Annotated in this window: 42 protein-coding genes and 1 pseudogene; 27 read left to right on the forward strand and 16 right to left on the reverse strand. The window is 71.2% G+C overall.

Going from position 1 to position 51,256, the window contains the following annotated elements:
• The coding region (locus U9R90_RS28625) for a serine/threonine-protein kinase (protein ID WP_411059567.1) at positions 1 to 901 on the reverse strand (901 nt) is incomplete at its 3' end.
• A gap of 142 nt (positions 902 to 1,043) precedes the next feature.
• Positions 1,044 to 1,628, reverse strand: a complete 585-nt coding sequence (locus U9R90_RS28630) for a biotin transporter BioY (RefSeq protein ID WP_411059568.1) — start codon at positions 1,626 to 1,628, stop codon at positions 1,044 to 1,046.
• Positions 1,629 to 2,095: 467 nt separating this feature from the next.
• Here U9R90_RS28630 and U9R90_RS28635 point away from each other — a divergent pair, with 467 nt between their 5' ends.
• The 3 genes from U9R90_RS28635 to U9R90_RS28645 all read left to right on the forward strand — a co-directional run bounded on the left by U9R90_RS28635 (position 2,096) and on the right by U9R90_RS28645 (position 4,787).
• On the forward strand, positions 2,096 to 3,529 hold the full coding sequence (locus tag U9R90_RS28635) for an amino acid permease (protein ID WP_411059569.1): 1,434 nt from the start codon (positions 2,096 to 2,098) through the stop codon (positions 3,527 to 3,529).
• A gap of 171 nt (positions 3,530 to 3,700) precedes the next feature.
• Positions 3,701 to 4,342, forward strand: a complete 642-nt coding sequence (locus tag U9R90_RS28640; RefSeq protein WP_411059570.1) for a superoxide dismutase — start codon at positions 3,701 to 3,703, stop codon at positions 4,340 to 4,342.
• Between the two features lie 235 nt (positions 4,343 to 4,577).
• Positions 4,578 to 4,787 carry a hypothetical protein gene (locus U9R90_RS28645; RefSeq protein ID WP_411059571.1) on the forward strand — a complete coding sequence of 70 codons (210 nt, stop codon included), beginning with the start codon at positions 4,578 to 4,580 and terminating at the stop codon, positions 4,785 to 4,787.
• An 89-nt stretch (positions 4,788 to 4,876) separates the two neighbouring features.
• Here the strand turns inward: U9R90_RS28645 and U9R90_RS28650 are convergent, their stop codons facing one another.
• Positions 4,877 to 5,533 carry a DsbA family protein gene (locus U9R90_RS28650; protein WP_411059830.1) on the reverse strand — a complete coding sequence of 219 codons (657 nt, stop codon included), beginning with the start codon at positions 5,531 to 5,533 and terminating at the stop codon, positions 4,877 to 4,879.
• Positions 5,534 to 5,685: 152 nt separating this feature from the next.
• Here U9R90_RS28650 and pepN (U9R90_RS28655) point away from each other — a divergent pair, with 152 nt between their 5' ends.
• Together pepN (U9R90_RS28655) and U9R90_RS28660 are read left to right on the forward strand one after the other, a co-directional pair.
• The gene (pepN, locus tag U9R90_RS28655) at positions 5,686 to 8,313 is read left to right on the forward strand and encodes an aminopeptidase N (protein WP_411059572.1); all 2,628 of its coding nucleotides are present in this window, start codon (positions 5,686 to 5,688) and stop codon (positions 8,311 to 8,313) included.
• Between the two features lie 184 nt (positions 8,314 to 8,497).
• Positions 8,498 to 8,704 (forward strand): annotated as a pseudogene (locus tag U9R90_RS28660) (hypothetical protein); the annotation flags it as partial.
• A 491-nt stretch (positions 8,705 to 9,195) separates the two neighbouring features.
• On the opposite strand, the gene U9R90_RS28665 reads toward U9R90_RS28660, so the two are convergent.
• On the reverse strand, positions 9,196 to 9,654 hold the full coding sequence (locus U9R90_RS28665) for an NUDIX hydrolase (RefSeq protein WP_411059573.1): 459 nt from the start codon (positions 9,652 to 9,654) through the stop codon (positions 9,196 to 9,198).
• A gap of 9 nt (positions 9,655 to 9,663) precedes the next feature.
• Positions 9,664 to 10,542, reverse strand: coding sequence for a pyridoxamine 5'-phosphate oxidase family protein (locus tag U9R90_RS28670; protein WP_411059574.1), 879 nt, complete (start codon positions 10,540 to 10,542; stop codon positions 9,664 to 9,666).
• Between the two features lie 123 nt (positions 10,543 to 10,665).
• Here U9R90_RS28670 and U9R90_RS28675 point away from each other — a divergent pair, with 123 nt between their 5' ends.
• The 13 genes from U9R90_RS28675 (at position 10,666) to U9R90_RS28735 (ending at position 28,606) form a co-directional block, all read left to right on the forward strand.
• Positions 10,666 to 11,211 (forward strand): CGNR zinc finger domain-containing protein, encoded by a 546-nt coding sequence (locus tag U9R90_RS28675; RefSeq protein WP_411059575.1) that lies wholly within the window; start codon positions 10,666 to 10,668, stop codon positions 11,209 to 11,211.
• A gap of 182 nt (positions 11,212 to 11,393) precedes the next feature.
• Positions 11,394 to 14,714: a S8 family serine peptidase gene (locus tag U9R90_RS28680; RefSeq protein WP_411059576.1), complete on the forward strand. Its 3,321-nt coding sequence runs from the start codon at positions 11,394 to 11,396 to the stop codon at positions 14,712 to 14,714.
• Between the two features lie 164 nt (positions 14,715 to 14,878).
• On the forward strand, positions 14,879 to 15,907 hold the full coding sequence (locus U9R90_RS28685) for an aspartate-semialdehyde dehydrogenase (protein WP_411059577.1): 1,029 nt from the start codon (positions 14,879 to 14,881) through the stop codon (positions 15,905 to 15,907).
• Positions 15,908 to 15,990: 83 nt separating this feature from the next.
• Positions 15,991 to 18,114, forward strand: a complete 2,124-nt coding sequence (locus U9R90_RS28690; protein WP_411059578.1) for a TerD family protein — start codon at positions 15,991 to 15,993, stop codon at positions 18,112 to 18,114.
• 91 nt (positions 18,115 to 18,205) lie between these two features.
• Positions 18,206 to 18,709: a DUF1203 domain-containing protein gene (locus tag U9R90_RS28695; protein ID WP_411059579.1), complete on the forward strand. Its 504-nt coding sequence runs from the start codon at positions 18,206 to 18,208 to the stop codon at positions 18,707 to 18,709.
• A gap of 217 nt (positions 18,710 to 18,926) precedes the next feature.
• Positions 18,927 to 21,497: an aminopeptidase N gene (pepN, locus tag U9R90_RS28700; RefSeq protein WP_411059580.1), complete on the forward strand. Its 2,571-nt coding sequence runs from the start codon at positions 18,927 to 18,929 to the stop codon at positions 21,495 to 21,497.
• Between the two features lie 190 nt (positions 21,498 to 21,687).
• Entirely contained in the window at positions 21,688 to 23,226 is a 1,539-nt protein-coding gene (locus U9R90_RS28705) for a sensor histidine kinase (RefSeq protein WP_411059581.1), read from the forward strand.
• Positions 23,227 to 23,252: 26 nt separating this feature from the next.
• The gene (locus tag U9R90_RS28710; protein ID WP_411059831.1) at positions 23,253 to 23,642 is read left to right on the forward strand and encodes a roadblock/LC7 domain-containing protein; all 390 of its coding nucleotides are present in this window, start codon (positions 23,253 to 23,255) and stop codon (positions 23,640 to 23,642) included.
• Entirely contained in the window at positions 23,639 to 24,004 is a 366-nt protein-coding gene (locus U9R90_RS28715) for a DUF742 domain-containing protein (RefSeq protein WP_411059582.1), read from the forward strand. Before U9R90_RS28710 ends, U9R90_RS28715 begins: the two co-directional genes overlap by 4 nt.
• Positions 23,985 to 24,605 carry a GTP-binding protein gene (locus U9R90_RS28720; RefSeq protein WP_411059583.1) on the forward strand — a complete coding sequence of 207 codons (621 nt, stop codon included), beginning with the start codon at positions 23,985 to 23,987 and terminating at the stop codon, positions 24,603 to 24,605. Before U9R90_RS28715 ends, U9R90_RS28720 begins: the two co-directional genes overlap by 20 nt.
• Entirely contained in the window at positions 24,602 to 26,017 is a 1,416-nt protein-coding gene (locus tag U9R90_RS28725) for a cytochrome P450 (RefSeq protein WP_411059584.1), read from the forward strand. The genes U9R90_RS28720 and U9R90_RS28725 overlap by 4 nt, the downstream gene beginning before the upstream one ends.
• Before the next feature lie 66 nt (positions 26,018 to 26,083).
• Positions 26,084 to 27,199 carry a selina-4(15),7(11)-diene synthase gene (locus U9R90_RS28730; RefSeq protein WP_411059585.1) on the forward strand — a complete coding sequence of 372 codons (1,116 nt, stop codon included), beginning with the start codon at positions 26,084 to 26,086 and terminating at the stop codon, positions 27,197 to 27,199.
• Positions 27,200 to 27,214: 15 nt separating this feature from the next.
• Positions 27,215 to 28,606 carry a cytochrome P450 gene (locus U9R90_RS28735; protein WP_411059586.1) on the forward strand — a complete coding sequence of 464 codons (1,392 nt, stop codon included), beginning with the start codon at positions 27,215 to 27,217 and terminating at the stop codon, positions 28,604 to 28,606.
• A gap of 21 nt (positions 28,607 to 28,627) precedes the next feature.
• On the opposite strand, the gene U9R90_RS28740 is transcribed toward U9R90_RS28735, so the two are convergent.
• From U9R90_RS28740 to U9R90_RS28750, 3 genes are all read right to left on the reverse strand, one after another.
• Positions 28,628 to 29,233 (reverse strand): LysE family translocator, encoded by a 606-nt coding sequence (locus tag U9R90_RS28740; protein WP_411059587.1) that lies wholly within the window; start codon positions 29,231 to 29,233, stop codon positions 28,628 to 28,630.
• Positions 29,234 to 29,316: 83 nt separating this feature from the next.
• Entirely contained in the window at positions 29,317 to 30,252 is a 936-nt protein-coding gene (locus tag U9R90_RS28745; protein WP_411059588.1) for a LysR family transcriptional regulator, read from the reverse strand.
• 30 nt (positions 30,253 to 30,282) lie between these two features.
• Positions 30,283 to 31,518, reverse strand: coding sequence for a cytochrome P450 family protein (locus U9R90_RS28750; RefSeq protein WP_411059589.1), 1,236 nt, complete (start codon positions 31,516 to 31,518; stop codon positions 30,283 to 30,285).
• Between the two features lie 312 nt (positions 31,519 to 31,830).
• Here U9R90_RS28750 and U9R90_RS28755 point away from each other — a divergent pair, with 312 nt between their 5' ends.
• The gene (locus tag U9R90_RS28755) at positions 31,831 to 32,265 is read left to right on the forward strand and encodes an RICIN domain-containing protein (protein ID WP_411059590.1); all 435 of its coding nucleotides are present in this window, start codon (positions 31,831 to 31,833) and stop codon (positions 32,263 to 32,265) included.
• A 54-nt stretch (positions 32,266 to 32,319) separates the two neighbouring features.
• On the opposite strand, the gene U9R90_RS28760 is transcribed toward U9R90_RS28755, so the two are convergent.
• From U9R90_RS28760 to U9R90_RS28770, 3 genes are all read right to left on the reverse strand, one after another.
• The gene (locus U9R90_RS28760; RefSeq protein WP_411059591.1) at positions 32,320 to 33,354 is read right to left on the reverse strand and encodes a hypothetical protein; all 1,035 of its coding nucleotides are present in this window, start codon (positions 33,352 to 33,354) and stop codon (positions 32,320 to 32,322) included.
• Between the two features lie 94 nt (positions 33,355 to 33,448).
• A complete protein-coding gene (locus U9R90_RS28765; RefSeq protein ID WP_411059592.1) occupies positions 33,449 to 34,393 on the reverse strand; it encodes a DMT family transporter in 945 nt (314 codons plus the stop codon).
• 53 nt (positions 34,394 to 34,446) lie between these two features.
• On the reverse strand, positions 34,447 to 35,385 hold the full coding sequence (locus tag U9R90_RS28770) for an EamA family transporter (RefSeq protein WP_411059593.1): 939 nt from the start codon (positions 35,383 to 35,385) through the stop codon (positions 34,447 to 34,449).
• Positions 35,386 to 35,479: 94 nt separating this feature from the next.
• Between U9R90_RS28770 and U9R90_RS28775 the strand changes: the two genes are divergently transcribed.
• Positions 35,480 to 35,998, forward strand: a complete 519-nt coding sequence (locus U9R90_RS28775; protein ID WP_411059594.1) for a MarR family winged helix-turn-helix transcriptional regulator — start codon at positions 35,480 to 35,482, stop codon at positions 35,996 to 35,998.
• A 90-nt stretch (positions 35,999 to 36,088) separates the two neighbouring features.
• Here the strand turns inward: U9R90_RS28775 and U9R90_RS28780 are convergent, their stop codons facing one another.
• From U9R90_RS28780 to U9R90_RS28790, 3 genes are all read right to left on the reverse strand, one after another.
• On the reverse strand, positions 36,089 to 36,340 hold the full coding sequence (locus tag U9R90_RS28780; protein ID WP_411059595.1) for a hypothetical protein: 252 nt from the start codon (positions 36,338 to 36,340) through the stop codon (positions 36,089 to 36,091).
• A 48-nt stretch (positions 36,341 to 36,388) separates the two neighbouring features.
• Positions 36,389 to 38,584, reverse strand: coding sequence for a 4-alpha-glucanotransferase (malQ, locus tag U9R90_RS28785; protein ID WP_411059596.1), 2,196 nt, complete (start codon positions 38,582 to 38,584; stop codon positions 36,389 to 36,391).
• Positions 38,585 to 38,655: 71 nt separating this feature from the next.
• Positions 38,656 to 38,925, reverse strand: a complete 270-nt coding sequence (locus U9R90_RS28790; protein ID WP_411059597.1) for a hypothetical protein — start codon at positions 38,923 to 38,925, stop codon at positions 38,656 to 38,658.
• 261 nt (positions 38,926 to 39,186) lie between these two features.
• On the opposite strand from U9R90_RS28790, the gene U9R90_RS28795 reads away from it, so the two are divergent.
• From U9R90_RS28795 to U9R90_RS28810, 4 genes are all read left to right on the forward strand, one after another.
• On the forward strand, positions 39,187 to 42,267 hold the full coding sequence (locus U9R90_RS28795; RefSeq protein WP_411059598.1) for a beta-N-acetylglucosaminidase domain-containing protein: 3,081 nt from the start codon (positions 39,187 to 39,189) through the stop codon (positions 42,265 to 42,267).
• Positions 42,268 to 42,348: 81 nt separating this feature from the next.
• Positions 42,349 to 42,882 carry a PadR family transcriptional regulator gene (locus tag U9R90_RS28800; protein WP_411059599.1) on the forward strand — a complete coding sequence of 178 codons (534 nt, stop codon included), beginning with the start codon at positions 42,349 to 42,351 and terminating at the stop codon, positions 42,880 to 42,882.
• Complete coding sequence (locus tag U9R90_RS28805; protein ID WP_411059600.1) at positions 42,879 to 43,604, forward strand: ABC transporter ATP-binding protein; 726 nt, start codon at positions 42,879 to 42,881, stop codon at positions 43,602 to 43,604. The genes U9R90_RS28800 and U9R90_RS28805 overlap by 4 nt, the downstream gene beginning before the upstream one ends.
• Positions 43,594 to 44,931 carry an FtsX-like permease family protein gene (locus tag U9R90_RS28810; protein WP_411059601.1) on the forward strand — a complete coding sequence of 446 codons (1,338 nt, stop codon included), beginning with the start codon at positions 43,594 to 43,596 and terminating at the stop codon, positions 44,929 to 44,931. The genes U9R90_RS28805 and U9R90_RS28810 overlap by 11 nt, the downstream gene beginning before the upstream one ends.
• A gap of 19 nt (positions 44,932 to 44,950) precedes the next feature.
• Here the strand turns inward: U9R90_RS28810 and U9R90_RS28815 are convergent, their stop codons facing one another.
• Both U9R90_RS28815 and U9R90_RS28820 read right to left on the reverse strand, forming a co-directional pair.
• Positions 44,951 to 46,405, reverse strand: a complete 1,455-nt coding sequence (locus U9R90_RS28815; RefSeq protein ID WP_411059602.1) for a hypothetical protein — start codon at positions 46,403 to 46,405, stop codon at positions 44,951 to 44,953.
• Positions 46,406 to 46,556: 151 nt separating this feature from the next.
• A complete protein-coding gene (locus tag U9R90_RS28820; RefSeq protein ID WP_411059603.1) occupies positions 46,557 to 47,093 on the reverse strand; it encodes an HNH endonuclease in 537 nt (178 codons plus the stop codon).
• A gap of 249 nt (positions 47,094 to 47,342) precedes the next feature.
• Between U9R90_RS28820 and U9R90_RS28825 the strand changes: the two genes are divergently transcribed.
• The 3 genes from U9R90_RS28825 to U9R90_RS28835 all read left to right on the forward strand — a co-directional run bounded on the left by U9R90_RS28825 (position 47,343) and on the right by U9R90_RS28835 (position 51,204).
• The gene (locus U9R90_RS28825; protein ID WP_411059604.1) at positions 47,343 to 48,443 is read left to right on the forward strand and encodes a mechanosensitive ion channel family protein; all 1,101 of its coding nucleotides are present in this window, start codon (positions 47,343 to 47,345) and stop codon (positions 48,441 to 48,443) included.
• A 181-nt stretch (positions 48,444 to 48,624) separates the two neighbouring features.
• On the forward strand, positions 48,625 to 49,827 hold the full coding sequence (locus U9R90_RS28830) for an ROK family protein (RefSeq protein ID WP_411059605.1): 1,203 nt from the start codon (positions 48,625 to 48,627) through the stop codon (positions 49,825 to 49,827).
• A 48-nt stretch (positions 49,828 to 49,875) separates the two neighbouring features.
• Positions 49,876 to 51,204, forward strand: coding sequence for an ABC transporter substrate-binding protein (locus U9R90_RS28835; protein WP_411059606.1), 1,329 nt, complete (start codon positions 49,876 to 49,878; stop codon positions 51,202 to 51,204).
• Positions 51,205 to 51,256 lie beyond the last annotated feature (52 nt).

Consider the following 51,256-nt stretch of genomic DNA (forward strand, 5'->3'; position numbering starts at 1 on the left):
GCGGGCTGGGGCCGGGGCGCGGGCTGGGCGCGGCTATGAGGGTGGTGAGGCGCGTGGCCGTCTCATCGGCCGTGGGGCGGTCGGTCGGGTCCTTCGCCAGCAGTGCGGTCAGAAGCGGGGTCACGTCCGGGGTGTCCAGGGGAAGTTCCGGGGACTCGTAGGCGATCGCGTGCAGGGTCGCCGGGGTGGTGGCGCGGGCGAACGGGGAGCGGCCGGAGACCGCGGTGCACAGGGTGGCGCCGAGTGACCAGAGGTCGGAGGGTGGGCCCTGGGTCCGGCCCAGGAGGCGTTCCGGCGGGATGTACTCCGGGGAGCCGACGAGGAGGCCGGTGCGGGTGAGGGCCGCCGCGTCCTGGAGCGCGGCGATCCCGAAGTCGGTGAGGACGACCCGGTCGAGCGGCGCCGGGTGTTCCTGCTCGGGCCGCCCCCGCTCAGGCCGCCCCCGCTCAGCCCGCTCCAGGAGTACGTTCGCGGGCTTGATGTCACGGTGCAGTACGCCCGCCGCGTGGACGACCCGTAACGCACTGGCGAGGGCGAGGCCGATGCGGGCCGCCTCGGGGACGGACAGCGGGCCGTCGTCGGTGAGGGCCTGGGCCAGGGAGCGGGCGGGGACGAGCTCCATGACGATCCAGAGGCGTGCGTCGGCCTCGGCGACGTCGTAGACCCGTACGACATGAGGGTGGTCGATCCGCGCGGTGGCCCGTGCCTCGCGCAGCGCGCGCTCACGGCGGACCAGGCTGTCCTCCGCGCCCGCACCGTCGAGCCGCATCTCCTTGACCGCGACGGGCCGCCCGAGCAGTTCGTCCACCGCCCGCCACACCCGGCCCATGCCGCCCTGGCCGATGGTTTCGACGAGACGGTACCGGCCGCCGATCAGCGCGCCGTGTGCCTGCTCGGGCATCGCCGTTCACCCCCCGATGAACGTGCCTTCGACGAACGTGCCGTGGTTCTCAGCATAGTTGGGGGAAGGTGAAACGAGCCTGACGGCATCAGGCCCGCAGAGCGCTGATGCGTCAGCCTCGGTGGCCGACGAAGCTGATGCGTCAGCCGCGGCGGCCGACCAGCTTCCAGGCCGTGGGCAGCGCGCCCATCGCCAGCGCGGCCTTCAGCGCGTCGCCGATCAGGAAGGGGACCAGGCCCACGGCCACCGCCTTGCTCAGCGACATCCCGGTCGCGAGCATCAGATAGGGGACGCCGACCGCGTAGATCACCAGGGAGCCGACCGCCATCGCGCCCGCCATCCGCAGCGGGGAGCGGTCGGCTCCGCGCTGGGCCATGGCGCCGACCGCGGTCGCGGCGAGCAGCATGCCGATGACATAGCCGAGCGACGGCATCGCGGCGCCGGACTGCGCCTCGGCGAACCACGGGACGCCCGCCATGCCGACCATCAGGTAGATGCCGAGCGAGAGGAAGCCGCGGCGGGCGCCGAGCGAGGTGCCCACCAGCAGGGCCGCGAAGGTCTGCCCGGTGACCGGCACCGGCGAGCCCGGTACGGGCACCGCGAGCTGGGCCGCGATGCCGGTGAACGCGGCGCCGCCGAACACGAGCGCGATGTCCCGGGCGCGGGTGGCGGGCAGCAGGTCGGCGAGCACCTGGCCGGGGCGCGTGGTGAGGGCGGCGGTGGTCATACGGACTCCAGACTCGGCCGGACTCCGGGCGTACGGACGCGGGCGGACTCCGAGGGGCAGGCGGGAACACGGTGACGTTAGCCCAGGGGTTAACGCTCGATCACCATCAGCCGCCCACAAAGCGGGGCTTGGGGACTTGGTGAGGTGTGCACAAAGAGTGGGGAGTATGCAGAGGGCAGAGAGGAAGCCGAGTGATGCTTGTCACTAGGGGCTAGACGTCTGCTGTCCTTTTTGCGTAGATGGTGTCCTCTGGGCGAGACTGTAGGGTCTCGCCAAATCCCTGAGAGCGCCTCACCATGCACGACGCCCTGGCCGTCAAGGCCGAGCCCGTGGGCGCACGCGTGCGTGTGTGCGCACCGTGCGTGACCGCGGCGTCCGGATATCGGTCACCCCGCACGCCCCGGCGAACACGCGTCGCACACTGACCGCCTTTGCACGTCATCTCACGTACTGGACAACGCCTTACCATGACTCGGACAACCCTCACTTCCGAGGCAGTTGACGGCAAAAAGGACGCCCCGGCGTCCTCCAGCCCCAGCGGTTCGCCGCTGTCCAACGGCCTCAAGCAGCGGCACCTCTCGATGATCGCCCTCGGTGGCGTGATCGGTGCCGGGCTCTTCGTCGGCTCCGGCGCGGGTATCGCCGCGGCCGGCCCCTCCATCGTCGTCGCGTACGCGATCTCCGGGCTGCTGGTCATGCTCGTGATGCGGATGCTCGGCGAGATGTCGGCCGCGAACCCCTCGTCGGGCTCGTTCTCCGCGCACGCCGAGCGCGCGATGGGCCCGTGGGCGGGCTTCACGGCGGGCTGGGCGTTCTGGGTGCTGCTCTGTGTGGCCGTCGGCCTGGAGGGCATCGGCGCCGCGAAGATCGTCTCGGGCTGGCTGCCGGGCACGCCCGAGTGGGCCTGGGTCGCCCTCTTCATGCTGGTCTTCTGCGCCACCAACCTGGCCGCCGTGAAGAACTTCGGCGAGTTCGAGTTCTGGTTCGCCGCGCTCAAGATCGGCGCGATCGTGCTCTTCCTGGGCCTGGGCGCGCTGGCGATCGCCGGTGTGCTGCCCGGCTCCGACTCCCCCGGCCTGACCAACCTCACGGGTGACGGCGGCTGGCTGCCCAACGGCAGCGAAGGGTTGGTACTCGGCCTGCTCGCCTCGGTCTTCGCGTACGGCGGCCTGGAGACGGTCACCATCGCGGCGGCCGAGTCGGAGAACCCGGTCCAGGGCGTGGCCAGGGCCGTGCGTACGGCGATGTGGCGGATCGCGGTCTTCTACATCGGCTCGATGGCGGTCATCGTCACGCTGGTGCCGTGGGACGACCCGGCCGTCGCCGAGAAGGGCCCGTACGTCGCCACCCTCGACCACCTGGGCATCCCGGGCGCGGGCCAGATCATGAACGTGGTCATCCTGATCGCCCTGCTCTCCGCGATGAACGCCAACATCTACGGCGCGTCCCGGATCACCTACTCGCTGGTCGAGCGCGGGCAGGGCCCGCGGGCGCTGAGCCGGGTCAGCGGCGGGGTGCCGCGCGTGGCCGTCCTGGCCTCGTCGTTCTTCGGCTTCGTGTGCGTGCTGCTCAGCTACTGGTACCCGGAGACGATCTTCACCTGGCTGCTCAACATGATCGGCGCGGTGATCCTGGTCGTCTGGATCTTCATCGGGGTGTCCCAGCTGATCCTGCGCCGCCGCAACCAGGGGCAGCTCGTCGTACGGATGTGGCTGTACCCGTACCTGACGGTGGTCGCCCTGCTCGGCATGGTGGTGATCTTCGTACTGATGGCGCGGGAGCCGGACACGCGGGTGCAGCTGTACTCCACGGGCGGTCTTGTGCTGGCGCTCGCGCTGCTGGGGTACGCGCACCAGAAGGGGTTGCTGGGGCGGCTGGCGGCGAAGCTGCTGCGCCGCTGAAGCAGTAAGAGGCAGCAAGTGAGGCAGTAAGTACTGCCGCGAGAAGGCCCTCGCACGGAGGACGGTCCGTGCGAGGGCCTTTCGCATGCCCTGATCCCGCCCACGGGCTTGCTGCTGATAGCGTGCACTTGCATATTAGTTGCAATAAGCGCTCGGAGGGGATCGATCGTCATGGCCGTCTACACACTTCCGGAACTTCCCTACGACTACTCCGCACTCGCGCCCGTGATCAGCCCGGAGATCATCGAGCTGCACCACGACAAGCACCACGCGGCGTATGTGAAGGGCGCGAACGACACCCTCGAGCAGCTGGCCCAGGCGCGCGACAAGGAGTCCTGGGGTGCGATCAACGGCCTGGAGAAGAACCTGGCCTTCCACCTCTCGGGCCACATCCTGCATTCCATCTACTGGCAGAACATGACGGGCGACGGCGGCGGCGAGCCGCTCGCCGCGGACGGCGTGGGCGACCTCGCGGACGCCATCGCCGAGTCCTTCGGCTCCTTCGCCGGTTTCAAGGCCCAGCTGACCAAGGCGTCGGCGACCACCCAGGGGTCGGGCTGGGGCGTCCTGGCGTACGAGCCGGTCAGCGGCCGTCTGATCGTCGAGCAGATCTACGACCACCAGGGCAACGTCGGCCAGGGCTCGGTGCCGATCCTGGTGTTCGACGCCTGGGAGCACGCCTTCTATCTCCAGTACAAGAACCAGAAGGTCGACTTCATCGAGGCCATGTGGCAGGTCGTCAACTGGCAGGACGTGGCCAGGCGCTACGCCGCCGCCAAGGAGCGCGCGCACACGCTGCTGCTCGCACCCTGATCCAGGGCCTGCCGTCAGGCACCCGGCGTCCTGCTCGTGATCGTCTTCTCAACCTTCACCGGGCAGGCGGAAAGAACAGAAGCCCCCGCGAGGACCTGACTCGCGGGGGCTTCTGGATGCGCGCTCGGCCGACTGCTCGGCCGACCGCTCCGCCGACTGCTCGGCTGTCCGCTTTCGCCCTGACTTCCTCGCCGTCCGCGGCCTACGCTCATGGCTCCGACCCGGAGGGGGCGTCATGTGGTGCCACACGTGCAAGTCCGAGCAACCGCACCGTCGGCTCAACGCCGAAGAGGAGGAGCGGCTCAAGGACCGGTTGGCCAAGGGGCACGTGCGCGAGTACGTCATCTGCGACGCGCCGGGGTGCTGGCATGTGCGGACGGGATTCAGCCAGTGCGCCGGGACCGGGGGGCGGCACATCCGGCTCAGGCCGGATGACCTGGATTGATGGAGGGCTTGCCCGCGACGGAATTGATCGGGGGCCTGCCCGCGACGGACAGGCCCCCGGGAGTACGTCAGGGGTTACTCGGCGCCTCCTCAGTCGAAGATCGGGTCCTGGGTGCGGGTGCGCTTGAGCTCGTAGAAGCCCGGCGTGCCCGCGACCAGCAGGGTGCCGTCCCAAAGGCGGGCCGCCGCCTCGCCCTTGGGGGCGGGGGTCACCACTGGGCCGAAGAAGGCGATCTGCTCGCCGTCGGGTCCGGGGACCGCGATGACCGGGGTGCCGACGTCCTGGCCGACCTTCTCGATGCCCTCCTGGTGGGAGGCGCGCAACTCCTTGTCGTACGCGTCGGAGTCCATGTAGTCCAGGAGCGACGCGGACAGGCCGACCTCTTCGAGCGCGGCGGCGACCACCTCGCGAGTGGGGCCCTGCCCCTCGTTGTGGATGCGGGTGCCGAGCGCGGTGTAGAGCCTGCCGAGCACCTCGTCACCGTGCTTCTGCTGGGCGGCGATCGCCACCCGCACCGGGCCCCAGGCCTGCTTCATGCCCTCGCGGTACTGCTCGGGCAGCTCGTCCAACCGGTCCTCGTTCAGTACGGCGAGGCTCATCACATGCCAGCGCACCTGAACCGGGCGTACCTTCTCGACCTCGAGCATCCAGCGTGACGTCATCCAGGCCCACGGACATATCGGGTCGAACCAGAAGTCTGCGGTCACCTTGTCAGTCGACTTGTCACTCGACGGCTGGGCGGTCATCTCTCTCCTTATGTCGTTCGCGGCTGCCAGCGGCGGCAACGCCGCCTCGGGTGCGGACATTCCCCGACACCCGCCGTCAGGGCCACATGGCAGGATCGTAGGCAGTACGTCACGTCCCTTACGTCAGTCATGTCAGTCACGAAGGAGTGCCTGTGCCCGGTGAGAACCTGTCCCGCGACGAGGCCCGCGAGCGGGCCGCGCTACTGTCCGTCGACGGGTACGAGGTCGCGCTCGACCTGCGCTCGGCGGTCGGCGGGGCCGAGGCGGAGCCGCGTACGTTCCGGTCGGTGACGACCATCAGGTTCCGCTGCGCGGAGCCGGGCGCCGCGAGCTTCGCCGACCTGATCGCACCGAGGGTGACGGCGGTGTCCCTGAACGGACAGGATCTCGACCCGGGCGCGGTCTTCGACGGTTCGCGGATCACCCTGGAGGACCTGCGCGCGGAGAACGTCCTGGTGGTCGACGCGCAGTGCGCCTACAGCCGCACCGGCGAGGGCATGCACCGCTTCGTCGACCCGGAGGACGGCGAGGTCTACCTCTACACGCAGTACGAACCGGCCGACTGCCGCCGGGTGTTCGCGAACTTCGAGCAGCCCGACCTGAAGGCTCCCTTCCGCTTCGAGGCGCGGGCGCCCGAGGGGTGGACGGTGTGGAGCAACGGCTCCGGTGAACTGAAAAGAGAAGGGCGCGCAGCGCTTCCGAATAAGGGTGGTGGTGGGCGACGGGAGGGCGGCGTGTGGCGGTTCGCCGAGACCAAGCCGATCTCGACGTACATCACGGCCATAGTGGCGGGCCCGTACCACTATGTGACGGACCGTTACACCCGGACCTTCGACGACGGTACGACGCTGGAGATCCCGCTCGGCGCGATGTGCCGCAAGGGGCTGGCCAGGCACTTCGACGCGGACGACGTCTTCCTCGTCACCAAGCAGGGTCTTGACTTCTTCCACGACCACTTCGACTACCCGTACCCGTTCGGGAAGTACGACCAGGCCTTCGTGCCGGAGTACAACCTCGGGGCGATGGAGAACCCGGGCTGTGTGACCTTCCGCGAGGAGTTCATCTTCCGCGGCAAGGTGACGCAGGCGGCGTACGAGCGCCGGGCGAACGTCATCCTGCACGAGATGGCGCACATGTGGTTCGGCGACCTGGTCACCATGCGGTGGTGGGACGACCTGTGGCTCAAGGAGTCCTTCGCCGACTTCATGGGCTCCTTCTCCATGGTGAACGCCACGCGCTTCACCAACGGCTGGATCACCTTCGCCAACAACCGCAAGGCCTGGGCGTACCGCGCCGACCAGCTGCCCTCGACGCACCCGATCACGGCCGACATCCGTGACCTGCAGGACGCCAAGCTCAACTTCGACGGCATCACCTACGCCAAGGGCGCCAGTGTGCTCAAGCAGTTGGTGGCGTACGCGGGCCAGGACGCGTTCCTGGAAGGCGCCCGGCGGTACTTCAAGCGGCACGCGTACGGCAACACCCGGCTTGAGGACCTGCTGTCGGTCCTGGAAGAGACCTCGGGGCGCGACATGGCCACCTGGTCGCGGTCCTGGCTGCAGACGGCGGGGGTCAACTCCCTGACGCCGGTGGCCACCTATGACGCGCACGGGCGGCTCACGGAACTGGCCGTCCTCCAGGAAGCCGCCGAATCCCACCCGGTGCTGCGCCCGCACCGGGTGGCGGTCGGGCTTTACCACCGCTCCCCCGACGGCGAGCTGGTCCGGTACGCGCGCGCCGAGCTCGACGTGGACGGGCCGCGTACGGTCGTGGCGGAGCTGGCCGGAGCCGAGCGGCCTGACCTGATCCTGGTCAACGACGACGACCTGACGTACTGCAAGATCCGCTTCGACGAGCGCTCGCTGGCGACCCTGCGCGATCACCTGGGCGAGATGACCGACCCCCTGGCCCGCGCGCTGTGCTGGTCCGCGCTGTGGAGCCTCACCCGGGACGGGCTGATGCCCGCGCGGGACTTCATCGACCTGGTACTGCGGTTCGCGGGCCGCGAGAGCGACATCGGGGTGCTGCAGATGCTGCACACCTGGGCGCGGTCGGCGCTGACGCACTACGCGGCGCCCGAGTGGCGCGAGCCGGGCGGGCGGCTGGTCGCCGAGGGCGCGCTGCACGAGCTGCGGATCGCGGAGCCGGGCAGCCAGCACCAGCTGACCTGGGCCAGGTTCTTCGCCGCGGTCGCCTCCTCGGCGGCGGATCTGCAGCTGCTGCGGGGGCTGCTCGAAGGTACGGCGAAGATCGACGGCCTCGATGTGGACCAGGAGCTGCGCTGGACCTTCCTGGAGCCGCTCGCCGTGCACGGCGCCGCCGACGAGAGCGTACTGGCGGCCGAGTTGGCCCGTGACGACACGGCGTCCGGTAAGCGGCACCAGGTGCGGTGCCTGGCGGCCCGGCCGTCGGCTGCGGTCAAGGCGCAGGCCTGGGCACAGGTCGTGGAGTCGGACGCGCTGTCCAACGCGCTGGTGGAGGCGACGATCGCCGGGTTCGGGCAGCCGTCCCAGCGGGAGCTGGTCGCGCCGTATGCCGCGCGGTACTTCGACGCGATCGAGCGGGTGTGGTCGGAGCGCTCCATCCAGATCGGCATGCACGTCGTACGGGGCATGTTCCCTGCCCTGCAGGACGACGCGGCCACGCTGGACGCGACGGACGCGTGGCTCACGGCTCACCAGGACGCGGCCCCCGCGCTGCGCCGCCTGGTCCTTGAGTCCCGCGACGACCTGGCCCGCGCGCTGCGCGCCCAGGCCTGCGACGCGGCCGCGGCGTCGTAAGCGCCTGCCTTCGCGCATCTCTCGCACCTCTGCGCATGTCTTCGAACGCCGGACGGGCTGATGGTGGCCCGTCCGGCGTTCGCGGGCACGGGACAGGGCTGTGACGGACGGGTGGGGCGGCGGCCGTGTCCCCCTGGGGGACCTGGTCTTTTCGGCAGTCGAACGCTCGTCCTTTAGTGCAGGATTGTCCCGTTCTGTCGACGGGACGGTAACAGCGGTTAGGAGGCGGCTCAGGGGCGGGCATCTCCGGGTCATGAACCACAACACCCCGCTCTCCCCCCGCCCCCTGCACCACCTCGCGCACGCCCAGCGCCGGGTCCTGACCGGGTCCCAGCTCCGGGTCCACGGTGTGTCCGGGGCCGAGATCGACACCGCCTGCCGGCCCGGTGGGNGCGAGGGCGGGTGGTGGGGGCGGGGGCTCCGGCGAGCGGCCCCGCGTCTGCCGTGACGGCTTGGGCTTCCGTTCCGGCCGCGCCGCTGCCGCCGAGGGCGAGCGCGAGGCCCGTGGACGCGGCGAGCGCGGTGGTGGTGGCGAGGAAGGTGCGGCGGTCGAGGGTGGCGACAGAGCGTGTGCGCGACATGGCGCGGTCTCCCCGGGGTGCGGACGCGTCGGCAGTGGGGGCGGGGGGTTCCCCGCTCCTCCTGGAGCGTTGGCAGTGGGGGTGGCCTGCGCGTGAACTGGGCCGCAACGCTGCTGGCCGATCGCCGTACGTGGATCACGGCCGGGGCGGCCGGTCATCCACGGCTTCGCGGGTGGAGGGGAGGTGGTCACTCCGCGTTCACCTGTGCGGGTAGTGGGTGGCGATTTTTTTCCCCGATCCCGCCCCTTCCCGAAACTGGGGGCAAGCCCCCAGACCCCCGGATCGCCCTCCGGGCTCGTCCTCAATCGCCGGACGGGCTCAATTTGCCCACCGCAGGCCGCGTACGCCATAACGTGAGGCCGATGTCCACCAGGCTCACCCGCGGCAGAGCCGGGACCGCGTCCAGAAGGTGCCAGGACGCCAGGTCTGTGGAGCCGTGTTGCTCGGGGCGCAGGGCGCCCCCGGTGACGCGGGCCTCGTACACGAGACGCAGCCCGTGGAAGTCCGCGAACATGCCGAGCTTGCGCGGATAGCGGCGGCGGAGGGAGTCGACGCCGAGCAGGGCGACCGGTCGGACGGTGTACCCCGTCTCCTCGGCCGCCTCCCGGATCACCGCGTCGTACGGGTCCTCGCCGTGCTCCAGACCGCCACCGGGCAGGGTCCACCGCTTGCTGCCGTCGCCCGCGACCCAGCGCGCGAGCAGCAGCCGTCCGTCCCGTACGCACACGGCGTAGGCCGCCACCCTGAGTTCTTCGTGCACACGGTGACGTTAGGCCAACGGCGGGTTCGCGGGTGAGTACTCGGGGGTGGACCAGCGCAGCGGGCTGGCGGACTCGGTGTGGACCGCTTCGGTGAGGGTGAAGCGCGTGGTGCGCTGCTCGTCGGTGTACTCGGTGCGGGCCGTGCCGGTGAGCTGGAGCGTGGTGCCGGTGGTCCAGTCGAGCAGCAGCAGCCCGGCGCGCGGGTCGGCCTCCAGGTTGCCGAGGGTGCGGAACATCGAGTTCCCCTGGTAGTCCTGCCACATGAGTTCGTACGGTGATGTCACCTGGACGAACCCGGGGTTGCCGCCCCGGTGGCTCGCGTCGGTGTGTCCTTCGGCGGCCGTGGCGAGGAAGAAGGTGTCGGACGCGCGGATGAAGTCCTGTTGGGCGGGGCTCAGTCCGGCGCTTCGGCGGGGCGCCGTGACGTCCGGGCGGGGGACGAACTCGTAGGATTCGCGCTTTTGCAGGTACTTGGGGCAGTTGGAGAAGACCTGCTCGGCCTCGATGGCCAGGCCGCGCTCGGTCGGCCGGGCGCGGCCGCCCAGCCGCATCCGGCGCCGGGTGCGCGGGTCCAGGGCGATGGTGCCGACGGGGGTGTCGGGGGTGCCGAGCGCGGCCGCCAGGGGGTCGTCGGGGCGCGGGCCGCCGGCCACCGAGACCTGGTTCGGCCCGGTGGCCCGGACGAATCCGGGGGCGCCGGTGAGCAGCGACGCCCAGACCTGGCCCGTCGCGTCGGCCGCACCCACCACCAGCATCGGCTGGAGTTCCAGGAACGCGGCGGCGACGGGGCGGATGCCGGGGCCGATGGACTTCCCGACGTGGTCGGCCAGCGCGCGCACTCCGACGCGGTCCTGCACGGCACGCGAGCCCTTGTGATACGGCTCCATGGGAGCCCCCTTCCCTGTCACCAACATCCATTTCCTAACCAGTCATGTGTAGATTAACGGTTAGCACCAAGCTCCGTCAACCGGTGACGTAACCTTGACTGGTTAGTACCGAAAGGAGCCGCGATGCCCACCCCCACCGACCCGCGCCCACTCACCGGCGAACCGCTCTCGCTGGACCTGCTCAACACCCGCTGGATGCAGGACGGAGCGCGGCAGGACCTCTTCGACCTGCCCGAAGGACTGCACATCTGGCTCGCCGCCAACGCCCTCGACGGGCGGTTCGCGGCCGACGGCACCACCCTGCGCCATCTGCTGACCGCCCGCGACGCGCTGCGCGCGGTCGTGGACACTCCGGGCGACGCGGCCGGAATCGCCCGGGTCGACGCCGTCCTCGCGCACGGCCGCATCCGGGCGACCCTCAGCGCGGAAGGTCCGGGCGAGAGCGCGGAGTTCGACGACCCGTCCTGGGGTCCGGCCTGGACCGCGGCCCGCGACTACCTGGACCTGCTGAGCACCGCGCCCGACCGCATCCGCAAGTGCGCCCACGACGCGTGCATCCTGCACTTCTTCGACACCTCACGGAACGGCACCCGGCGCTGGTGCTCCATGGCGGCGTGCGGAAACCGCGCCAAGGCCTCCCGGCATTACGCGCGCACACACGGAAGCTGACATTCCGCATCCCGCGCGGATGTCCCGTTTTACCCCGCCATACACCTCATGGCGTATGGCGGATGTACGCCATTTCCCTCCCCCACCCCGGACAACTCTCCCCAAACATCGATCACTTACGTAAGGGTGAGCGGTCATCTGGGTCCGAAAACCGGACCTTCTCTCTCAGTTACGGGATACAGATGACCCTCGAAACCCCCCACGCACCGATATCCGGTGCGAGACGCGCGGCCCGCCTCACGGTGGCCGCGGGTCTGGTGGCCGCGCTCGCCGCGGCCGGTCCGCTACCCGCCTTCGCCGCCGACGGTGCATCGGACGGCGACCCCGCACCGGTGAAGTCCACCGACGGCACGAAAGACAAGCTCGGCACCGCCGACGCCGAGCGCCTCGCCGAGGCCAGGGCCGAGGGCGAGAAGACCGTCACCCTGCTGGTGGCGACCAAGCCCGGCTCCACCGAGCAGGTCGCCAAGCAGCTCGACGGCGTCAAGGGCGGCTCCGTAGGGATGGCCTACGACAAGCTCGGCTATGTGCGCGCCACACTGCCGACGCCCAAGGCCGACGCCGCGATCAAGAAGGCGTCCAAGCTCTCCAGCGTCCACGCGATCGACCTGAGCGCCGAGATCGAGCTGGACGACCCGACGCCGGCCGCCGACGCCGCCAAGGGTGCCAAGAAGGCCGCGAAGGGCAGCTACCCCGCGCCCGGCAAGGACACCCCGGCGAAGAACCCGTACAACCCGTCCTTCGAGACCGGCGCGGTGGACTTCGTCAAGAAGAACCCGAAGGCCGACGGCCGCGGGATCACCATCGGCATCCTCGACTCCGGTGTCGACGTCAGCCACCCGGCGCTGCAGAAGACCACCACCGGCGAGCGCAAGATCGTCGACTGGGTCACCGCGACCGACCCGATCGTGGACCGCGACGGCACCTGGCGCCGGATGACCAACCCGGTCTCCGGACCCGAGTTCACCTTCGCCGACCGCACCTGGAAGGCCCCCGAGGGCGACTTCCAGGTCAACCTGTTCGCCGAGGCCGCCACCAAGGGTGGCGACATGAAGGGCGACCTCAACCGCGACGGTGACACCACCGACGTCTGGGGCGTCCTCTACGACCCGGCGAAGGGCACCGTCACCGTCGACCTCGACAACGACGGCGACTTCACCAACGACAAGCCGATGAAGCCCTACAAGGACGGCTTCCAGATCGGCTACTTCGGTGAGGACGACCCGGAGACCGACATCGCCGAGCGGATCCCGTTCGTCGTCGAGATCCGCAAGGACGTGCCGACCGACCCGTACGGCGGCGACTGGGTCGGCAAGAAGGCCGACTTCGTCAACATCGGCGTCATCGAGGGCTCGCACGGCACGCACGTCGCGGGCATCACCGCCGCCAACTCGCTGTTCGGCGGCAAGATGGACGGCGCCGCGCCCGGCGCCAAGCTGGTCTCCTCGCGCGCCTGCACCTGGTCCGGCGGCTGCACCAGCGCCGCGCTCACCGAGGGCATGATCGACCTCGTGGTGAACCGCGGTGTCGACATCGTCAACATGTCGATCGGCGGCCTGCCCGCGCTGAACGACGGCAACAACGCGCGCGCCGCGCTCTACACCCGGCTCATCGACGAGTACGGCGTCCAGCTGGTCATCTCCGCGGGCAACAGCGGCCCCGGCGCCAACACCATCGGCGACCCCTCGCTCGCCGACAAGGTGATCTCGGTGGGCGCCTCGGTCTCCAAGCAGACCTGGGCCGCCAACTACGGCTCGGCCGTCAAGCGCAAGTACGCGATGATGCCCTTCTCCTCGCGCGGTCCGCGTGAGGACGGCGGCTTCACGCCGACCATCACCGCGCCCGGCGCCTCGATCAACACCATCCAGACCTGGGCCGAGGGCCAGCCGGTCGCCGAGGCGGGCTACGACCTGCCGGCCGGCTACGGCATGCTGCAGGGCACCTCGATGTCCTCGCCGCAGGCCGCGGGCGCCAGCGCGCTGCTGCTCTCCGCCGCGAAGCAGAAGAACGTCGAGCTGGCCCCCGCCGAGCTGCGCACCGCGCTGACCAGCACCGCGACCCGGATCAGGGGCGCCCAGGCCTACGAGCAGGGCTCGGGCCTGATCAACATCGTCAAGGCCTGGAAGTCGATCAAGCGGGGCGCCACCGCCCACGAGTACGCGGTCAAGGCCCCGGTCGACACCGCGCTGTCCGACAACCTGAAGGAGCCGGGCTTCGGCACCGGCCTCTACGACCGCGAAGGCGGCCTCAAGGTCGGCAAGAGCAAGACGTACGACGTCACGATCACCCGTACCACCGGCCCGAAGAGCGCCGTGTGGCACAAGCTGTCGTTCAAGAACAACCACGACCGCGCCTTCAAGATCAAGGGCAAGCGCTTCATCCTGCTGCCGCGGGACAAGCCGGTCACCGTCAAGGTCACCGCCAAGGTCCGCAAGGCGGGTCTGAGCAGCGCGATCCTCGAGGTCAACGACCTGCGCACCAAGGGCGTCGACAAGCAGATCCTGACCACCGTGGTCGCCTCCGAGAAGCTGGCGAAGCCCTCGTACAGCTTCTCCACCTCGGGTACGGCGGTGCGCAACCTCACCACCTCGTACTTCGTGACGGTGCCGGAGGGCGCGAAGACCCTTGAGGTCGCCATGAGCGGTCTCAAGAAGGACAGCCAGACGCGGTTCATCTCGCTGCACCCGTACGGCGTGCCGATGGACTCCACGTCGACGATCCACTGCTACCCGAACTACGAGCACCCGACCAACACCTGCCGCCCCGACCTGCGCTCGTACGCGAACCCGCAGCCGGGTGTCTGGGAGATCGAGGTCGAGTCGCGCCGTACGTCGCCTCTGCTGAAGAACCCCTTCAAGCTGGACGTCTCGGTTCTCGGTGTGGAGTTCGACCCGGCCGAGCTGACCCTCGACGAGGCCAAGATCGGCACCCCGGCCGCGGTCGAGTGGAAGGGCACCAACGCCTTCGCCCCGATCGACGGCACGCTCAAGGGCGGCTCGCTCGGCTCCTCCGTCACGGAGCGTCCGAGCATCAAGGACGGCGCGTCGCAGGAGCGCAAGGTGACCATCGGTGAGGGTGTCGAGCTGTTCGACATCGCGATCGGCAAGGTCTCCGACGCGTCCGCCGACCTGGACCTGGCCGTGTACCTGGGCGACGAGCTGGTCGGCCAGTCCGCGGGCGGCGACTCCGAGGAGCGGGTCACCCTGACCGAGCCCGCCGCGGGCGAGTACACGATCGTCGTCGACGGTTACGCGGTTCCGGCCGGCGAGACCGACTACGACTACCTGGACGTGTACTACGCGGCCTCGCTCGGCGAGCTCAAGGTCGACGAGTCCGCGGCCGTGAAGCTGGCCAACGGCGAGTCCGCCCAGCTCCCGGCCGAGGTCGTGGTCGCGGGTGCCGCGCCCGAGGGCCGCCAGTTCGTCGGCGAGCTCCAGGTGCTGAACGCCCGCGGCACGGTCGCCGGGGTCGGCAGCGTCAAGATCGAGAAGGTCACCGAGTAAGGCGATCTGTCTCGGTTGATCCGGATATAAGGCGGGGCGGGTGTGCTATCTCACGGCACCCGCCCCGTTCCGCATCCCGGACAATGGATTGGACAACCGCATACCGGTCATACGCATGATGGAACGGGACTGCCCAGGTCCACAGGTACGAGTAAGGAGCCCACGTGAGGGTCGGAATCGTCGGAGCCACCGGTCAGGTCGGCACAGTCATGCGCGGCATCCTCGCCGAGCGGAAGTTCCCGGTCGACGAGCTGCGACTGTTCGCCTCGGCCCGGTCCGCGGGCAAGACCCTCGACTGGCAGGGCACGGACGTCACGATCGAGGACGCGGCCACCGCCGACTACTCGGGCCTGGACATCGTGCTCTTCTCGGCGGGCGGCGCCACCTCCAAGGCGCTGGCCGAGAAGGTCGCCTCGCAGGGCGCCGTCGTGATCGACAACTCCTCCGCGTGGCGTCGCCACCCCGAGGTGCCGCTGGTCGTCTCGGAGGTCAACCCGCACGCGGTGGCGAACCGCCCCAAGGGCATCATCGCCAATCCGAACTGCACCACGATGGCCGCCATGCCGGTGCTGAAGCCGCTGCACCTGGAGGCCGGTCTGACCTCCCTGGTCGTCGCGACCTACCAGGCCGTCTCCGGCTCCGGCCTGTCCGGCGTCCAGGAGCTCAGCGACCAGATCCAGAAGGTCGGCGAGGACGCGCCGAAGCTGACCCACGGCGGCGACGCCGTGGAGTTCCCGGCGCCCGACAACTACGTCGCGCCGATCGCGTACAACGTGCTGCCGCTGGCGGGCTCCATCGTCGACGACGGTCTGAACGAGACCGACGAGGAGCAGAAGCTCCGCCACGAGTCCCGCAAGATCCTGGAGATCGAGGACCTCAAGGTCTCCGGCACCTGCGTCCGGGTCCCGGTCTTCACCGGCCACTCCCTCCAGGTCAACGCCCGCTTCGAGCGGCCGCTGAGCCCCGAGCGGGCCACCGAGATCCTCTCCTCGGCCGAGGGCGTCGTGGTCACCGACGTACCGACCCCGCTGGTGGCGGCGGGCAAGGACGACTCCTTCGTGGGCCGTATCCGTAACGACGAGACGGTCGAGAACGGCCTCGCGTTCTTCATCTCGGACGACAACCTCCGCAAGGGCGCGGCGCTGAACGCCGTGCAGGTCGCGGAGCTGGTCGCGGCCGAACTCAAGGGCTGACCCAGCCAGTTCTGACCATGGGGCGGGTGCTCGTACGTTCTTCACGTACGAGCCCCCCCCCCGCCCCATGGCATTGTTCGAACATGACCTCGATAGCCAAGGGCGGCACCCTGCCGGTTCCCACCGAGACACTGCACGCCACCGTCAGTCGGCGGACCGGCCCCGGCCTGCCCGATGTGGATGTCTCGGCCCTGCTCCTGGACGCGTCCGGCAAGGTGCGCGGCGACGCGGACCTGGTCTTCTACAACCAGCGCGAGCACCCGTCCGGCGCGGTGCGGCACCTGGGCCGGTCCTACGGCGGTACGACGGTGACCGTGGACTCGCTCTGGCTCGACCTGGCCAGTGTGGAGCCCGACGTGCACCGGATCGTGGTCGCGGCGTCCACGGACGGGAGCGCCTTCGGGCAGCTGGCGGGCCTGGACATCACGGTGACCACGATGACGGGCGCGGCCGTCGCGCACTTCGCGATCGGGGACGCGACCACCGAGTCGGCCTTCGTGCTCGGTGAGTTCTACCGCGGGGGCGTGGGCTGGAACTTCCGGGCGGTGGGGCAGGGGTACGCGTCGGGGCTCGCCGGGATCGCCGCGGACTTCGGGATCGCGGTGGCCGACGAGGGATCCGCCGAGGGGCCGGCCGAGGCTCCGGCACCGGTGGCGCACCCGCACCCGCAGCCGCAGCCCGTACCCCCGGAGCCCGGTCCGCCCGCCGTCGTGTCCGGGCAGGACTTCACCCCGGACTTCACCCCGTACGAGCACGAGGGCAACCGCAACGAGACCGTCTCGGTACCCGGGCTGCCCCCTGGTCCGGTCATCCTGGAGGTGACCGAGCGGAAGCGGCACAGCTATCTGCGGGTGTTGGCCACCCCGGCAGACGGATACGGCGAAGTAACCGTGTGCCGGTCGACGGAGCGGCGCCTGCGCGGGCGCGTCATGGTGCATGTGCCCGACGAGGGACCGCTGCGGCTGCGGGTCGAGTCGGAGGACCGATGGCACCTGCGGGTGCTGCCGATGAGCGCGGCGAAGCGGTTCACCGACCGGGCCAGCGGCAGCGGTCCCGACGTGCTCTTCTACGACGGCCCGATGGCCGATCTCGACTACCGGCACGAGTGCGGCGAACACGAGTACGGCAACTTCATCGTCTGGGCCTCCTACGAGGGCGACACCCCGACCGGGGTGAGCAAGGGCACGCTGCTCGCCAACGGGACCGGCTCGGTCGAGGCCAGCGGCCCGCTCTCCGGTCCCTGTCTGCTCCAGCTGGACGCGGAGGGCTCCTGGTCGCTGGCCGCTCGCCCGGTGCCCGTCTCCGCTCCGGCCGATGGTGTGCTCGCCGAGTACCGGGGGCAGGGCCGCAATGACGAGACCATGGAGCTGACCAACCCCACCCCGGGCTCGGCCGTGATCATGGAGTACGCGTTCGGTGACATCGATCCGGGAGAGACGTACTACGGGGACGGGTACCCGGACGAGGAGACCTACCCCGAGGATGCCCACGGCAGCGAGCCGGAGTACTACGGCGTGCACGAGAGCGACGAGTACGGGATCGACCGGCCGCTGCTCCACTCCCACCAGGACGGCATGAACGGCCGGGTCCTGCTCTTCACCGACGGCGCGGCCACCACCCGCCTCCGCCTCACCGACATCCCCCGCTGGACGCTGCGGCTGCTCCCGCTGTCCGCCGCCCGCCCGCTGGACGGTCCGCTGACGGGCTCCGCGACCGAGGTGCTGGCCTACCGCGGCGAGCCCGCCGTGCTGAGACTCACCGGCAGCCGACAGGGCAATCCCGCGGCGTACGAGGTCGACAGCTGGCTGGAGGGCGCGTTCTCCGACACCGTGGTGCTTGAGGCCTTCGGGGCGCGGCCGGCCCACGGTCCGCTGCGGGCACTCCCCGGCCGGGTGACCTACGTCTGTGTGCACCACGACTCCCGACAGGGCTGGGAGCTGGGCCTCTCCGACGCCGTGGCCGCCCGCGCGTTCACGTCGGCCGTCACCGGGCACGGCGACGACGTGGTGCGCTTCACCGGGCCGCCGGGCCGGGCCAGGATCGAGTGCGCGGACAGGGAGGACCAGAAGACCCTGGAACTCTGGTCCCTGGACGAGCACTTCGCCCCCGACCGCAGACTGGCCACCGGCCACGGCCGCCTCGACCTGCCGACCGGTCCCCTCCAGGTGCGCGCGTCCGGTCGCTGGTCGATCACCTCGGACGGCTGAACCGGCCGGACCAGCCGGACCGGCCGAACCAGCCGACCGTGACGTCCGAATTGCGCCGGTGATCTGGGCCCGCCGCGGCCACTCTGGACGCATGACGACGACGACCTATCGCGCCCGGCCCATCGAGCCCGCGGCCCTGGGGCAGCTCCGCGACACCGACGACGCCGGGCACGCCTGCGTCCCGTACACCGACACCGAGGGCGGCGGGCTGCTGCGGTGCTGTCTGCGGCCGAGCACGGCCGGGGAGCGGATCGCGCTGGTGTCGTACGCGCCGCTGCGGCGGTGGGCGGCGGAGCGGTGGGCGAAGCCGGGGGCGTACGACGAGCAGGGGCCGGTGTTCATCCACGCCGAGGACTGCGGGGGTCCGGCGGACGGGGACGGGTATCCGTTCGCCCGGACCGGGGCGTTGCGGGTGCTGCGGCGGTACAACGCCGAGGGGCGCATCGTCGGGGGGCGGCTGCTGGAGCTCCCCGAGGACGCCGCGTCCGCGTTCGAGGCGGCGTTCGCCGAGGCTTTCGCGGACCGGGAGGTGGCCTTGGTCCACGTTCGAGCCGCGGAGTACGGCTGCCTCCACTTTGAGGTGCGGAGGCCGTAAGGGGTTTCTTCCCCAATCCCGCCCCTTCCCGTAACCGGGGCTCCGCCCCAGACCCCGTTTGTCCTCAGTCGCCGGACGGGCTGAATTTCAGCCCGTCCGGCGATTGAGGCCAGCGGCGCAGCCGCAAATGTCACAGTCGGGAAGGGGCGGGGTGGGGTGGGGAAAAGAACCGCATGGAAGGATGGCCGGAAACGTCACAAACCGAGGAGATGACCGCGTGCCCGGCACCAATCTGACCCGTGAAGAGGCGCAGCAGCGCGCGAAGCTGCTCACCGTGGACGCGTACGAGATCGACCTCGATCTGAGCGGCGCGCAACAGGGCGGCACCTACCGGTCCGTGACCACCGTGCGCTTCGACAGCGCGGAGGCCGGCGCCGAGACCTTCATCGACCTGGTCGCCCCGACGGTCCACGAGGTCGTGCTGAACGGCGACGCGCTGGACGCCTCCGCCGTCTTCGCGGACTCCCGGATCGCCCTGGCGAACCTGCTCCAGGGTCCCAACGAGCTGAAGGTCGTCGCGGACTGCGCGTACACCAACACCGGCGAGGGCCTGCACCGCTTCGTCGACCCGGTCGACGACCAGGCGTATCTCTACACCCAGTTCGAGGTGCCGGACGCCCGCCGCGTCTTCGCGTCCTTCGAGCAGCCGGACCTGAAGGCGACCTTCCAGTTCACCGTGAAGGCACCGTCCGGCTGGACGGTCATTTCGAACTCTCCGACGCCTGAGCCCAAGGACGACGTCTGGGTCTTCGAGCCGACGCCGCGGATCTCGTCGTACATCACGGCGCTGATCGTGGGCCCGTACCACTCGGTGCACAGCTCGTACGACAAGGACGGGCAGAGCGTGCCGCTGGGCATCTACTGCCGCCCCTCGCTCGCCGAGTTCCTGGACGCGGACGCGATCTTCGAGGTCACCCGGCAGGGCTTCGACTGGTTCCAGGAGAAGTTCGACTACGCGTACCCCTTCAAGAAGTACGACCAGCTCTTCGTGCCCGAGTTCAACGCGGGCGCCATGGAGAACGCGGGCGCGGTCACCATCCGCGACCAGTACGTCTTCCGCTCGAAGGTGACGGACGCGGCGTACGAGACGCGCGCCGAGACCATCCTGCACGAGCTGGCGCACATGTGGTTCGGCGACCTGGTCACCATGGAGTGGTGGAACGACCTGTGGCTGAACGAGTCGTTCGCGACGTACACCTCGATCGCCTGCCAGGCGTACGCGCCGGACTCGAAGTGGCCGCACTCCTGGACCACGTTCGCCAACTCCATGAAGACCTGGGCGTACCGGCAGGACCAGCTGCCCTCCACGCACCCGATCATGGCCGAGATCCGCGACCTCGACGACGTGCTGGTGAACTTCGACGGCATCACGTACGCCAAGGGGGCCTCGGTCCTCAAGCAGCTGGTGGCGTATGTCGGGATGGACGAGTTCTTCCGGGGTGTGCAGGCGTATTTCAAGGCGCACGCCTACGGCAACACCCAGCTGTCCGACCTGCTGGGCGCGCTGGAGGAGACCAGCGGCCGTGATCTGAAGACCTGGTCGAAGGCGTGGCTGCAGACCGCGGGCATCAACATCCTGCGCCCTGAGATCGAGACGGACGCGTCCGGTGTCGTGACCTCCTTTGCCGTACGGCAGGAGGCCCCGGCCCTGCCCGAGGGCGCCAAGGGTGAGCCGACACTGCGTCCGCACCGCATCGCGATCGGCCTGTACGACCTGGACGACGCGTCCGGCAAGCTGCTGCGCGGCGAGCGGATCGAGCTGGACGTGGACGGTGGCCTCACCCCCGTACCGCAGCTCGTCGGCAAGAAGCGGCCCGCGGTCGTGCTGCTCAACGACGACGACCTGTCGTACGCCAAGGTCCGCCTGGACGCCGAGTCGCTGCGGCAGGTGACCGCGCACCTGGGCGATTTCGAGGCGTCGCTGCCGCGCGCGCTGTGCTGGGCGTCGGCCTGGGACATGACCCGCGACGGCGAGCTGGCGACCCGCGACTACCTGTCACTGGTGCTCTCCGGCATCGGCAAGGAGTCGGACATCGGCGTGGTGCAGTCGCTGCACCGGCAGGTGAAGCTGGCCCTGGACCTGTACGCGGCGCCGGACTTCCGCGCCGAGGGCCTGACGCGCTGGACCGAGGCGGCGCTCGGACACCTGCGTACCGCCGAGCCGGGCAGTGACCACCAGCTGGCGTGGGCCCGCGCGTTCGCCGCCACAGCCCGTACGGAGTCCCAGCTGGACCTGCTGTCGGGGCTGCTGGACGGCACCGAGTCGATCGAGGGCCTGGCCGTGGACACCGAGCTGCGCTGGGCGTTCGTGCTGCGGCTCGCGGCGACCGGGCGGCTCGGCGAGAAGGACATCGCCGCCGAGTACGAGCGGGACCGCACCGCCGCGGGTGAGCGGCACGCGGCCACCGCGCGGGCCGCCCGGCCGACCCCCGAGGCGAAGGCGGAGGCCTGGGCCTCGGTCGTCGAGTCGGACCAACTGCCGAACGCCGTCCAGGAGGCGGTGATCGGCGGGTTCGTCCAGACCGACCAGCGCGAACTCCTCGCCCCGTACACGGAGAAGTTCTTCGCGGCGGTCAAGGGCGTGTGGGAGTCGCGCTCGCACGAGATGGCGCAGCAGATCGCGGTCGGGCTCTACCCCTCGCTCCAGGTCTCCCAGCACACGCTGGACGCCACGGGCACCTGGCTGGCCGCGGCCGAGCCGAACGCGGCGCTGCGGCGGCTGATCTCGGAGTCCCGCTCCGGTGTGGAGCGCGCGCTGCGGGCCCAGGCGGCCGACGCGGCCGCGTAGTTGGCCCTGCCTGGCACCGGTGGCGAGAGCCCCGGTGCCAGGCGCCAGCGGGCCTGCCGGGCAACGACCCGGTCAAGACGAGCCACTTACCGCACTTACCAGCTCAACACACACCCGACTCCCTGACGTTACTCCCAACGCGCTACGCTACGAAGCGGTCCGGTGATCTTCGGTACGTACAGGAGCTGCAGTGCAGAGGGTTCGCACGGGGACATCCCCAGGAAGTCCCAAGTCCCCCTTCCCGCTCTGGCTTCTGCCGCCCGCCACTGCCGCCGCCCTGACGGTGCTGGCCGCGGCCCTGATCGGCTCCGGCGCCAGGACCGCCATACTCCTCACGGGCGGCGCCGGTGTCCTCGCGCTCGCCGTCGCCTGTGGTGTCGCGTCCCGCCGTGGCCGTGAGATCGCCGGGCTCCAGGCCGCGGCCGCCGAGCGGGACGAGGCTCTGGCCCGCCAGGAGGCGGAGACCGTACGCCTCGCCGACGAGCTGCTGCCCGACGTCGTGGCGCGGCTGCGCAAGGGCGAGTTCCCCGAGGACGTACTCGACTCGCTGCGGGCCCCGGCCGCTCACCTCGCGGTGCTGCGCTCGGTGGTCGACGCGGTGACCGCCGAGGAGGACCTGCGCGACTCCGCGCAGCGCGCCTTCGTCAACATCGCCCGCCGCGTCCAGGCCATCGTGCACCAACAGGCCCAGGAGCTGCGGGAGATGGAGGACCGGCACGGACAGCGCCCGGACGTCTTCGGCGACCTGCTGCGGATCGACCACGGCACCGCGCTGATCGGCCGGCTCGCCGACTCCATCGCCGTGCTCGGTGGCGCCCGCCCGGGACGCCAGTGGTCGCGGGCGGTGCCGCTGTACTCGGTGCTGCGCGGGTCCATGTCGCGGATCATCGACTACCAGCGCGTCGAGCTGCACTCGGTCTCCGAGATCGCCGTCGTCGGCACTGCGGTCGAGCCGCTGATCCACGCGCTGGCCGAGCTGCTCGACAACGCGACCCGCTACTCGCCGCCGCAGACCAAGGTCCATCTGACCGCGGTGGACGTGCAGTCGGGCATCGCCATCGAGATCGAGGACGGCGGCGTCTCGATGAGCGAGGAGGCCCGCAAGCGGGCCGAGCGGATGCTGAAGCAGGCCCAGCAGGGCATCGACGTCAACGACCTGGGTGAGACCCCGCGGCTCGGCCTCGCCGTGGTCGGCCGCCTCGCGCAGGTGTACGGGTTCCAGGTGTCGCTGCGCCCGTCGGCGTACGGCGGCGTGCGGGCCGTGCTGGTCGTCCCGCAGGAGCTGATCACCACGGTGGCCGAGGCGACCGGTCTGGCGCACGGCATCGGCACCTCGTCGGGCCCGCGCACCACCGCCGCCGGGACACCGGCCCCGGCACCCCGTCCGGTGACCGGGCCCGCGCCGGTGGACGACGCCCCCGTGGTGACCGAGCGCACCGCGAACGGCCTGCCGCAGCGTCGCCGCAGGCCGACCGCCGTGGCCCCCGCCGTTCCGGCACCCGGTGCCCCGACGACCACCGCACCGGCCGACGCCGCGCCGCAGGCCGCCCCCGATCAGGAGTCCGCCGCACCGGTCCAGCCCGGCATGTGGCTGGCCGCGTTCCAGAGCGGGCTCTCCGGCGAGAACGCCCGGGCTGTGACCGACCCGGAGCAGACCACACAGGCCGGTCCGTCCGGCCAGGACCACGGCGCCGCACCGGCGTCGGCAAGCAAGGGGAACGAGCAGTGATTCAGCAGCAGGGCAACCTGGCCAATATGGACTGGATGCTCAAGGACCTGGCCGAGGGTGTACCGCAGACCCGACAGGTCGTCGTGCTCTCCGCCGACGGCCTGCGGATGGCCCAGTACGGGGCGGACACCGACTCCGCGGACCGGCTCGCCGCCGCCTGTGCGGGGCTGCAGAGCCTCGCGGGCGCGGTCGCGGCCGAACTCCCGCAGAGCGAGGGCCGGATGCGGCTCGTCGTCATCGAGATGGACGGCGGCTTCTTCTACCTGATGGCCGCGGGTGCGGGCGCGTACCTCGCCGTACTGGCCGACGAAGGCGTGGACGCGGGTCTGATGGGCCAGCGGATGCGGGACCTCGTACTGCGGATCGGAGAGCACCTGAGCAGCCCGCCGCGGCAGGACGGGCAGGCCGCCAGGTGACCCAGCCGGGCCCGGGCCAGCACTGGGACGAAGGCGGCCCGGAACGGCTCTATGTGATCACCGGTGGGCGCAGCGGCTCGTCCGCGCCCACCGCACTCGACCTGGTCACCCTGATCGTGGCCAGGTCGGGGCCCAAGCCCGGGATGCAGCCGGAGCAGGCGGCGATCGTACGGCTCTGCCAGCGTCCGCTGTCGGTGGCCGAGATCTCCGCGTATCTGGGGCTTCCGGTGAGCGTGGTGACCGTACTGCTCAGTGATCTGCTCGCCGACGGGCGGGTGACCTCGCGGCCGCCCGTGCCGCCCGCCAGACTTCCCGACATCGCGTTGATTGAGGCAGTGATCGATGGACTTCAGAAGCTCTGAGGCGGCCGCGGGGCCGCGGAGTGAGGATGTGCTGCCGGAGACGGCCACCGCCGCGGTCAAGGTGGTGATCGTCGGCGGTTTCGGAGTCGGCAAGACCACTCTGGTCGGCTCGGTCAGTGAGATCAGGCCGCTGACCACCGAGGAGACGATGACCCAGGCCGGGGTCGGCGTCGACGACACGGCGGGGGTGGAGCGCAAGTCCACCACCACCGTGGCCATGGACTTCGGCCGCATCAGCATCAACGAGGAGCTGGTGCTGTACCTGTTCGGCACTCCGGGCCAGGAGCGCTTCTGGTTCCTGTGGCGCGGCCTGTTCGAGGGCGCGCTCGGTGCGGTGGTCCTGGTCGACACCCGCAGGCTTGAGGTCAGCTTCGATGTGATCGGGCGTCTGGAGGAGCGCGGTGTGCCGTTCGTGGTCGCCGTCAACTCCTTCCCCAACGCCCCCGACCACCCCGTCGACGAGCTGCGCGGCGCGCTTGACCTGCCGGACTCGGTGCCGATCGTCGTCTGCGACGCCCGCTCGCGCGCTTCGAGCCGGGACGTCCTGATGACGCTGATGCGCTATCTGCAGTCCCTCGCCGTGACCACGGAGGCCTCGTGACCACCCCCGAATCCGCCCCGAACCCGGCCGCGGTGCCGCCGCCCGGCTGCCCGGCGCACGGCAAGAGCCCCGATGAGCTGCAGCGGCTGTACGGGCCCGCAGCGGAGGCCGATCCGCTGGCGCTGTACGAGTCGCTGCGGCAGCGGCACGGCCCGGTGGCGCCGGTGCTCCTGCACGGCGATCTGCCGGCCTGGGTGGTGCTCGGGTACCGGGAGAACCTGGAGGTGATGCGGTCGCCCGCGCGCTTCTCGCGTGACTCCCGGCTGTGGCGGATGTTCCAGGAGGGGAAGGTCGCCGAGGACTCCCCGCTGCGTCCGATGGTGGCGTGGCAGCCGATCTGCGTCTTCGCCGACGGCGAGGAGCACGCCCGGCTGCGCGGCGCGGTCACCGACAGCCTGGAGCGGCTCGACCGCCGCGGCATCCGCCGCTACACCGCCCGGTACACCAATCAGCTGATCGACGAGTTCGCCACCGCGGGTCAGGCCGATCTGATCACCGAGTTCGCCGAGCGGCTGCCGATGCTTGTCATGACCAAGCTGCTCGGGATGCCCGAGGAGTACGGTCCCCAACTGGTCAACGCCGCCCTGGACCTGATGAAGGGCAGCGAGACGGCGCTCGCCAGCAACGACCTGATCGTCGGCACGCTGCGGCAGCTGGTGGAGCGCAAGCACACCGCTCCCGGCCGCGACCTGCCGTCCTGGCTGATCGGCCATGGCTCGGACCTCACCGACGACGAGGTGCTCGAGCATCTGCGGCTGGTCCTCATCGCGGCGAACGAGACGACCGTCAACCTGATCGCGAACACCCTGCGGATGGTCCTCACCGACCAGCGCTTCCGCGCCAGCCTGTCCGGCGGCCATATGACACTGCCCGACGCCCTGGAGCAGGTGCTGTGGGACGCGCCTCCGCTGGCGGCGGTCCCGGGCCGCTGGGCCACCGGCGACATCGAGCTCGGCGGCCAGCTGATCAAGGCCGGAGACATGCTCCTGCTCGGTGTCGCGGCTGGCAACGTCGACCCGGAGATCCGCCCCGACCTGTCCACGCCCGTCCAGGGCAACCGGTCCCATCTGGCGTTCAGCCGGGGCCCGCACGAATGTCCCGGCCAGGACATCGGCCGGGCCATCGCGGACACCGGCATCGACACCCTGCTGATGCGGCTGCCGGACCTGCGACTGGCGGTGCCGGAAACGGGACTTCACTCGCGTGCCGCCTGGCTGTCCCGGCGTCTGGAGAGCCTCCCGGTGCGGTTCGCGCCCCCGCGCTCGAACACCCAGGAGACCGTCCTGCCGCCCCCCGCGGCCGCCAACAAGCAGCCCCTCCCGCCGGCTGCCCCGGCTCCGGCACCCGTGCCCACGGACGACCGGGCCTCCCGCGGGCCGTGGTGGCGCAGGCTCCTCAACCGACTTCGCTGACCTGCATCACACGCCCCTGTCCCCGTTCCGGGCGTGCTTCCCCCACCGGAAGGATCATCAGAAGCGGTGCCAGATCTCATAGTTCCGCCCACGTATGCCCCGATACCGTCGGCCATCCATCCGCGCCATGCGGCCATCGACGCCCAGACCGCGATCTGGGCAGAGGAGTTCGCCATCGGGTCCACCGAGCTGCGCGGCCGACTCGTCCAGCAGGACATCGGCACCTTCGCGGCCCGCATCCTGCCCGAGGGCCGCGAAGAGGTCGTCTCGCTGCTAGCGGACTTCGTGCTGTGGCTGTTCGGCGTCGACGACGGCTGGTGCGAGGAGTCCGCGCTCGGCCACCGTCCCGGCGAGCTCTCGGGCGATCTGCACCGGCTGCTGCGGGTCGCGCAGAACCCCGAGGCCCCGCTGCTGCTGGGCGACCCCCTCGCGGAGGGGCTGCGGGACCTGCGGCGGCGCATCGACCGGTACGGCACGGCAGGGCAGGCGGCACGCTGGGTGGACACGCTGCGGGAGTACTTCTTCAGTGTGGTGTGGGAGGCCTCGCACCGCGCGGACGGCAGCGTGCCGACGCTCGGCGACTACACCCTGATGCGCCTCTACGACGGCGCGACGACCGTGGTGCTGCCCATGCTCGAGATGGGGCACGGCTACGAACTTCACCCCAGCGAGCGTGACCACACCGCGGTCAGGGCCGCCACCGAGATGGCGTCGTTCATCATCACCTGGGACAACGACATCTTCTCGCACCACAAGGAGAGCCGTGGCCCGGGCTACTACCTGAACGCCATCCGGGTGCTGGAGCACGAGTACGCGCTCAGCCAGGACCAGGCGCTCACCGCGGCGATAGCCCAGCGAGACCGGGTGATGCGCCGGTTCCTGCGGCTGCGCGAGGAGTTGGACGCCCAGGCCAGTCCGCAGCTGCGCCAGTACCTGGTCAGCCTCGGCCACTTCATCCGCGGCTCCCAGGACTGGGGCATCACCTCGCTGCGCTACACCACCCCGGACGACCCCGCCAACCTGCCGTCGGTGTTCTCCGACACCGCCACGGACTACGGCGACGATCCGCTGGACATCCCCGCCATCTCCTGGTGGTGGGAACTCCCCTCCATCGGCGGCATCCCGCACGGATCGAGCCTACCCACCGCCGTCCCCACGGCGGCCGCGCTGCGGACCGCCTGAGAACGAGGAGCCAGGATGTCCGTAGAGCAGACCTCCGACCAGACGTCGGTCGATGTGGCGAGTGTGCCGAAGGTGCCGGGCGGCATGCCGCTGCTCGGCCACGCGTGGAAGCTGGGGCGCGAACCGCTGGGCTTCCTCAGGTCGTTGCGGCAGAGCGGTGATCTGGTGCGGATCAACCTGGGCACCATGCCGGTATACGTCGCCACCAGCGCCGCGCTGATCCACGAGGTCACAGTGACCCGGGCGCGCAGCTTCGAGAAAGGCAGGCTGTACGACCGGGTCCGGCCGCTGGTGGGCAACGGCCTGGCCACGGCCGGGGGTGAGGTGCACCGCAGGAACCGCCGACTGATCCAGCCGATGTTCCACAAGCAGCGCATCGCGGGCTACGCGGACATCATGAGCCGCCGTTCACTCGCGCTGGCCGAGTCCTGGACACCGGGCCAGCAGATCGCCGTGGACCAGGTCATGGGCGAGTTCGCCATCGAAACCCTCGCCGAGACGATGTTCTCCACGGACATCGGCCGTCCCGCAGTGGCGTCCGTACGGCAGAACCTGCCGGTCATCCTCAAGAACATGCTGATCCGGGCGGCATCCCCCAAGGCCCTGGACCGGCTGCCCATCGGCCCCAACCGCGCGTTCGACAACGCCACGGCCAGCATGCGCAAGGTCATCGACGAGGTGATCGCCAGCACCCGCAAGGCGGGCAAGACCGGCAGCCCCGACCTGCTTTCGGTGCTGCTCGAAGCGCGCGACGCGGACACCGGCGAGTCACTGACGGACGACGAGGTCCGCGACGAACTGGTGACCATCCTCTTCGCCGGAACGGAGACTACGGCCTCGACCCTGTCCTGGGCGTTCCACGAGCTGGCCCACCACCCCGAGGCCGAGCGGGAACTCCTCGCGGAGATCGACGAGGTGGTCGGCACCCGCCCGGTGACCATCGACGACGTGCCCAGACTGACCGCCGTGAAGCGCGTGCTCGACGAGGTGATCCGGCTGCACGGGGTGACACTGCTGATGCGGCGCACCACGGAGCCGGTGGAGATCGGCGGATTCCGCCTGCCCGAAGGCACCGAGGTGGCGTTCAGCCTGTACGCCGTACACCGCGACCCGAGCCTGTACACGGACCCCGACCGGTTCGACCCCGACCGGTGGCTGCCGGAGCGCAAGGCCGAGATCCCGCGCCAGGCCTTCGTGCCCTTCGGCAGCGGCAACCGTAAGTGCATCGGGGACACCTTCTCCTGGACGGAGGCCACTATCGCGCTGGCGACGATCCTCGCCCGCTGGCGGCTGCGCACGGTGCCAGGCCACACCACCCGCGAGGCGGCCTCGGCGATGGCCCACCCCGACCACGTACCGATGCAGGTACTGGCCAGGGAGGACACCGAAGCCCCCGCTACGTCGTAACCACACGGCCCCGGCGGTGGTTCAGGTGAGCGCCAGCCGGGCGCCCAGCCCGACGAACGCGCCCGCGAACACCCTGCGCATCCAGGTCAGTACCTTCGGCCGGGACAGGACCTGGTTGCGCATCGCGGCGGCGAACCGCCCGTACCCGACGAAGACCAGGAACGTCACCAGCATGAACACACCACTGAGCAGCAGCATCTGAGGGACGGCGGAGGACGCGCCCGTGTGCACGAACTGCGGCAGGAACGCGAAGAAGAACAGCGTGAGCTTCGGGTTGAGGATGTTCACCAGAACCCCGGAGAGGATCACCTTCCGCGCGGACCGGGGGGTGTCGTCCCGCTCCACGGTGAGCGCTCCCTTGTCCCGCAGGGTGCTGACCGCCATGTACACCAGGTAGGCCACGCCCAGGTACTTGAGGATCTGGAAGGCCAGCGCACTGGCGTGCAGCAGCGCCGCCAGGCCGGTGATCGCCGCGAGCATGTGCGGAATGATCCCGAGGGTGCAGCCGAAGGCGGCGACGACGGCGGCGCGGGTGCCGCGCGCGAGTCCGGCGGCCATCGTGTAGATGACGCCGGTGCCGGGCGTCACGACCACCACCAGCGTGGTCAGCAGGAACTCGACGCTCACTTATACCCCCCAACCGGGCCGCCGCAACGGCCCTGTGAACCAGCCGAACGGGCCGATGGGGCCCACGCGACCGGACCATACCCTCAACCCCGCCCGGGTTCCTCCTGGTTGGCGCCACCCCTGCCCCGCGCGACATCCCGCAGCGCACCCAGCACCCGGGCCACCGCGGGCCCCTCCTCGGCCCCGCGCCGCACCGCGGCCACCACATGGCGCCGGGGCCGGTCCCCGTCCAGGACCCGTACGACAACCCCCGACCGCCGCCCGGCGACCGCCATCCGCGGTACGAGCGCGACCCCCATCCCGGCCTCCACCATCGCCAGGATCGCCGTCCATCCGGCCGCGCTGTGCGCCTGTTCCGGCACGAACCCCGCGGCCTCGCACGCGGTCGTGGTGATCTCCGACCAGGGCCCGCTCCCCCCGAAGATCCACTGCTCTCCGGCAAGATCCGCGAGCCGCACCGCCCCTCCCCCGGCCAGCGGATGGTCCACCGGCAGCGCGACATCCAGCGGGTCGGCCAGCAGCGGCACCCGGCTGAACCTCGGGTCCCGCGCGGTGGGCGCGTGCGCGGCCAGCGACAACGCCAGGTCCACGGCGCCGCCGGCGAGGAGTTCGTACGCCTGGGCCGCCTCGGCCTCCCTGACCCGTACCTCCAGGGCGGGCGCGGCGTCCCGCAACTGCCGTACGGCCGGTACCACCAGGGCGGGCACCGCCGTGGAGAACGCCCCGACCCGCACCTCCCCGGCCTCACCCCGCGCATACCCGGCCAACTCGGCGTCGGCCCGCTCCAGCTGAGCGAACACGGCCTCCGCGTGCCGCAGCACCAGATGGGCCGCGTCGGTGAGCCGCACCCGCCTCCCCTGCGCTTCGAGAAGCGTGACACCAAGCTGCTTGGCGAGATTGCTCAACTGCTGCGAAACCGCCGACGGGGTCATGTGCAGCGCCTCGGCGGCGGCGGTCACGGTCCCCCGCTCGCTCAGCGCGCGCAGGATCTGGAGCTTCTTGATGTCCCACTCGGTCATGCGGCGCAACCTATCCCGCCGCGCGCGACCTCAGAGCCTCTGGACGCGCAGGCTCCGCGGGCCTCGTACCAGCAGTCCCGGCCGGTACGGGATGGCGTCGACGGCGTCGGCCAGCGCGAGCCCCGGCAGAGCGCCGAACAACATCGGCAGCGCGATGGTGGCCTCAAGCCGGGCCAGCCGGGCCCCCAGACAGACATGCGCCCCGTGCCCGAACGCCACATGCCCGGCGGCCCGCCCCGCACCAGCCAGATAGCGCGCGGGCCGGAAGACGTCCGGCTCGGCGAAGTGCTCGGGGTCCCGACTGGCCGCGGCCAGCACCACCAGCACCGACTCCCCGGCCGGAATGACCGCACCCGCGCCCAGATCCACCTCCTCGGTGGTACGCCGCCAGGTGGCGCCCTCCAGCGGACTGGCGTGCCGCAGCGTCTCCTCGACCACCGCGTCCCACCGCCGCGAGCCCTCCCGCCGTGCCGCGCCGAGCTCCTCCGGATGACTGATCAGCAGCAACGAAGCCGACGACAACAGATTCATCGTCGTCTCATAGCCCGCGAAGAGCAGCAGAAAAGCCAGCGCGAGCAGTTCACCGTCATCCAGCGAGCCCTCACGCTCCTCATGCACCAGCGCGCTGAAGAGGTCATCGCCGGGCGCCCGCCGCTTGTGGGCGATCAGCTCACTGAAGTACGTGTGCAGACTCCCCCATGCCTCCTCCACCTCACCGGGCGCCAGCGAGTCGGCGGGCGACCCGACCCGATAGGTCCACGTGCGCAGATCGGTCCGGTCGGCCTCAGGTATGCCAAGGAGCTCGGCGATGACGAGAACCGGCAACGGAAAGGCGAACGCGTCCACCAGATCGGCGACCCCGCCCCCCTCCAGCCGCGCCTGCACGTCCGCCACCAGGGGCCCGACAAGCTGCTCGATCCGCGGCCGCAACGCGTCGACCCGACGCGGCGTGAAGGCGCCGGTGACCAAGCGCCGCAGCCGGTTGTGGTCGGGAGCGTCGAGGTTGAGCATGTGCCGGGCCAGACATGCGCGGGCCCGCTCGGCCGCCGAGTCGGGCTTCGGCCGACCCGCACGCGGCGCCGGAACGTTGGAGAACCGCGGGTCGGACAGGACCGTACGCGCGGCCTGGTACCCGGTCACCAGCCAGGCGTGGGTCCCGTTGGCCAGCGGCGTGCGCACCGCGGGGCCCTGGGCGCGCAGCCGCGCGTAGTACGGATACGGGTCGCGGGCGAACCCGGCGTCGGCGGGATCCAGGAGAACAGGCACCCACCCATCCTCACCCACCCCCATCTCCCACACGCGACAGCCTTCGACCAGCCCCCGCGGCCCACTTCTGTGGGAATCCCACAGTCACGGGGCGGCGGAGACGACCGGGACAGACGCAACGGTCCGACACCCAAGCGACTAAAGCGACAGAAGTGATATTTACCAATCAGTCACTCCTAACAGGCATCTATCGGCTTGAACTACCGCTTACAAGACGCATGGCCACCTCCTACCTTGATGAAGCCCGATCGGCAGGACCGACACGTACGACCCGATCGGCTCACCAGACACCCGCGGTCTCAAGGAGGCTCCATGCCCCAGCTTCTGTCCAGCGGCCTGTACGTGGTCAGGAACGCGGCGTACGCGGACCGGGTCGCCGACCTGAGTGGCGGTCAGCCGGAACCCAACACCCCGATCATCGGGTGGAGTTACCACAAGGGTGAGAACCAGCAGTGGGAGCTCCAGCCGTCGCCCGGCGGCAGCAACACGTACGCCCTGCGCAGCAAGATCAGCTCCGGAGTCACCTACTTCGCCCTGAGCGACGTAAGGATCTTCCCGCCGCTGATCGCCGGCCAGCCGGACTACGTGATGTGGTCGATCGAGCCGGTCGGCGACGGGAAGTTCCGGCTGCACTTCCCGTACGTCAACGGGGTGGCCACGCTCAGGAGCGAGAAGGAAGGCACCCAGCTCACCCTTGACCCGTGGGAGGGCGAGCCCCACCAGATGTGGCGCATCGAGGCCGTCTGACGAACGGCACCGCACCGACTGACCAGGGTCCGTCGCCCATGGCGGCGGCCTTGGTCAGCCGCGTCGCACCGCCGCCGACGGCCGGGTCCGCAGCCAGTACGAGCGGGCGGCGACGAGCAGCGCGGCACCGTACACGGCGAAGCCGCCGAGCCCGATCCAGCTCACGAGCAGGGCGTCCGCCGGGGACGGGAAGTCACCGGCCGGGATGTCCACCAGCCCGGCCGTGCCGAGTGCCGCGTAACTGACGCCGACCGCCCCGTACGGCGCGAGCGTGGCGGCGCCGATCAGCGCCGGGGTGAGCGGGAGCCAGCGGGGCACTCTTCTGCCGTGCAGGACGAGGGTCCAGCGGGGGAAGACCTGCCCCCAGGGCCGGACCAGACCGAAGAGCAGGAACACTCCGAGCGCGGCGAGCAGCGCGGTCGGGTCGAGACCCCAGGACTCCAGGGTGAGCCAGAGTTCGGTGGCGCCGTTGTGTTCGGAGATCGCGCGCATCTGCTCGCCGCTCAGCCCGGCGAAGGTGCCGCCGAGGGCCCAGACGGTCTTCATCGCCGCGTACGGGAGGAACGCGGCGGCTCCGGCGTAGGCGGTGAGGCGTACCCGGCGGGGAGCCGGGACCGGGTCCGACCCGACCGTCGCGTCGGGTGCGTCGCCGATGGGCCGGTCTGACCGGGCGATTGCCGCGAGCAGGACGGCACCCAGCGCGCCGAGTACGTGGTTCGTCGCGGCGACGACGCTGTCCACTTCCTGGCCGAAGACCAGGGTGATCACGTCCATCAGCAGCGCGAACGCGCAGACCGCGGACAGCGCGCAGGCCACCCAGAGCAGAGCTCGCAGCGCGGGCCGGGGACCGGACCGGGCCACGGCGAGCGTCGCGCCCGCCGCCATCGCGGCCACCGCCACGAGCAGCCAGGCCGCCCCGGCCGGTATCGGGTCATCACCCTGGTAGAAGAGCGGCGTACCGGTCAGCGCGCAGGCGAGGCCGAACCCGCCGAAGGTCACAGCCCAGCAGAGCGTCGCGGGCACCAGCCAGCGCGGCCGCCGCTGCCAGGGCGCGCTCACCGTCGTGGTTGTACGTTCGACATCCGTCATGCCTTGAACGTCGCATCGGGCCAGGCGAGTTGGCGTCGCCTGCCGGAATGATCCGCCTCCCCCGGCTGGGTGAGCCCGGCCCTCCCGCGGTATGTCAGTGGGCGCGGGACGAGCCCAGGATCACGCCGCCCAGGATCAGGGCCATGCAGGCGAGCTGCAGCACGCCGACCGACTCGCCGAGGATGACGAAGGACAGGCCCGCGACGCAGACCGGCTGCAGGTAGTAGACGGCCCCGGCGCGGGCCGCGCCGACCAGCGCGATCGCCTTGTTCCAGGCGAAGAAGGCGACGGCGGACGAGGCGACGCCGACGTACAGCAGCGGCCCGACCGTGCCCGTGGTGACCTCGAAGCCGCCCTCCAGGGCGAGGCTCGCGCCGTAGAAGGGGGCCAGCATCAGCGCGCCGAGGGCGAACGTGGTGAACAGGAAGGCCAGCCCGCCGATGCCCGCGGGCTTACGGCGCAGCAGCGCGCTGTACGAGCCGAAGGACAGCGCCGCGGCGAGCATCCACAGATCCCCCGTGGTGAAGTCCATCGCCAGCGAGCCCTTGCTGACCAGCAGCAGCACCCCCGCGCAGGCGATCAGCATGCCGAGAGTGCGGCGGGCGCCGAGCCGCGTGCCGCCGAGGCGTTCGTACAGGGCCATCAAGACCGGCGAAGCGGCCATGATCATGGCCATGTTTCCGGCCGATGTGGAGATTCCGGCCTGGTTGACCAGGGTGTTGTACGTGGTGACGCCGAGGAACGAGGCGACGAGAACGTACTTGAGGTGGCGCCGGAGCACGTCCCGCTGCCGCCAGGCCTCGCGGGCCGCGAAGGGGGCGACGGCGATCAGCGCGATGATCCAGCGCCAGAAGGCGTGTTGGACGGGCGGGACGGTCTCGGCGAGGGCGCGGGATGTGACGAAGCTGCCGGACCAGACGACTGTGGCGACCGCCGCGAGGACGAGCCCGAGGCCGGAGACCTGCTGGACCCTGGCCGTCCTCTTCGGCTGCGTGCTCGCGGTCGGTTCGTGCGTACGGGTGCGGTCCAGGATCGCCACTGCGTATCTCCTGCTCTCTCCCCTGTCGGGGTGCGCTGTTCGGTTGACGTGAGCTACCGTCCCAGCTTCTCCTTCGTTAGGTCCATCGAAAACTTCTGACCGTTCTTTTCAGGTGAGCTAAACGATTCCGGTCGCGGTCGCCGCCCCGCCACCACCTGCCCCACCAGCGCCGCACTCAGCGCGATCACCATGCCGACCACCTGCACCGGCGTCAGCGACTCGCCCAGCGCCGCCCACCCGATCACGGCCGCCGTCAGCGGGGAGAGCGGCCCGAGGAAGGTGACCTGCGTCGCGGTCAGCTGCCCGATGCCGCGGAACCACAGCCAGTACCCGACGGCGGTGTTGGCCGCGGCGAGGTAGACGTAACCAGCGAGGTTGCGGCCGTCGAGCACGGGCGGCGCCCCCTCGAAGAGGAAGGCGATCGGCGCGATCAGCAGCCCGCCCGCGGTCAGCTGCCAGCCGGTCATGACCAGCGCACCGACGCCATCCGGGCGCCCCCACCGCTTGGTGAGTACGGTTCCGGCCGACATCGAGCCGCTGGAAGCGAGCGCCGCGGCGATGCCCACGGCGTCCAGCGTGGCGGTGGCCTGCAGGACGACCAGGCTCACCCCGAGGGCCGCGGCGACCCCGGTGAGCAGTGTGCGCAGGCTGGGCCGCTCACCGAGCAGCAGCATCGCGAGCCCGGCCACGAAGAGCGGCCCCATGGAGCCGAAGACGGCGGCCGTACCACCGGGCAGCCGATAGGCGGCAAGGAAGAGCAGCGGAAAGAACGCGCCGATGTTCAGCGCACCGAGCACGGCCGACCGCCACCACCAGGCGCCGCGCGGCAGTACGCGGGTGAGGGCGAGGAGCGCGAGCCCCGCGGGCAGGGCGCGCATCATCCCGGTGAACAGTGGCCGGTCGGGTGGCAGGAACTCGGTGGTGACGGCGTAGGTGGAGCCCCACGAGATGGGGGCGAGGGCGGTGAGGGCGATCGTCGCGGCACGCTTCATGGGCAGCACCTTAGCGCTAAATTGCTTACTCGCAAGCTACTTTTTACTAAGCAACTTTCTTGCGCCCTACTGACTGTGTGCGGATACTCGTGCCATGAGCGCCCTGCGTACGAAGACGACGCCCCCCGACCCCGTCGACGCGATCATCGCCCAGTGGGCGTCCGTCAGGCCCGACCTCGACACCAAGGCGATGGAGGTCCTGGGCCGCGTCTACCGGATCGCCAGCGCGGTGGGCGCGCGCATGGACCAGGCGTACGCCCGCTTCGGCATCTCCCGTGGCGAGTTCGACGTCCTGGCGACACTGCGCCGCTCCGACAAGCCGTACACGCTCTCGCCGCGCCAGCTGTCCGCGACGCTGATGCTCACGACGGGCGGGATGACCGGGCGGCTCGACAAGCTGGAGCGGGCCGGGCTGCTCCGCCGCTCCCCCGACCCGCACGACCGGCGCGGTCTCCAGGTCACCCTGACCGATGACGGGCTGCGGCTGATCGACGAGGCGGTGGAGGTCGGACTCGCGGTCCAGCGGGAGACGCTGTCCGCCCTGGACGAGAAGCAGGCCGAGCAGCTCTCGGGCCTGCTGCGCACGCTGCTCGACGGGGCGACGCGGAGCTGAACGGGCAGGCCGGGCAGGCCGTAAACACGCCGAGGGCGCCCCTCGCTCAGGAGGGGCGCCCTCGGCGCAACAGATAAGGGGTGCGGGCCGTCAGGCCTGCTTCTGCGGCTTCTTCACCCGGTCCTTGGACTTGTCGCCGACCATCACCAGGCCCGCGATCAGCAGGAAGAGTGCGATCGGCGCGGCGACGTACAGGCCGAGCGTGTCCAGCACGCTCAGCTTGGGAGCCGGGTCGTCGCCGTCGTCGGGCGTGAGCGCGAGCGCGGGGGACGACATGAGCAGCATCATCAGCGTCGTACCGGCTGCTACGGCGCCGGCGCGCAGGGCATTCTTCTTGTCCACGGTGCCAACGTAGCGAATGCGTGAACAAGCCGCGCGCCCGGGGTGCCGTTAGGGGACGGGACCGGGCGCCCACTCACCCCGCAGCTCCGCCAGCAGCCCGTGCAGCCGCGCCGACGCGGCGAGCTCCTCAAGGGTGACCGGGCGCCCGGTGGCGTCGGCGATGGGCAGCCGCCAGTTCGGGTACTCGCGCCAGGTGCCGGGGACGTTCTGCGGGCGGCGGTCGCCGACCGCGTCCGGCAGCCAGACCCCGACCATCCGGGCCGGGGTGCGCACCAGGAAGCGGTAGACCGCCCGGATCTCCTCCTCCTCGCCGACCTCACCCCCGGACAGCAGCCCGAGCCGGGCCAGCAACCCCAGCCACTCCCCCACTTCCGCCGCGCTCTCCGACTCGGCCACCGCCAAAGGCCCGGCCAGCAGCCCCAGCCGCTGGTGGAGCCGGATGTGCTCACCGCTCAACCGGGCCGCGGTGGGCGGCAGATCGTGGGTGGTGACGGTGGCCAGGCAGTCGGCCCGCCAGTCCTCGGGGGGCAGCGGCAGCCCCGTACCGTCCCAGTCGCGCTCGAACCACAGCACCGACGTGCCGAGTATCCCCCTGGCGGCCAGGGCCTCGCGGACACCCGGCTCCACGGTGCCGAGATCCTCGCCGATAACGACGGCCGAGGCGCGGTGCGCCTCCAGAGCGAGGACCGCGAGCATAGCGTCGGCGTCGTAGTGGACGTAGGTGCCGTCGGTCGGCGGGCGGCCGGCGGGCACCCACCAGAGCCGGAACAGGCCCATCACATGGTCGATGCGCAGGGCACCGGCGTGCCGGAGCAGTCCGCGCAGCAGGTCGCGGAAGGGCGCGTAGCCGGATGCGGCGAGCGCGTCCGGGCGCCAGGGTGGCAGCCCCCAGTCCTGGCCGCCCGCGCTGAACGCGTCGGGCGGTGCGCCCACCGACATCCCCGCGGCGAAGAACTCCCGCTGCGCCCAGGCGTCGGCCCCGCCGGGATGCACCCCGACGGCCAGGTCGTGTACGAGCCCGATTTCCATCCCGGCGTCGAGCGCGGCCCGTTGGGCGGCGGCGAGCTGGGCGTCGACCAGCCAGCCGAGCCAGCAGTGGAAGTCGATCCGCTCCATGAGCTCGCCCCGCGCGCGGGCGGTGCCCGGCGACTTCGGGTCGCGCAGCGCCTGCGGCCAGGCGGGCCAGTCGGGGCCGTACCGCTCGGCGAACGCGCACCAGGTGGCGTGGGCCTCCAGGGCCTCGCCCTGCTCGGCGAGGAAGTCGCAGTAAGCGGCGCGCCGTCCCGGACTCAGCGGGACCTCGCGTACCAGCTCCAGGGCGCGCGACTTGAGCGCCCACACCGCGTCCCGGTCGATCAACGCACCCTCGCGCAGCACGGCTTGGCGCAGCTCGGCGGCCCGCGCGAGCAGCCCGTCGGCCTCCTCGCGGGCTTCGGGGGCGAGATAGGCGTACTCGGGGATGTCCTCGATGCGCAGATGTACGGGGTCGGGGAAGCGCCGCGACGAGGGGCGGTACGGGGACGGGTCGGTCGACTCGCCCGGCCGCCCCGGCACGCTCGCGTGCAACGGGTTGACCTGCACGAACCCGGTGCCGAGCGCCCGCCCTGACCAGGCGGCGAGATCGGCGAGGTCCCCGAGGTCGCCCATGCCCCAGGAGCGCTGCGACAGCAACGAGTACACCTGCACGAGCAGCCCGTACGCACGCCCCTGGGGTGCGGGCACCCGCCCGGGCGCGACGACCAGACACACCCGCGCGCTCCGCCCGTCGGGCGCATCGGCCTCCACCTCGTGCACCCCTAAGGGCACCCGCGGCCAGCCCGCATCGCCATCGTCACGGTCACCGTCACCGTCACCGTCACCGGACGCCCAGGCCAGCACGTCCCCCTGCTCGGTACGCACCCGCAGTCGCGTCCCCGTCGGCAACCCGGCGATGTCCGGCAGCGAGCCGAGCGGCACCGACGCGGACGCCGAGACGGGCTCCACGGCGTCATCCCACGCCACCAGCGTCGGCGGCAGCAGTCGCTCGCGGAGTTCCGCGTCCCGCGTGGTCAGCGCGGCGCGTACCGCCGTGGGTGTGCTCGCGTCCACGCCCAGCGCGGCGAGCGCGGCCACGACCGCGTCGGGTGAGGCCCGTACCGTGCGGTCAGGGGACGGGGAGTAGGACGTCGCCACGCCGTGCCTGGCGGCCAGCAGGTCAAGGGGCTCCGGTAAGTCACGGGGCTCCCGCGGGGTGGGGGGCGTCATGGGCGCGGGCGGGGTGGGGGGCGTCATGGGCGCGGGGACACACGACAGCGGCGCGGGCGGCGGCGCGGCATCTAGTACGCCGAGGGGTCCAGGCCGGATGCGGTGCCGGTGGCGGTGGGCTCGCTGGTGAGTGGCGCGGCGTCGGCCAGCGGCGGCTCACTGGTGAGGGGGGCGGCGTCGGCGAGCGGCGGCTCGCTGGTCAGTGGGGGCTCCAGGCAGCCGCAGGAGCAGGAGCCGAGCAGTCCGGAGTCGGGGTCGGAGACGAGCGACAGGTCGGGCAGGTCACGCGTCTCCGGGCGTTTGGAGATCGCGTCGAGCAGAAGGTAAGCGGCTGCGGCCACGGAGGGCCTCCTTGAGTGGGTGGTGGCAGGGTCCATGCGAGCCCTTACCCACTGGATCGCCCAGCATTCGGACAGTGTGGCACTGCTCACATCCCGCCCGGCGCACAGGAGTTACCTCCGGGCCACACGAATCCACCCGCACCACCCATGAGTAACCCGGACACAACGGTCACCCACATTGACACTCCGACCACCTCGGTGGTGGGCTCTGGTCGACCCTGACCCCCACGACGGGGTCTGACGCAGAAGGGCAGGGAAGCCGTGCAGCTCCGGCGCAGAAGGGGGGCCGCGGCCCTCGCGGCCGCCGTCATCAGCGGCGTGCTCGGCAGCGCCCCCGGCGCGCTCGCGGCCCCGTCGAACCCATCGGAGCCGGTGCCCCCGACGGCCGATGCGACGGACCGGAAAAGCACCGGAAACCTCCCCGCGGTGTGGCCGAAACCACAGTCGATCCAGGCGTCGGGAAGTGCGCTCCCGATCGGCGACGAGGTGATCCTGCTCGCCGACGACGGCGCCGACCCGTACGCGATCGACACGCTCCGTACGCTCCTGCGCACCGCTGGTGCCCGCACGATCACCGAGCTGTCCGACGCGGACCCCCTGCCCGCCCGCGGCCTGGTGGTGCGCGCGGGCGACGAGCGGACCGGCCAGGCGACCCACCCCATCGCGGGCGGCCCCACGCGCCACCGGGGCTCCGGAGCCGACCGCGCCCTGCGCGCGCTCAAGGCCCCGGAGCAGGCGGATCTGCCGTCCGGTGGCTACCGCATCGCCACGGGCAAGGTCGCAGGCCGTGACACGGTCGTGCTCGCCGGTGTCGGTGCGGACGGGCTGTTCCACGCCGTACAGAGCCTGCGCCAGCTGATCAGCGGCTCGGCCGTGCCGGGCGTCAGGATCCGCGACTGGCCCACCGCCGCCGTACGCGGCATGACCGAGGGCTTCTACGGCACCCCCTGGACCCGCGAACAGCGCCTCGCCCAGCTCGACTTCATGGGACGGACGAAGCAGAACCGCTATCTGTACGCCCCTGGCGACGACCCGTACCGCCAGGCCCGCTGGCGTGAGCCCTACCCGGCCGCGCAGCGCGCCGAGTTCCGGGCGCTGGCCGAGCGCGCGCGGGAGAACCACGTCACGCTCGCCTGGGCCGTGGCGCCCGGACAGGCCATGTGCCTGTCGTCCGACGACGACGTCAAGGCGCTGAACCGCAAGCTCGACGCGATGTGGGCGCTGGGCGTACGGGCCTTCCAACTCCAGTTCCAGGACGTCTCGTACAGCGAGTGGCACTGCCGCGCCGACCGCGACACCTTCGGCTCGGGCCCGGACGCGGCCGCCGCGGCCCAGGCCAGGGTCGCGGGCGCGGTGGCAGACCACCTGGCGGAGCGCTACGGCGACGCGGCGGCGCTGTCGCTGCTGCCGACCGAGCACTACCAGGAGGGCTCGACCGCGTACCGCAGGGCGCTGGCCCGGAAGCTGGACGGTGGGGTGCAGGTCGCCTGGACGGGGGTCGGCGTGGTGCCGAAGACCATCACGGGCCGCGAACTGGCCGGTGCCCGCGAGGCGTTCGGGCATCCGCTGGTCACCATGGACAACTACTCGGTCAACGACTACGCCCAGGACCGTATCTTCCTCGGCCCCTACCTGGGCCGGGAGCCGGCCGTGGCCGCGGGTTCGGTGGCGCTGCTCTCCAACGCGATGGAGCAGGCGGCGGCCTCGCGTATCCCGCTGTTCACGGCCGCCGACTACGCCTGGAACCCCAAGCAGTACCGCCCGCAGGAGTCCTGGCGGGCGGCCATCGACGACTTGGCCGCCACGACGGCGTCCGAAGCCGCCAAGACGCCTGACACCGACAGGTCTGACACCAAGACGCCTGACACCAGAACGACTGACGCCAAGGCGACCCGCGAGGCCGTCCACGCCCTGGCGGGCAACACCGCGTCCTCCGTACTCGGCAGCCAGGAGTCGGCGTATCTGCGCCCGCTGATGGAGGACTTCTTCACCGCCCGCGGCAGCACGGACAAGAAGCGCGTCGACGCCGCCGCCAAGAAGCTGCGCGACGCCTTCACCGTCCTGCGGGAGTCCCCGCAGCGCCTCGAAGGCACCCCGCTCGGCGCCGAAGTCGGGCCCTGGCTTGAGCAGTTGTCGTGGTACGGCACCGCGGGTGAGTACGCCGTGGACCTGCTGCACGCCCAGTCCCGTGGCGACGGCGCCGCGGCCTGGACCGCCGAGCGCAGACTCAAGGCGGCCCGCGACGTGGCCAAGTCCGGCCGGGCCACGGTCGGCAAGGGCGTCCTTGACCCGTTCCTGGACCGGGTCCAGAAGGAGTCCGCGACCTGGACGGGTGCGAGCCGCCAGCCCGCGAAGCCCGAGCGGGACGACTCCTCGCACACCGTACGCATCCCCCGCCCGCGCCCCCTGGACGCGGTCGTCGCGATGACCGAGCCCGGAGCCGCGGGCTCCATCGAGGCGCACGTACCCGGCGAGGGCTGGCGCAGGCTCGGTGAACTCGCCCCGAGCGGCTGGACGGAGACCGCGGCCCGCGACCTGCGCGCCGACGCGGTACGCGTCACCTGGCAGGGTGAGCCGGGCAAGGTCGAGCGCCTGGTGCCCTGGTTCGCGGACACCCCCGACGCCGAATTCCGCCTGCCCCGCACCGAGACCGACGCCGAGATCGGCGGCGGCCCGCGGCGGGTGACGGCCAAGCTCACCTCGCAGCGCCGCGGCGAGGCGGACGGCAAACTGACCGCGAAGCCCCCGAAGGGCATCAAGGTGCGCACCCCCAAGGAGTCGGTGCTGCCACGCGGCACGGAGGTCGCCGTCCCGGTGGAGGTCACCGTCCCCAAGGACACCCCGGCAGGCGAGTACCAGGTCCCCCTCACCTTCGGCGACCAGACCCACACCCTGACCGTACGGGCCTTCCCGCGCGCCTCGGGCCCCGACCTGGCCCGCGGCGCACGGGCCGCGTCCTCGGCCGACGAGACCGAGGACTTCCCCGCGTCCGCGGCCAACGACGGCGACCCCACGACCCGTTGGTCGTCCCCCGCCGAAGACAACTCCTGGTGGCAACTGGAACTCACCGAGCCGGTACGCCTGGGCCAGGTGACCCTGCACTGGCAGGACGCCTACGCGAAGGCGTACCGCGTCCAGGTGTCCCCGGACGGCAAGACCTGGCGCACCGCGGCGACGGTCAGAGACGGCAGGGGCGGCCGCGAGACGGTCCGCATGGACGCACCCGACGCCCGCTACGTCCGGGTCCAGGGCGACCGGCGCGCCACGGAGTACGGCTATTCGCTGTGGTCGGTGGAGGCGTACGCGGTGCAGGCCGAGGAACCGAAGCCGAAGGACCGGTAACCGGAACATGCCGTCCCACTTCCAGCTTCTCCCCCACCCCACTATTCACTCAGTACATGTACGTAGTGCATAGTGATCTTCATGAGCACTCGACACGTCCTCCTCGGACTGCTCGCCACCGACCCCGGCCACGGCTACGACCTCAAGCGACGGCACGACGACCGCTTCCCGCAGGGCCGTCCCCTCGCGTACGGGCAGGTCTACACGACCCTGCAGCGCCTGGTGCGCGACGGGCTCGCCGAGGTCGACGGGACCGAAGCCGACGGTGGCCCGGAGCGTACGAGCTACCGCGCCACCGCCGAGGGCGAGCGTGAACTCGCCGACTGGCTGGGGCAGGTCGCCCCGCCCGCGCCCTTCGTGACCAACGAGATCTTCGCCAAGGTCGTGGTCGCGATCCTCACCACCTCCGCCGACCCGGAGGCGTACCTCCGCGACCAGCGCGCCGCCCACAAGGCGCGGATGCGCGAGCTGACCGCGGTCAAGGCGTCCCCGGGCGCGGACCTGGCCACGGTCCTGTCGGCCGACTACGCACTCCACCACCTCGACGCCGACCTGCGCTGGATGAACACCACCGCGGGACGGCTCACCGCTCTCACCCAGGAGATCACCAGATGAGTACGCAGCAGGGGGCGCCCCTGATCACGGCGCGCGACCTCACCAAGTCCTACGGCAGGACCGGCGCGCTGCGCGGCGCGTCGGTCGAGCTGGGCGCGGGTGAGATCCTCGCCGTCACGGGCGCCAGCGGCAGCGGCAAGTCGACGCTGCTGCACTGCATGGCGGGGATCGTCGCGCCGGACGAGGGTGCGGTCGCGTACGGGCGGCGCAGGGTGGACCAGCTGTCGGAGTCGGACCGTACGCTGCTGCGCCGAACCGACTTCGGGGTGGTCTTCCAGTTCGGGCAGCTGATCCCGGAGTTGACGGCGCTCGACAACGTGGCGCTGCCGCTGCTGCTGGCCGGGACCGCGCGGGGTGAGGCCCGCGAGCGGGCCGACGCGTGGCTGGAGCGCTTCGGGGTGCGCGGCCAGGCCGAGCTCAGGTCCGGTGAGATGAGCGGCGGACAGGCGCAGCGGGTCGCGCTGGCCCGGGCGTTGGTGACCGAGCCGAAGGCCGTGTTCGCGGACGAGCCGACCGGCGCGCTCGACTCGCTCGCCGGTGAGCAGGTGATGACCGCCCTGGTGCACACCGCGCGCGAGGCCGGTACGGCGGTGCTCCTGGTCACCCACGACGCGCAGACCGCGGCCTATGCGGACCGCGAGGTCGAACTGCGGGACGGCATCGTGGTCGAGTCGCCGCAGGTGGCCGCGCGCGCCGCAGTGGAGGCGAGCCATGAGGGCTGACGCCACACTCGCCTGGGCCCTGCTGCGCGGCTCGGACCGCCGCGAGTGGTGGCGCATCTCGCTCACCGCGTTCGGGGCGCTGCTCGCCACCGGTCTCGCGCTTTCGGCGGTCACCGTCGCCTCGGTCACCGGCCATACCAAGGTCCCGTACGGCAACGGCCTGCTGGACGGACCGGCCACCCGGGCGGGCGTGGTCGTCGCGCTGCTCGGCCTGCTCATCCCGGTACTCGGCTTCCTCGGCCAGTGCGCCCGGATCGGTGCCGTCCACCGCGACCGGCGCCTGGCCGGGCTGCGGCTCGCCGGGGCGACCCCGGCCCAGGTGCGGCGGATCGCCGCGCTGGAGTCCGGTCTCGCCTGCCTGGCGGGCACGGTGCTCGCCCTGTGCGGTTTCCTGGTGCTCCTGCTGGCGGCCACCCACACCGCACGCCCACCCCTGGTCTGGCTCGGCTACGCCCTCGTCGTACTCGCCGTACCGGTCCTGGCCGTGCTGGTGAGCCTGCTGGCGCTGCGCCGGATCGTCGCCTCGCCGCTCGGCCCGGTGCGCCGGGTCCGCCCCGAGCGCAGCCGTACCGGAGCCGCCTTCACGGCGACCGGAATGCTGGCGATCGGCGGCACGGTGGCGATCCTCCTGGTCAGCCAGCGCCCGTCGGCCGCGCTCTTCCCCATCGTGTTCCTCGGGGCCCTCGCGCTGTCCGGACTGGCCGCGGTGAGCATCGCGGGCGCCAGCGCCAAGTTCCTCGGCAACCGCCTCGCCGACTCCTCGAACCCCGCGGTGCTGATCGCGGCGGGCCGCCTGCGCCACGACCCCTGGGCGGCCTCGCGCACCCACGCCGCCGTGCTCCTGATGACGGTGGCCTCGGTCGGCTTCATGGGCCTGTGGCAACTGACCCGCGCCGAGCTCGCGGCCGGTGCGAGCTGGGCCTCGAACGCCGACTTCTACCTCGGCGGCTACCACCTCACCGGCCTCGGCATCCTCCTCGGCCTCGTCATCAGCCTCGGCGCCCTGGCCGTCGGCACCGCCGAGTCACTCGCCACCCGCCGCCGGGCGCTGGCCGCCCAGGCCGCCGCCGGTGTGCCCCAGTCCGTACTGCGCCATGCCGTACTCCTGGAGTCCGCGCTCCCGCTGGCGCCCGCGGTCCTCCTCGCCGGAATCGGCGGCATGGGCCTGTACGCGGCGTACGCGTCCCTGATGGCCACCGTCCCCATGCCCCTCCTCCTGCCGCTGCTCACCCCGCTGCTGGTGTACGCCACCTGCCTGCTGGCCACGGCCGGCACCCTGCCGCTGCTGCGCCGGACGGTACGCCCCGCCGAACTCCGCTACGAGTGACCGCGCCCCGCTACCGGCACTAGCGGGGCGACGGCGGCAGCAGTACCACCCACGGCCCGCCATACGTGTCCGGGACCGGGACCCGCTCCCAGTCCCGGGCCCAGCCGGGCGGTTCCGCGTCGTGGAGTACGAGGGCGGTGGGCCGCCCCGGTTCCGGCATCCGGGCCCCCGCGCAGCCCGCCGTATGGGCGATGGGGACGGCCGAACTGTTCGCCTTGACCAGGCAGGGTTCCCGCACCCCGTGCTCGTGCAGCACCTCGGCGATGCGGGTCCAGTCGCCGCGGGCTCCGGCCTGGATACCCGCGTGCGCACGGGCCACGACCAGCTGGGCCGCGAGATGCGCCGCCAGTACCAGGGCGAGCGGCACCATCCAGGCGGCCCGCCGCACCCGCCACCGCTCCCACAGGTCCAGAGCGCCATGCGCGGCGGGCAGCACGAGCAGCGCGTACGCGGGCAGCAGGAAACGCGGCGCCGCGTAGTCGACCAGGAACAGATACACACCCGCCGTCGACGCCGCCACCGCCACCAACAGCCACAGCTCCGCGACCAGTTCCCGTCTCCGGCGCGCGGCCCGCACCCCGACCACCGCGAGCGCCAGGACCACCAGCCACCACGCCAACACCTGCCAGGCGGGACCCGCACCCCAGTCCGTGCTGCACGGACGGCACAGCAACGGCCCGTCGAGCGAGCCCAGATACTCCGGCAGCGAGAAGGTGGGCCGCATCCCGCCCTGCACCTCCTCGGCCACCGCGAGCCGGTCCAGCACGCCGCCGAAGCGCAGATACGCCTCGACCACCCACGGCAGCAGTCCGACCAGAAGGCCGCCGACCACCGCGCCGATCCGCTCCGGGCGCCGCCACCTCCGTACGAGCACAGCGGCCAGCAGCAGCGGACCCGCGATCGTCACCGCGTCGTTGAGCCGCATCAGGGCAGCCGCCGCGAGCGCCCCGGCCAGGAGCGCCGACGTACGCCACGACCGCGACGGCGAGACGAAGCAGCCGACCGCGGCGACCGCCCCCATGGCGGTGTAGTGGTTGGGCATCGCCTGCCCGGCGTAGAAGAGGACCACCCACAGGCTCGCGTACGCGCCCGCCGCCACCGGCACCACCACGGGCCGCCGCACCACCCGCAGCCAGGGCCGGAACCCGAGGTACAGCGCGAGCCCGGCCAGCAGCGTCAGCCAGACCCGCAGCAGCACCACCGACCCGCTCCACGACGCCACCGGGGCGATGAGTACCGGCACGCCCCGGCTCCGCGGCGCGCTGAACTCCGTCTGAGGCCCGTACGGCCCGAACCGGCTGGCGTAGACGATCTCGTCCCACCCCAGCGCGAGGCTCAGCGGAACGGCAACCAGCGAGAGCCCGACGAGGGCGGCACAGACACCGACCAGCGCCCGGTGTGCTCCTCGCCGGGGCCGCCCGACAGCACCCCTCGCCCCCGACTCCCCGCGTACCCCAACCTTCACATAGCTCACCAGGCCAGTAAGCCAGCCAAAACAGGAAAACGGCGACTTAACAAGCCAAGGGGCTCAAATCGCCCCTCCCTATGTCCTAAAGCACCCAATCACCCCACGCCTGTATGCCCCGCGGAGTCAAGCTCCGCGGGGCATACAAAAGCCCGGATCGTCAGGCGGAGATGCCGTCGATCCGGGCCAACGCGTCATCCGCGCCATAGGGCTGCAAGTACGGCAGCCACCGCGGATCCCGGTGCCCGGTGCCGATGATGCGCCAGGCGAGGCCGGAGGGCGGGGCCGGTTTGTGGCGCAGCCGCCAGCCGAGCTCCAGGAGATGTCGGTCGGCCTTGACGTGGTTGCAGCGACGGCAGGACGCCACCACGTTCTCCCAGGCGTGCTGACCGCCGCGGCTCTTCGGAATGACGTGGTCGACGCTGGTTGCGACGCCACCGCAGTACATACACCGGCCGCCGTCCCTGGCGAAGAGGGCGCGCCGAGTGAGTGGAACGGGCCCCCGGTAGGGGACCCGCACGAACCGCTTGAGCCGGACCACGCTGGGCGCGGGGACGGTGCGGGTCGCACTGTGCATAAAGGCGCCGGACTCCTCGAGGCAGTGAGCCTTGTTCTCCAGGACGAGGACGAGCGCGCGGCGGAGCGGTACGACGCCGAGGGGCTCGTACGACGCGTTGAGGACCAGGACGTGCGGCACGGATGCCTCCTTGTACGCCGGCGGCGCGTGGCTCGCGCCGGGACGATCTGTAGCCAGTCTCCCCTCATGCCTGGTCGAAGCGCCACCATGTCCGGGTAACGGGCTCGAAGTGTTTTCGACCACACCCCCTTCCCGGCTGGTTCGTGAGCGATGTACCCCCTGTGCCCCGTTAGTGTGATGGGTCTGCCTTTTTCCGCGCCTACCGCGGGCGGGCCGCTGCATCAGCTTGTGCACCAGGAGGTACTCGCCGTGTTGTTGTCTGTTCTGCTGGCCGCCGGACCGGAAGGGCCAGGTGGCGCCGATGGGTCCGGCGGCGGTTCCGGCACCGCTCCCGCCACCCTGGAGGACGCCCAGGAGACAGCGACCAACGCCGCCGGGTGGGTGGAGGAGAACTGGTCCACCTGGCTGAGCATCGGGCTGCGCGTCGCGCTCATCCTGGTGATCGCGATCACCCTGCGGCACTTCATACGCAAGGCGATCACCAAGGCGATATCGCGGATGAACCGCGGCGCCCAGGCGCTCGACGGCATCGCGCTCGGCGGGCTGCTGGCCAACGCCGAGCGGCGGCGGCAGCGCTCGGAGGCCATCGGCTCGGTGCTGCGCTCGGTGACCACCTTCCTGATCATGGGCTCGGCCGGGCTCATGGTCCTGGGCGCCTTCGAGATCAATCTCGCGCCGCTGCTGGCCAGCGCCGGTGTCGCGGGTATCGCGCTCGGCTTCGGCGCGCGCAACCTGGTCACCGACTTCCTCTCCGGCGTCTTCATGATCCTTGAGGACCAGTACGGGGTCGGCGACTCCATCGACGCGGGCGTGGCCACCGGCGAGGTCATCGAGGTGGGACTGCGGGTCACCAAGCTGCGCGGCGACAACGGCGCGATCTGGTACGTACGCAACGGCGAGGTCAAGCGCATCGCCAACCGCAGCCAGGGCTGGGCCACGGCCCATGTGGACGTGACCGTACGCCCCGACGAGGACCTGGAGCGGCTGCGCACGCTCCTCACCGAGGTCGGCGACGACCTGGCCAAGGACGAGCCGTTCAACGAGCAGCTGTGGGGCCCGGTCGAGGTGCTGGGCCTGGACTCGGTCACGCTGGACGCGATGGTGATCCATGTGTCGGGCAAGACCATGCCGGGCAAGGCGGTCGGCGTCGAGCGTGAGCTGCGCTGGCGGATCAAGCAGGCGCTGGACGCGGCGGGCATCCGGTTCATCGGCGCCGAGCCGCCGGCCGAGGAAGAGGAGGACGGGCCGCCACCGCCGCCGGTCGCGGCCCCTTCGGCGTACGGCTCGGCGATGTCCCCGCAGTCGGTGGCGGCGTCCCCGATCCCGCCGCCCGCGAACCTCAACAAGTAGTCCCAGGGCGTTAACGAGCAGCCCCAGGGTGTTCGAGGGACCCCCGCAGGTAACGACTTGGTTGCCGCGGGGGTCCTTCGCGTCCACGCCCCCTTGACTGCCCCCTGACGTGCACTGCTAAGTTCCTTCCACCGAATAGGAAACCTTCCTAACAGTGGCAGTAAGTAACTGGGAGCTTCACATGGCGGGTACGACCCCGGGCACCCCGCGCGTGCTGCGGGCCATGAACGACCGGGCCGCGCTCGATCTGCTGCTCGCCCACGGGCCGCTCTCGCGCACCCGGATCGGCAAGCTGACCGGCCTCTCCAAGCCCACCGCGTCCCAGCTGCTCGCCCGGCTGGAGGCGGCCGGTCTGGTGGTGGCGACCGGCACCAGCGAGGGCAGTCCAGGACCCAACGCCCAGCTCTACGCGGTGAACGCCCGCGCCGCGCATGTCGGCGCCCTCGATGTCACCCCCGAGCGGCTGCTCGCCGCCGTCGCGGACATCACCGGCAAGGTGGTCGGCACCTTCGAGCTGGCAACCCCCGGCCGGGGCGGCCAGGGCGTCGTACGCCAGGTGCTCGACGCACTCGACGGCGCGGCGAAGGCGGCCGGACTCACCCGCTCCGACCTGCACCGGGTCGTCATCGGCACCCCCGGCGCCTTCGACCCGAACACCGGGCGGCTGCGGTACGCCAGCCATCTGCCCGGCTGGCACGCCCCCGCGCTCCTTGAGGAGCTGGCCGCCGCGCTGCCGATGCCCGTCGAGTACGAGAACGACGTCAACCTCGCCGCGATCGCCGAGCAGCAGCTGGGCGCCGCGCGGGAGCACGAGGACTTCGTCCTGCTGTGGAACCAGACCGGGATCGGCGCCGCCCTCGTCATCGGCGGCCGGCTGCACCGGGGCTGGACCGGCGGCGCGGGCGAGGTCGGCTTTATGCCGGTGCCCGGGACCCCGCTCCAGCGGCAGGTCACCAAGGCCAACGCGGGCGGCTACCAGGAGCTGGCCGGCGCCCAGGCGGTGCCCAGGATCGCCCGCGAGCTCGGTATCGCGGTGCCCGGGCACGGCTCGCACACGACCCAGGCGGTGCCGCTGATCGAACAGGCGTCGGCCGCGCCCGACGGCCCGTACCGCCTGCTCCTGGAGCGCTACGCGACGAGCCTGGCCACCGGTCTGGCCTCGATGGTCGCCATGCTCGACCCGGAACTCGTCGTCCTGTCCGGCGACATGATCACCGCGGGCGGGGAGCCGCTGCGCGAGCTGGTCCAGGCCGAACTCGCGGAACTGGCCGCGTCCCGGCCTCGGTTGGTACTCGGCGAGGTGGGCGATGACCCCGTCCTGCGCGGGGCGCTGGAGAGCGCGCTCGCCGACACCCGAGACGAAGTGTTCGACACCTCCCGCTGACCCCGTCCCGCACCGCACCGTCCCCACCCCGCCAAGGGAGACTCCGCCATGCGCAGAAACAGGCTCGCCCCAGCCGCGGCCCTCGCCGCGATAGCCGTACTCGCCACCGCCTGCACGGGGTCCGGCGACTCCGGTGCGAGCGACGACCCGAACGCCGAGACCACGCTCACCTTCTGGCACGGCTGGAGCTCGCCCGGCGAGGTCGCGGCCATCGAGAAGAACATCGCCGCGTTCGAGAAGAAGCACGCCAACATCAAGGTCGACATCGTCAAGGGCATCACCGACGACAAGCTCAACCAGGCGCTGCGCACCGGCGGTTCCAAGGCGCCCGACGTGGTGTCGTCGTTCACCACCGACAACGTGGGCCGCTTCTGCTCCTCGAACGCGCTCGCCGATCTGAAGCCGTTCCTGGACAAGGCCGGGATCGACCCGGCCGAGACCTTCCTGCCGCAGATGGCCAAGTACACCGAGCACGACGGCAAGCGCTGCGCGGTGCCGCTGCTCGGTGACGCGTACGGGCTCTACTACAACAAGGACGCCTTCAAGGAGGCGGGCATCAAGGCTCCGCCGAAGACGCTCTCCGAGTTCGACGCCGTCGCGAAGAAGCTGACCAAGACCAAGGGCGACAGCTTCGAGCGGCTCGGCTTCATGCCCAACTACCTGGGCTACGAGACGACCGTCGAGCACTACGGGGCGCAGTTCGGCGTGACGTACCTCGACGAGAACGGCACGTCCAACACCGCCAAGGACCCCGCGGTCAAGGAGATGTTCACCTGGCAGAAGAACCTGGTGGACAAGCTCGGCGGGTTCAGGAAGCTGGAGCGCTACCGGACGTCGCTCGGTGACGAGTGGGGCCCCAAGCACCCCTTCCACACCGGCCAGGTCGCCATGCAGCTGGACGGCGAGTGGCGCGGCAAGATGGCCGCCGACGCGGACCTCGACTTCGAGGTCGGCACCGCTCCCTTCCCGGTCCCCGACGACCAGGTGGACGAGTACGGCAAGGGCTATCTGTCCGGCACGATCCTCGGCATCGCGAACAACAGCGAGAAGAAGAACGCCGCCTGGGAGCTGGTGAAGTACCTCTCCACCGACACCGACGCGGTGGTCTCCTTCGCCAACGACATCCACAACGTGCCCTCGACGATGGCCGCGCTCAAGTCGCCGAAGCTGAACGACGACCCGGGCTACCGCACGTTCGTCGACATCGCCCAGCACCCGAAGTCCACCCACGCCCCGTCCTCGATCAACGGCGGCGCCTTCCTGCTGACGCTCCAGGACTACGGCGTCAAGTACGAGAAGGGCAAGGAGAAGGACCTGGACGAGGCGCTGAGGAAGAACGACGCGCAGGTCGACAAGGACAACGAGCAGGCCGGCTGATGAGCGCCGCCTCCGCCCCGTCCACCACCGCCTCCGCCCCCTCCACCACCGC

This window comes from Streptomyces sp. E11-3 (genome assembly GCF_046540415.1).
GTDB lineage: Bacteria > Actinomycetota > Actinomycetes > Streptomycetales > Streptomycetaceae > Streptomyces.

Excerpts from the sequence above, each read along its gene's own strand:
- U9R90_RS28630 (WP_411059568.1), bottom strand. The coding sequence starts at position 1,628 with ATGACCACCGCCGCCCTCACCACGCGCCCCGGCCAGGTGCTCGCCGAC.
- U9R90_RS28635 (WP_411059569.1), top strand. The coding sequence starts at position 2,096 with ATGACTCGGACAACCCTCACTTCCGAGGCAGTTGACGGCAAAAAGGAC.
- U9R90_RS28640 (WP_411059570.1), top strand. The coding sequence starts at position 3,701 with ATGGCCGTCTACACACTTCCGGAACTTCCCTACGACTACTCCGCACTC.
- U9R90_RS28645 (WP_411059571.1), top strand. The coding sequence starts at position 4,578 with ATGTGGTGCCACACGTGCAAGTCCGAGCAACCGCACCGTCGGCTCAAC.
- U9R90_RS28650 (WP_411059830.1), bottom strand. The coding sequence starts at position 5,533 with ATGACCGCCCAGCCGTCGAGTGACAAGTCGACTGACAAGGTGACCGCA.
- U9R90_RS28670 (WP_411059574.1), bottom strand. The coding sequence starts at position 10,542 with ATGGAGCCGTATCACAAGGGCTCGCGTGCCGTGCAGGACCGCGTCGGA.
- U9R90_RS28675 (WP_411059575.1), top strand. The coding sequence starts at position 10,666 with ATGCCCACCCCCACCGACCCGCGCCCACTCACCGGCGAACCGCTCTCG.
- U9R90_RS28680 (WP_411059576.1), top strand. The coding sequence starts at position 11,394 with ATGACCCTCGAAACCCCCCACGCACCGATATCCGGTGCGAGACGCGCG.
- U9R90_RS28690 (WP_411059578.1), top strand. The coding sequence starts at position 15,991 with ATGACCTCGATAGCCAAGGGCGGCACCCTGCCGGTTCCCACCGAGACA.
- U9R90_RS28695 (WP_411059579.1), top strand. The coding sequence starts at position 18,206 with ATGACGACGACGACCTATCGCGCCCGGCCCATCGAGCCCGCGGCCCTG.
- U9R90_RS28710 (WP_411059831.1), top strand. The coding sequence starts at position 23,253 with ATGGACTGGATGCTCAAGGACCTGGCCGAGGGTGTACCGCAGACCCGA.
- U9R90_RS28720 (WP_411059583.1), top strand. The coding sequence starts at position 23,985 with ATGGACTTCAGAAGCTCTGAGGCGGCCGCGGGGCCGCGGAGTGAGGAT.
- U9R90_RS28735 (WP_411059586.1), top strand. The coding sequence starts at position 27,215 with ATGTCCGTAGAGCAGACCTCCGACCAGACGTCGGTCGATGTGGCGAGT.
- U9R90_RS28745 (WP_411059588.1), bottom strand. The coding sequence starts at position 30,252 with ATGACCGAGTGGGACATCAAGAAGCTCCAGATCCTGCGCGCGCTGAGC.
- U9R90_RS28755 (WP_411059590.1), top strand. The coding sequence starts at position 31,831 with ATGCCCCAGCTTCTGTCCAGCGGCCTGTACGTGGTCAGGAACGCGGCG.
- U9R90_RS28760 (WP_411059591.1), bottom strand. The coding sequence starts at position 33,354 with ATGACGGATGTCGAACGTACAACCACGACGGTGAGCGCGCCCTGGCAG.
- U9R90_RS28770 (WP_411059593.1), bottom strand. The coding sequence starts at position 35,385 with ATGAAGCGTGCCGCGACGATCGCCCTCACCGCCCTCGCCCCCATCTCG.
- U9R90_RS28775 (WP_411059594.1), top strand. The coding sequence starts at position 35,480 with ATGAGCGCCCTGCGTACGAAGACGACGCCCCCCGACCCCGTCGACGCG.
- malQ (WP_411059596.1), bottom strand. The coding sequence starts at position 38,584 with ATGACGCCCCCCACCCCGCGGGAGCCCCGTGACTTACCGGAGCCCCTT.
- U9R90_RS28800 (WP_411059599.1), top strand. The coding sequence starts at position 42,349 with ATGAGCACTCGACACGTCCTCCTCGGACTGCTCGCCACCGACCCCGGC.
- U9R90_RS28805 (WP_411059600.1), top strand. The coding sequence starts at position 42,879 with ATGAGTACGCAGCAGGGGGCGCCCCTGATCACGGCGCGCGACCTCACC.
- U9R90_RS28810 (WP_411059601.1), top strand. The coding sequence starts at position 43,594 with ATGAGGGCTGACGCCACACTCGCCTGGGCCCTGCTGCGCGGCTCGGAC.
- U9R90_RS28830 (WP_411059605.1), top strand. The coding sequence starts at position 48,625 with ATGGCGGGTACGACCCCGGGCACCCCGCGCGTGCTGCGGGCCATGAAC.
- U9R90_RS28835 (WP_411059606.1), top strand. The coding sequence starts at position 49,876 with ATGCGCAGAAACAGGCTCGCCCCAGCCGCGGCCCTCGCCGCGATAGCC.